Annotated in this window: 45 protein-coding genes; 12 read left to right on the top strand and 33 right to left on the bottom strand. The window is 71.3% G+C overall.

All coding sequences use genetic code 11. The annotated features are described in order from the left end of the window. The 13 genes from NON19_RS29075 to NON19_RS29020 all read right to left on the bottom strand — a co-directional run. Positions 1–942 (bottom strand): alpha/beta fold hydrolase (locus tag NON19_RS29075; RefSeq protein WP_255932121.1); only part of this gene is annotated, 942 nt, incomplete at its 3' end. A gap of 152 nt (positions 943–1,094) precedes the next feature. Then, complete coding sequence (locus NON19_RS29070) at positions 1,095–2,555, bottom strand: glutamate synthase subunit beta (protein WP_255932120.1); 1,461 nt, start codon at positions 2,553–2,555, stop codon at positions 1,095–1,097. Then, complete coding sequence (gene gltB, locus NON19_RS29065) at positions 2,548–7,122, bottom strand: glutamate synthase large subunit (protein ID WP_255932119.1); 4,575 nt, start codon at positions 7,120–7,122, stop codon at positions 2,548–2,550. Before gltB ends, NON19_RS29070 begins: the two co-directional genes overlap by 8 nt. Positions 7,123–7,438: 316 nt before the next feature. Continuing rightward, on the bottom strand, positions 7,439–8,173 hold the full coding sequence (locus NON19_RS29060; protein ID WP_255932118.1) for a VIT1/CCC1 transporter family protein: 735 nt from the start codon (positions 8,171–8,173) through the stop codon (positions 7,439–7,441). 217 nt (positions 8,174–8,390) lie between these two features. Beyond that, positions 8,391–9,404 carry a prolipoprotein diacylglyceryl transferase gene (gene lgt / locus NON19_RS29055; protein ID WP_255932117.1) on the bottom strand — a complete coding sequence of 338 codons (1,014 nt, stop codon included), beginning with the start codon at positions 9,402–9,404 and terminating at the stop codon, positions 8,391–8,393. Between the two features lie 73 nt (positions 9,405–9,477). Continuing rightward, the gene (locus NON19_RS29050; RefSeq protein WP_255932116.1) at positions 9,478–10,266 is read right to left on the bottom strand and encodes a DsbA family protein; all 789 of its coding nucleotides are present in this window, start codon (positions 10,264–10,266) and stop codon (positions 9,478–9,480) included. Between the two features lie 79 nt (positions 10,267–10,345). Further along, positions 10,346–11,158, bottom strand: coding sequence for a tryptophan synthase subunit alpha (gene trpA / locus NON19_RS29045; protein ID WP_255932115.1), 813 nt, complete (start codon positions 11,156–11,158; stop codon positions 10,346–10,348). Then, entirely contained in the window at positions 11,155–12,399 is a 1,245-nt protein-coding gene (gene trpB, locus NON19_RS29040; protein WP_255932114.1) for a tryptophan synthase subunit beta, read from the bottom strand. The genes trpA and trpB overlap by 4 nt, the downstream gene beginning before the upstream one ends. 354 nt (positions 12,400–12,753) lie before the next feature. After that, positions 12,754–12,921 carry a tryptophan biosynthesis modulator TrpM gene (gene trpM, locus NON19_RS33840; RefSeq protein WP_372514330.1) on the bottom strand — a complete coding sequence of 56 codons (168 nt, stop codon included), beginning with the start codon at positions 12,919–12,921 and terminating at the stop codon, positions 12,754–12,756. Further along, the gene (gene trpC, locus NON19_RS29035; protein ID WP_255932113.1) at positions 12,918–13,727 is read right to left on the bottom strand and encodes an indole-3-glycerol phosphate synthase TrpC; all 810 of its coding nucleotides are present in this window, start codon (positions 13,725–13,727) and stop codon (positions 12,918–12,920) included. The genes trpM and trpC overlap by 4 nt, the downstream gene beginning before the upstream one ends. 164 nt (positions 13,728–13,891) lie before the next feature. Continuing rightward, positions 13,892–14,323 (bottom strand): DUF2752 domain-containing protein, encoded by a 432-nt coding sequence (locus tag NON19_RS29030; RefSeq protein WP_372514329.1) that lies wholly within the window; start codon positions 14,321–14,323, stop codon positions 13,892–13,894. 67 nt (positions 14,324–14,390) lie between these two features. Further along, positions 14,391–14,603, bottom strand: a complete 213-nt coding sequence (locus NON19_RS29025) for an HGxxPAAW family protein (protein WP_255932111.1) — start codon at positions 14,601–14,603, stop codon at positions 14,391–14,393. A 105-nt stretch (positions 14,604–14,708) separates the two neighbouring features. After that, positions 14,709–15,365: a TIGR02234 family membrane protein gene (locus NON19_RS29020; RefSeq protein ID WP_372514327.1), complete on the bottom strand. Its 657-nt coding sequence runs from the start codon at positions 15,363–15,365 to the stop codon at positions 14,709–14,711. 346 nt (positions 15,366–15,711) lie between these two features. Here NON19_RS29020 and NON19_RS29015 point away from each other — a divergent pair, with 346 nt between their 5' ends. Further along, positions 15,712–16,914, top strand: coding sequence for a S53 family peptidase (locus NON19_RS29015; protein ID WP_255932109.1), 1,203 nt, complete (start codon positions 15,712–15,714; stop codon positions 16,912–16,914). Between the two features lie 56 nt (positions 16,915–16,970). Here the strand turns inward: NON19_RS29015 and NON19_RS29010 are convergent, their stop codons facing one another. Further along, positions 16,971–18,494 carry an anthranilate synthase component I gene (locus NON19_RS29010; protein WP_255932108.1) on the bottom strand — a complete coding sequence of 508 codons (1,524 nt, stop codon included), beginning with the start codon at positions 18,492–18,494 and terminating at the stop codon, positions 16,971–16,973. 513 nt (positions 18,495–19,007) lie between these two features. Next, positions 19,008–19,361 (bottom strand): phosphoribosyl-AMP cyclohydrolase, encoded by a 354-nt coding sequence (hisI, locus tag NON19_RS29005; RefSeq protein WP_255932107.1) that lies wholly within the window; start codon positions 19,359–19,361, stop codon positions 19,008–19,010. 170 nt (positions 19,362–19,531) lie between these two features. On the opposite strand from hisI, the gene NON19_RS29000 reads away from it, so the two are divergent. Beyond that, complete coding sequence (locus tag NON19_RS29000) at positions 19,532–20,386, top strand: flagellar basal body-associated FliL family protein (RefSeq protein WP_255932106.1); 855 nt, start codon at positions 19,532–19,534, stop codon at positions 20,384–20,386. Positions 20,387–20,419: 33 nt separating this feature from the next. Further along, positions 20,420–21,058, top strand: a complete 639-nt coding sequence (locus tag NON19_RS28995) for a TIGR03085 family metal-binding protein (protein WP_255932105.1) — start codon at positions 20,420–20,422, stop codon at positions 21,056–21,058. A gap of 167 nt (positions 21,059–21,225) precedes the next feature. Here the strand turns inward: NON19_RS28995 and hisF are convergent, their stop codons facing one another. The 8 genes from hisF to hisD form a co-directional block, all read right to left on the bottom strand. Continuing rightward, complete coding sequence (hisF, locus tag NON19_RS28990; protein ID WP_255932104.1) at positions 21,226–21,996, bottom strand: imidazole glycerol phosphate synthase subunit HisF; 771 nt, start codon at positions 21,994–21,996, stop codon at positions 21,226–21,228. Continuing rightward, a complete protein-coding gene (locus NON19_RS28985; RefSeq protein WP_255932103.1) occupies positions 21,993–22,439 on the bottom strand; it encodes a Rid family hydrolase in 447 nt (148 codons plus the stop codon). The genes hisF and NON19_RS28985 overlap by 4 nt, the downstream gene beginning before the upstream one ends. Then, positions 22,436–23,161: a bifunctional 1-(5-phosphoribosyl)-5-((5-phosphoribosylamino)methylideneamino)imidazole-4-carboxamide isomerase/phosphoribosylanthranilate isomerase PriA gene (priA, locus tag NON19_RS28980; RefSeq protein WP_255932102.1), complete on the bottom strand. Its 726-nt coding sequence runs from the start codon at positions 23,159–23,161 to the stop codon at positions 22,436–22,438. Before priA ends, NON19_RS28985 begins: the two co-directional genes overlap by 4 nt. A gap of 8 nt (positions 23,162–23,169) precedes the next feature. Then, positions 23,170–23,805: an imidazole glycerol phosphate synthase subunit HisH gene (gene hisH, locus NON19_RS28975; protein WP_255932101.1), complete on the bottom strand. Its 636-nt coding sequence runs from the start codon at positions 23,803–23,805 to the stop codon at positions 23,170–23,172. A 27-nt stretch (positions 23,806–23,832) separates the two neighbouring features. Further along, positions 23,833–23,994, bottom strand: coding sequence for a CG2302 family histidine operon protein (locus tag NON19_RS28970; protein WP_255932100.1), 162 nt, complete (start codon positions 23,992–23,994; stop codon positions 23,833–23,835). Between the two features lie 154 nt (positions 23,995–24,148). Beyond that, a complete protein-coding gene (gene hisB / locus NON19_RS28965; protein WP_255932125.1) occupies positions 24,149–24,739 on the bottom strand; it encodes an imidazoleglycerol-phosphate dehydratase HisB in 591 nt (196 codons plus the stop codon). A gap of 5 nt (positions 24,740–24,744) precedes the next feature. Beyond that, positions 24,745–25,863: a histidinol-phosphate transaminase gene (locus tag NON19_RS28960; protein WP_255932099.1), complete on the bottom strand. Its 1,119-nt coding sequence runs from the start codon at positions 25,861–25,863 to the stop codon at positions 24,745–24,747. Next, positions 25,860–27,191 (bottom strand): histidinol dehydrogenase, encoded by a 1,332-nt coding sequence (gene hisD / locus NON19_RS28955; RefSeq protein ID WP_255932098.1) that lies wholly within the window; start codon positions 27,189–27,191, stop codon positions 25,860–25,862. The genes NON19_RS28960 and hisD overlap by 4 nt, the downstream gene beginning before the upstream one ends. Positions 27,192–27,447: 256 nt before the next feature. Here hisD and NON19_RS28950 point away from each other — a divergent pair, with 256 nt between their 5' ends. The 5 genes from NON19_RS28950 (at position 27,448) to NON19_RS28935 (ending at position 31,890) form a co-directional block, all read left to right on the top strand. Then, positions 27,448–29,007, top strand: a complete 1,560-nt coding sequence (locus NON19_RS28950; protein ID WP_255932124.1) for an oxidoreductase — start codon at positions 27,448–27,450, stop codon at positions 29,005–29,007. A gap of 105 nt (positions 29,008–29,112) precedes the next feature. Then, entirely contained in the window at positions 29,113–29,832 is a 720-nt protein-coding gene (locus NON19_RS28945; protein WP_255932097.1) for an LON peptidase substrate-binding domain-containing protein, read from the top strand. Positions 29,833–29,868: 36 nt separating this feature from the next. Then, positions 29,869–30,366: a Cys-tRNA(Pro) deacylase gene (gene ybaK, locus NON19_RS28940; protein WP_255932096.1), complete on the top strand. Its 498-nt coding sequence runs from the start codon at positions 29,869–29,871 to the stop codon at positions 30,364–30,366. A 79-nt stretch (positions 30,367–30,445) separates the two neighbouring features. Further along, positions 30,446–30,520: a hypothetical protein gene (locus NON19_RS33965; RefSeq protein WP_504979623.1), complete on the top strand. Its 75-nt coding sequence runs from the start codon at positions 30,446–30,448 to the stop codon at positions 30,518–30,520. A gap of 203 nt (positions 30,521–30,723) precedes the next feature. After that, the gene (locus NON19_RS28935; RefSeq protein ID WP_255932095.1) at positions 30,724–31,890 is read left to right on the top strand and encodes a VIT1/CCC1 transporter family protein; all 1,167 of its coding nucleotides are present in this window, start codon (positions 30,724–30,726) and stop codon (positions 31,888–31,890) included. 103 nt (positions 31,891–31,993) lie between these two features. Here NON19_RS28935 and NON19_RS28930 read toward each other — a convergent pair whose 3' ends face one another. The 4 genes from NON19_RS28930 to NON19_RS28915 form a co-directional block, all read right to left on the bottom strand. Next, positions 31,994–32,629 carry a DUF2567 domain-containing protein gene (locus tag NON19_RS28930; protein ID WP_255932093.1) on the bottom strand — a complete coding sequence of 212 codons (636 nt, stop codon included), beginning with the start codon at positions 32,627–32,629 and terminating at the stop codon, positions 31,994–31,996. A gap of 49 nt (positions 32,630–32,678) precedes the next feature. Then, positions 32,679–33,482: an ABC transporter permease gene (locus NON19_RS28925; protein ID WP_255932123.1), complete on the bottom strand. Its 804-nt coding sequence runs from the start codon at positions 33,480–33,482 to the stop codon at positions 32,679–32,681. Positions 33,483–33,487: 5 nt separating this feature from the next. Beyond that, positions 33,488–34,474, bottom strand: coding sequence for an ABC transporter ATP-binding protein (locus NON19_RS28920; RefSeq protein ID WP_255932122.1), 987 nt, complete (start codon positions 34,472–34,474; stop codon positions 33,488–33,490). Positions 34,475–34,609: 135 nt separating this feature from the next. Beyond that, positions 34,610–35,836, bottom strand: a complete 1,227-nt coding sequence (locus NON19_RS28915; RefSeq protein ID WP_255932092.1) for an NYN domain-containing protein — start codon at positions 35,834–35,836, stop codon at positions 34,610–34,612. 267 nt (positions 35,837–36,103) lie between these two features. Here NON19_RS28915 and NON19_RS28910 point away from each other — a divergent pair, with 267 nt between their 5' ends. Beyond that, the gene (locus NON19_RS28910) at positions 36,104–36,277 is read left to right on the top strand and encodes a hypothetical protein (RefSeq protein WP_255932091.1); all 174 of its coding nucleotides are present in this window, start codon (positions 36,104–36,106) and stop codon (positions 36,275–36,277) included. A 78-nt stretch (positions 36,278–36,355) separates the two neighbouring features. Here the strand turns inward: NON19_RS28910 and dnaE are convergent, their stop codons facing one another. Then, the gene (gene dnaE / locus NON19_RS28905) at positions 36,356–39,913 is read right to left on the bottom strand and encodes a DNA polymerase III subunit alpha (protein WP_255932090.1); all 3,558 of its coding nucleotides are present in this window, start codon (positions 39,911–39,913) and stop codon (positions 36,356–36,358) included. Between the two features lie 135 nt (positions 39,914–40,048). Here dnaE and NON19_RS28900 point away from each other — a divergent pair, with 135 nt between their 5' ends. After that, the gene (locus tag NON19_RS28900; RefSeq protein ID WP_255932089.1) at positions 40,049–40,702 is read left to right on the top strand and encodes a hypothetical protein; all 654 of its coding nucleotides are present in this window, start codon (positions 40,049–40,051) and stop codon (positions 40,700–40,702) included. Positions 40,703–40,774: 72 nt separating this feature from the next. Next, the gene (locus tag NON19_RS28895; RefSeq protein WP_255932087.1) at positions 40,775–41,584 is read left to right on the top strand and encodes a thioredoxin domain-containing protein; all 810 of its coding nucleotides are present in this window, start codon (positions 40,775–40,777) and stop codon (positions 41,582–41,584) included. Between the two features lie 33 nt (positions 41,585–41,617). Here the strand turns inward: NON19_RS28895 and NON19_RS28890 are convergent, their stop codons facing one another. The 5 genes from NON19_RS28890 to NON19_RS28870 form a co-directional block, all read right to left on the bottom strand. Next, positions 41,618–42,196 (bottom strand): dienelactone hydrolase family protein, encoded by a 579-nt coding sequence (locus NON19_RS28890; RefSeq protein WP_255932086.1) that lies wholly within the window; start codon positions 42,194–42,196, stop codon positions 41,618–41,620. Between the two features lie 518 nt (positions 42,197–42,714). Then, complete coding sequence (locus NON19_RS28885) at positions 42,715–43,200, bottom strand: GNAT family N-acetyltransferase (protein WP_255932085.1); 486 nt, start codon at positions 43,198–43,200, stop codon at positions 42,715–42,717. Then, positions 43,197–44,138 carry an RluA family pseudouridine synthase gene (locus NON19_RS28880; RefSeq protein ID WP_255932084.1) on the bottom strand — a complete coding sequence of 314 codons (942 nt, stop codon included), beginning with the start codon at positions 44,136–44,138 and terminating at the stop codon, positions 43,197–43,199. The genes NON19_RS28885 and NON19_RS28880 overlap by 4 nt, the downstream gene beginning before the upstream one ends. 46 nt (positions 44,139–44,184) lie before the next feature. After that, positions 44,185–44,835, bottom strand: coding sequence for a signal peptidase II (gene lspA, locus NON19_RS28875; protein WP_255932083.1), 651 nt, complete (start codon positions 44,833–44,835; stop codon positions 44,185–44,187). Between the two features lie 76 nt (positions 44,836–44,911). Further along, complete coding sequence (locus tag NON19_RS28870) at positions 44,912–45,745, bottom strand: TraR/DksA family transcriptional regulator (protein ID WP_255932082.1); 834 nt, start codon at positions 45,743–45,745, stop codon at positions 44,912–44,914. A 522-nt stretch (positions 45,746–46,267) separates the two neighbouring features. Between NON19_RS28870 and ileS the strand changes: the two genes are divergently transcribed. Next, the gene (ileS, locus tag NON19_RS28865; protein ID WP_255932081.1) at positions 46,268–49,402 is read left to right on the top strand and encodes an isoleucine--tRNA ligase; all 3,135 of its coding nucleotides are present in this window, start codon (positions 46,268–46,270) and stop codon (positions 49,400–49,402) included. Positions 49,403–49,525: the final 123 nt, after the last annotated feature.

Genomic DNA, 49,525 nt, shown 5'->3' with positions numbered 1-49,525 from the left:
CTCCAGGAGTGCCGCGTTGACCTCCTGGGGGCGTTCCTGCTGGGTCCAGTGGCCGCAGCCTTCCAGGATGATGGGCTCGCGGAGGTTCGGGTGGAGGGTGGGCAGGGCGGGGAGCAGGTCCTCCATACCGGGGAAGCGGTAGACCAGGTCCCGGTCGCCGGTGATGTACAGCGCCGGGGGCTGGACGGCGGCGTCCTGCCAGGCGGCGGTCAGTTCCCAGTTGCGGTCCAGGTTGCGGTACCAGTTCAGGCCGCCGGTGAAGCCCGCTTCGGCGTACTCCTCGATGAAGACGTCGATGTCCTCCTCGGTGATCCAGGAAGGCAGCTTCTCGGGGGCCTCGACGCTGTCGAGGAAGCCGCCGCCGGGCCGGACCAGCGGCTGGGCGGGCGGGTCGTTGTGCGGGTTGTCGCCGCAGGCCCCGTACAGCACACGGCGGAACGTGGCCCGCGGGTCGGCCGCCAGGTCGGCGTCGGCGACGCCGGGGGTCTCGAAGTAGTTCCAGTAGAACTGGCCGTCGAACCGCTCACGCATCGCCCGCAGCGGCGGTACCGGGCCGCGCGGCTGCGGCGGCACGCTCAGGCCCACCACGGCGGACACCACGTCGGGACGGAGCAGCGCGGTGTTCCAGGCGACCGGTGCCCCCCAGTCGTGGCCGATGACCACGGCGCGCTCCTCGCCGAGCGCGTGGATCAGGCCGACGACGTCACCGACCAGGTGCAGGATGGTGTACGCCTCGATCTCCCGTGGCCGGTCGCTGCGCGCGTACCCGCGCTGGTCGGGGGCGACGACCCGGTACCCGGCAGCGGCCAGCGGGGCGAACTGATGGCGCCAGGAGTACCAGCACTCGGGAAAGCCGTGCAGCAGCACCACGAGCGGCCCCTCGCCCTCCTCGGCGATGTGCAACTGGATGCCGTTCACGTTGACGCTGCGGTGCTCTACCACCTGATGCCTCCCCAACTACCGTCCGGTAAACCAGCTTCAGGCTACGCCTCCGTCGCGGACACGACGCGGCGCCCGGCCCTCCGGTCGGGGGTGGAGGGAGCGGGCGCCGCGTTACCAGCCGTACGGCGTTGTACGGCTCACTCAGGTCGCCGTCAGACCGCCAGTGCGCGGTCGGTCGGGCGGATCGGCGCGGGCAGTGAACTGGCGCCGGTCAGGTAGTTGTCGACGGCACGGGCGGCCGAGCGGCCCTCGGCGATCGCCCATACGATCAACGACTGGCCGCGGCCCGCGTCACCGGCGACGAAGACACCGTCCACGTTGGTGGCGAAGTCCTTGTCGCGGGCGATGTTGCCGCGCTGGTCGAGTTCCAGGCCGAGCTGCTCGACCAGGCCGTTGCGCTGGTCGGTGCCGGTGAACCCCATGGCGAGAGTGACCAGTTGGGCCGGGATCTTCCGCTCGGTGCCGGGCTTCGGCTCGAACCTGCCGTCCTTGAACTCGACTTCGACCAGGTGCAGGAACTGCACGTTCCCGTCCTCGTCGCCTTCGAAGTGCGTGGTGTTGACGGCGTAGACCCGCTCGCCGCCCTCCTCGTGCGCCGAGGTGACCTTGTACGTCATCGGGAACGTCGGCCACGGCTGGTGGGCCGGGCGTTCGTCGGACGGGCGCGGCATGATCTCCAACTGGGTGACGGAGGCCGCGCCTTGGCGGTGTGCGGTGCCGACGCAGTCGGCACCGGTGTCGCCACCGCCGATGACCACGACGTGCTTGCCCTCGGCGGAGATCGGGGAGGTGACGTAGTCGCCCTCCTGGACCTTGTTGGCCAGCGGCAGGTACTCCATCGCCTGGTGGATGCCGTTCAGCTCCCGGCCCGGCACCGGCAGGTCGCGGGCGGTGGTGGCACCGGCGGCGATCACCACCGCGTCGAACCGCCTGCGCAGCTCGGCGGCGTCCAGATCGGTGCCGATCTGCACTCCGGTGCGGAACTTGGTGCCCTCCGCGCGCATCTGCTCGATGCGGCGGTTGATGTGCCGCTTCTCCATCTTGAACTCGGGGATGCCGTAGCGCAGCAGCCCGCCGATGCGGTCGGCGCGCTCGTAGACCGCGACCGTGTGCCCGGCCCGGGTGAGCTGCTGGGCGGCGGCCAGTCCGGCCGGTCCCGAACCGATCACCGCCACCGTCTTGCCGGAGAGCCGGTCCGGCGGCTGCGGGGCGACATGACCGCCCTCCCACGCCTTGTCGACGATGGTGACCTCGACGTTCTTGATGGTGACCGGCGGCTGGTTGATGCCCAGCACACAGGCGGACTCACACGGCGCGGGGCACAACCGCCCGGTGAACTCGGGGAAGTTGTTGGTGGCGTGCAGCCGCTCGTAGGCGGCTTTCCAGTCACCGCGGTACGCGTAGTCGTTCCACTCCGGGATGAGGTTCCCCAGCGGACAGCCGTTGTGGCAGAACGGGATGCCGCAGTCCATGCAGCGTCCGGCCTGCTTGGAGATGATCGGCAGCAGCGAGCCGGGGACGTAGACCTCGTTCCAGTCCTTGACCCGCTCGCTCACCGGCCGGGAGGCGGCGACCTCGCGGCCGGTGGTGAGAAAGCCCTTCGGGTCAGCCATGAGCCGCCTCCATCATCTTCGCCGTGGTCTCGGACTCGGTGAGTCCCTCTTGCTCGGCGGCGACCTTGGCGGCGAGCACTGCCTTGTAGTCCTTCGGCATGACCTTGCCGAAGCGGGTGAGGGTGGTGCCCCAGTCGGCGAGCAGCGCCTCGGCGACGGTGGAGCCGGTCTCCTGCTGGTGGCGTCGCACCACGTCGTGCAGCCACGCGATGTCATCGGCGTCCAGCGGTTCGACGCCGACCATCTGGTTGTTGACCCTGGACGGGTCCAGGTCGAGGACGTAGGCGATGCCGCCGGACATTCCGGCGGCGAAGTTCCGCCCGGTCTCGCCGAGTACGACCGCGCGTCCCCCGGTCATGTACTCGCAGCCGTGGTCGCCGACGCCCTCGGCCACCACGGTGGCCCCGGAGTTGCGGACGCAGAACCGCTCGCCGACCGCGCCGCGCAGGAACATCTCGCCGCCGGTGGCGCCGTAGGCGAGGGTGTTGCCCGCGATGGTGGAGTACTCGGCGAGGTGGTCGGCGCCACGGTCCGGCCGCACAACGACCCGGCCACCGGACAGGCCCTTGCCGACGTAGTCGTTGGCGTCGCCCTCAAGGCGCAGCGTGACGCCCTTGGGCAGGAACGCGCCGAACGACTGCCCGGCGGAGCCGGTGAAGGTGATGTCGATGGTGTCGTCGGGCAGGCCCGCGCCGCCGTACCGCTTGGTGACCTCATGGCCGAGCATGGTGCCCACCGTGCGGTTGATGTTGCGGATCGGCAGCTGGGCGCGGACCGGTGAGCCGCTCTCCAGCGCGTCGGCGGCCAGCTTGATCAGCTGGTTGTCGAGCGCCTTGGCCAGCCCGTGGTCCTGGGTGGCGACCTGGTGGCGCACCGCGCCGTCGGGCAATTCGGGGACGTACAGCAGCGGGGCCAGGTCGAGGCCCTGGGCCTTCCAGTGGTTGACGGCACGGGTGGTGTCGATCAACTCGGCGTGGCCGACGGCCTCCTCGATGGAGCGGAAGCCCAACTCGGCCAGCAGCTCGCGCACTTCCTCGGCGATGAACTCGAAGAAGTTGACCACGAACTCGGCCTTGCCGCTGAAGCGCTCGCGCAGCACCGGGTTCTGGGTGGCGATGCCGACCGGGCAGGTGTCCAGGTGGCACACCCGCATCATCACGCAGCCGGAGACGACCAGCGGCGCGGTGGCGAAGCCGAACTCCTCGGCGCCGAGGAGAGCCGCGATGACCACGTCCCGGCCGGTCTTGAGCTGACCGTCGGTCTGCACCACGATGCGGTCGCGCAACCCGTTGAGCAGCAGCGTCTGCTGGGTCTCGGCCAGGCCCAGCTCCCATGGGCCGCCCGCGTGCTTGAGCGACGTGAGCGGCGAGGCGCCGGTGCCGCCGTCGTGGCCGGAGATCAGCACGACGTCCGCGTGGGCCTTGGACACACCCGCCGCGACCGTGCCGACGCCGACCTCGGAGACCAGCTTCACATGGATGCGGGCGGCCGGATTGGCGTTCTTCAGGTCGTGGATGAGCTGGGCGAGGTCCTCGATGGAGTAGATGTCGTGGTGCGGCGGCGGGGAGATCAGGCCGACGCCCGGGGTGGAGTGCCGGGTCTTGGCGACCCACGGGTAGACCTTGTGGCCGGGCAGCTGGCCGCCCTCGCCGGGCTTGGCGCCCTGGGCCATCTTGATCTGGATGTCGTCGGCGTTGACCAGGTACTCGGAGGTGACGCCGAAGCGGCCGGAGGCGACCTGCTTGATCGCCGAGCGTCGGGCCGGGTCGTAGAGCCGTTCCGGGTCCTCGCCGCCCTCGCCGGTGTTGGACTTGCCGCCGAGCTGGTTCATGGCGATGGCCAGGGTCTCGTGCGCCTCACGGCTGATCGACCCGTAGGACATGGCGCCGGTGGAGAACCGCTTGACGATCTCGGAGACCGGCTCGACCTCCTCGATCGGCACCGGGGGGCGCTCGCCGGTCTTGAGGTTGAACAGGCCGCGCAGCGTCATCAGCCGCTCGGACTGCTCGTTGATCCGGTCGGTGTACTTCTTGAAGATGTCGTAGCGCCGGGTGCGGGTGGCGTGCTGGAGCCGGAAGACGGTCTCCGGGTCGAACAGGTGCGGTTCGCCCTCGCGGCGCCACTGGTACTCGCCACCGATCTCCAGTCGGCGGTGCGCGGCGGCGATGCCGGACGCGGGGTACGCCTTGGCGTGCCGGGCGGCGACCTCCTGGGCGATGACGTCGATCCCGGCGCCGCCGATCTTGGTGGTGGTGCCGTGGAAGTAGGTGTCGACGAAGCCCTCGTCCAGGCCGACGGCCTCGAAGACCTGGGCGCCGCGGTAGGAGGCGACGGTGGAGATGCCCATCTTGGACATCACCTTCAGCACGCCCTTGCCCAGCGCCTTGATCAGGTTCTTGATGGCGGTCTCGGGTTCGATACCGGGCAGGAAGGTGCCGGCGCGCACCAGGTCCTCGACCGACTCCATGGCCAGGTACGGGTTGACGGCGGCGGCGCCGTAGCCGACCAGCAGCGCGACGTGGTGCACCTCGCGCACGTCACCGGCCTCGACCAGCAGGCCGACGTGGGTGCGGGTCTTGGTGCGGATCAGGTGGTGGTGGACGGCGGAGGTGAGCAGCAGCGACGGGATCGGGGCGTGCTCGGCGTCCGAGTGCCGGTCGGACAGCACGATCAGCCGGGCGCCGTCCGCTATGGCGGCGTCGGCCTCGGCGCAGATCTCGGTGAGCCGGGCGGCCAGCGCCTGGCCGCCGCCGGTGACCCGGTACAGGCCGGACAGGGTCGCCGCCTTCAGACCGGGCAGGTCGCCGTCGGCGTTGATGTGGATGAGCTTGGCCAGCTCGTCGTTGTCGATCACCGGGAACGGCAGCGTGACGTTGCGGCAGGTCGCCGGGGTGGGCTCCAGCAGGTTGCCCTGCGGGCCGACCGCGGAGATCAGCGAGGTGACCTGTTCCTCGCGGATGGCGTCCAGCGGCGGGTTGGTGACCTGCGCGAACAGCTGGGTGAAGTAGTCGAACAGCAGCCGCGGGCGCTCGGAGAGCGCGGCGATCGGGGAGTCGGTGCCCATCGAGCCGATCGGCTCGGCGCCGCTCTTGGCCATCGGCGCGAGGATGACCCGCAGTTCCTCCTCGGTGTAGCCGAAGGTCTGCTGGCGGCGGGTGACCGAGGCGTGGGTGTGCACGATGTGCTCGCGCTCGGGCAGGTCCTTGAGGTGGATCAGACCGGCGTCCAGCCATTCGCCGTACGGCTGCTCGGCGGCCAGCTCGGCCTTGATCTCGTCGTCCTCGATGATGCGGTGGCTCGCGGTGTCGACGAGGAACATCCGGCCCGGCTGCAGGCGGCCCTTGCGGACCACCTTCTGCGGTGCGATGTCCAGTACGCCGACCTCGGAGGAGAGCACCACCAGGCCGTCGTCGGTGACCCAGTAGCGGCCGGGGCGCAGGCCGTTGCGGTCCAGCACCGCGCCGACCAGGGTGCCGTCGGTGAAGGTGACGCAGGCGGGGCCGTCCCAGGGCTCCATCATCGTGGAGTGGTACTGGTAGAACGCCCGGCGGGCGGGGTCCATGGAGTCGTGCTTTTCCCACGCCTCGGGGATCATCATCAGCACGCTGTGCGGCAGTGAGCGGCCGCCGAGGTGCAGCAGTTCCAGGACCTCGTCGAAGGTGGCGGAGTCCGAGGCGTCCGGGGTGCAGATCGGGAAGATCCGCTCCAGGTCACCCTTGATCAGCTCGCTGGCCAGCTGCGACTCACGGGCGCGCATCCAGTTGCGGTTGCCCTTGACGGTGTTGATCTCGCCGTTGTGGGCGACGAACCGGTACGGGTGGGCCAGCGGCCAGCTGGGAAAGGTGTTGGTGGAGAAGCGGGAGTGGACCAGGGCGATCGCGGTGGCGAACCGGCGCTCGGACAGGTCGGGGAAGAACGGCTCCAGCTGGCCGGTGGTCAGCATGCCCTTGTAGACGATGGTCCGCGCGGACAGCGAGGGGAAGTAGACGTCGACCTCGCGCTCGGCGCGCTTGCGCAGCACGAACGCGAGCCGGTCCAGCTCCAGGCCCTGCCGCCCCGCGGTGGCGTCGGCGACGAACAACTGCGAGAAGTACGGCATGGTGGCGCGGGCCGTGGCGCCCAGCAGTTCGGGGGCGACCGGCACCTCGCGCCAGCCCAGTACCTCCAGGCCCTCCTCGGCGGCGATCCGCTCGATGGAGTCCACCGCCTTGGCCCGCGCCTCGTCCTCGACGGGCAGGAAGCCGATGCCGACCGCGTAGGCACCGGCGGCGGGCAGTTCGAAGGGGACCGCCTCGCGCAGGAAGCTGTCCGGGATCTGGACAAGGATTCCGGCGCCGTCGCCGGAGTCGGGTTCCGAACCGGTGGCTCCTCGGTGCTCCAGGTTGCGCAGCACCGTCAGCGCCTGCTCTACGAGCGCGTGATCCGCCTCGCCGGTGAGGGTGGCCACGAATCCGACGCCGCAGGCGTCGTGCTCGTTGCGGGGGTCGTACATCCCCTGCGGGGCGGGACGCCCGTCCATGTGGGCCCAGCGGGTGCCGGGCGCGGAGTGCGTGGACGCGGAACGCATCGGCTCTCCTGTCGTCGTGGCTTGCAGTGCCGGAACACTGTGAAATGGTCACGGCGCAACAGGGACGACGCTGGCCCTCTGCGATTTCGTGCAGGTTACATGATGACCGAGATCCCGAACAGTGGATATCGGCTTCCCAGCATGTGGACTAACAGGGTGGAATTCGGGTCCCTGACGGGGTCACCCGGCGCCTTCACGGGCGGCACTGCCCGACGCGCTTGTACCTCATGCCCCGCTGTGAGCGAGCCGAAACGAACGGGAAACACCCCGGACCAGCCGACGGCGTATGGCCTGCGTCACGGTCCGGCTGACCAGGCTAACCGACGGCGGTCCCGAACAGCGAGCCCAGTACGAAGGTGACCCCGGCCGCCGCCGCGCCCAGCACGAGCTGCCGCAGCCCGCTGAACCACCACGACCTGGCCGTCACCCGGGCCACCACCGCGCCGCAGACGAACAGTCCGAGCAACGCCACCAGCAGCGAGGGCCACAGCGCACCGGCACCGAGCAGGTACGGCAGCACCGGCAGCAGCGCACCGGCCGCGAACGATCCGAATGACGAGACGGCAGCGACCAGTGGCGAGGGCAGGTCGGACGGGTCGACGCCCAGCTCCTCGCGGGCGTGTATCTCCAGCGCCTGCTCGGGGTCGGCGGACAGCTGGCGGGCGACCTCCAGCGCCAGCTTCGGTTCCACACCGCGGGACTCGTAGAGCTTGGCCAGCTCGTGCAGCTCGGCCTTGGGGTTGCGGCGCAGCTCCAGCCGCTCCAGCTCCAGTTCGGCCTCCACCAGCTCGCGCTGCGAGGCGACCGAGGTGTACTCACCGGCGGCCATCGAGAAGGCACCGGCCGCAAGGCCCACGAGTCCGGCGATCACGATGGTCTTGTTGGCGGCGTGGCCTCCGGCGACACCGGTGATCAGGGCGAAGTTGGACACCAGTCCGTCCATCGCGCCGAAGACGGCCGGGCGCAGCCAGCCACCGTTGACATCGCGGTGGCTGTGGTGCGGTACGTGGTAGTCGGAGCGCTCGGCCTCGTTCTCGACGACGGTGGACATCTGCTCGGTCTCCCTTCCGGGCCAGGTGCGGACCGTCCGGTCCCTCCCAAACGCATCGAAGATACGCACGAAGCGATGGCCTCTGCCAGCAAGGAAAGCCTGGCCGAAGCGGGTGCGGACGCCGCTGGGGCGCAGCCCGCGGCCCGCGCCCGGTAGCCGGGAAGGCCGCCGGATCCGTCAGATCCGGCGGCCTTCCCAGGGGTGTGCGCGGTGGGCGTCAGGCCTTCTTGGACGCCTCGGCGCCGGGGGCCTTGGGCGCCTCCTCGGCGGCGGAGGACCTGTCCGCCTCGGCGTCGGGGGTGGCGTGCGCGTCCGGTTCGCCGGACACGGGCTCGGTGGCGGCGTCCGCCTGCTGGGCGGGCGCGTCGGGCTCCGCTTCCGGCTCGCCGTCGGGCTGCGCGACGGCGGCCGGTTCGACGACCGTCTCACGGCCCGGACGCAGTCGTGCCGAGACGACGATGTAGGTGACCGCTGCCAGGAAGACGATGATCGCCGTCCAGTCGTTGAGCCGCAGGCCCAGGATGTGGTGCGCGTAGTCGACCCGCATGTGCTCGATCCAGCCGCGGCCCACGCAGTACGCGGCCACGTAGAGCGCGAAGGCGCGGCCGTGGCCGAGTTTGAAGCGCTTGTCGGCCCACAGCACCAGCAACGCGACGACCAGGATGTCCCACAGCGACTCGTACAGGAACGTCGGGTGGTACAGACCGGTGTCGGGGCTGGACAGCGGGCGGTGCGCCGGGTCGATCTCCAGCGCCCACGGCAGCTTGGTCGGGCCGCCGTACAGCTCCTGGTTGAACCAGTTGCCCCAGCGCCCGATGCCCTGGGCGATGGCGATGCCGGGCGCCACCGCGTCCGCGTACGCGGGCAGCGGGATGCCGCGGCGGCGGCAGCCGATCCAGGCGCCGAGGGCGCCCAGGGCGACCGCGCCCCAGATGCCGAGACCGCCGTCCCAGACCTTGAAGGCGCCGACCCAGTCCTTGCCCTTGCCGAAGTACAGCTCGTAGTCGGTGATGACGTGGTACAACCGCCCGCCGAGCAGTCCGAACGGCACCGCCCACACGGCGATGTCGGCGACGGTGGTCTTCACCCCGCCGCGCGCGACCCACCGGCGGCCGCCCAGCCACACGGCGACGAAGACGCCGATGATGATGCAGAAGGCGTACCCGCGCAGCGGAATGGGGCCGAGGTAGACGACGCCCCTCGACGGGCTGGGAATGTATGCGAGGTCCATGGCGTAACCGACGCTACCGTGCCGGGCGGGGGCGGGCGCAATCCACCCGGCAACGGGTGCGTAACGAGCCCTTTCAGTGGCTTGGGATCGACTTGCCCTTGTTGGCCGCCTCCACGTCGGACTTCAGCTGCTCCGGGGTGAGGGGCTGGTTCTCGCCGAAGATGCTCTTGCCGTTGAGCAGGATGGTGGGGGTCGAGTTGTAGCCGGAGCTGTTGAAGTTGGCGTTGGACTTGTTCACCCAGGCGTTGTACGTGCCGTTGTGCACGCAGGAGGTGAAGGTCGGCGTCTTCAGGCCCGGTACCTTGTCGGCGAGCTGGAGCAGGTAGTTCTTGTCGGCGAACTTGTCCACCCGCTCGTCGGGCTGGTTGTCGTAGAGCACGTCGTGGTAGTCGCGGAACTTCCCGGCGGTCTGCGCGCAGGCCGCGGCGTTGGCCGCGTTCAGCGAGCCGGTGCCGCCGCTGTTGCCGTCGATCAGCCGGACCAGGTAGTACTCGCCCCTGAGCTGTCCGCTGTCCATCAGGCCGTGCACGGTGTCGCGGAAGCCCTTCTCGAAGGAATCGCAGGCCGGGCAGCGGAAGTCCTCGTACACCGTGAGCGTTGAGGGCGCACCGTTTCTGCCCACCGGAATGGCGAGATTGTCCTTGCCGACGGCGCCCGTGGGCGCGGTCACCGGGCCGCTGCCCGAGCCGCTCTTGATGTTGGAGACCGCGAACCCGACGGCCGCGGCGATCACCAGGACGCCGACGATGCCGCCCGCCACCATGAAGGTCCGCCTGCGCCTGCCGCGGGCCTTCTCTCGCTCGCGCTCCGCCTGAAGCCGCTCGCGTGCGCTGCGCTTTCGCTCGCTGTTGTTGTCGCTCACGCCCCTGCATAACGCGCCGGGGACGCGACATCACGCGTCCCCGGCGGTCAATTCCCCCGAAAGGATCACATCGGGCGGCTCAGCGCTTACGTACGCCGGTCGCCAGCTCCGCCGCCAGTTCGCGGGCCGCCGCGATGCCGGAGGGGGTGTCGGGGGCGTCCAGCATCCGCTTGACGAACGCGGAGCCGACGATGACGCCGTCGGCGAACCCGGCCACCTCGGCGGCCTGCTCCGCGTTGGAGACCCCGAGGCCCACGCAGACCGGCAGGTCGGTGCAGGCCCTGGTGCGGCTCACCAGGTCGGCGGCCTGGGCGCCGACGGACTCACGGGTGCCGGTGACGCCCATCAGCGAGGCCGCGTAGACGAAGCCGGAACCGGCCGCGGTGATCTTCGCCAGGCGTTCGTCGCGGCTGCTGGGCGCGACCACGAAGACGGTGGCGAGGCCGTGCCGCTCGGCCGCCGCACGCCATCCGGCGGACTCCTCCACCGGCAGGTCGGGCAGGATGCACCCGGCTCCCCCGGCCGCGGCCAGTTCCTCGGCGAACCGCTCCGCGCCGTGCCGGTCGACCGGGTTCCAGTACGTCATGCACAGCACCGGCGCACCGGTCGCCTCGTGCACCTCGCCGACCGTGCGGATCACGTCGACGATCTTGACGCCGCCGCGCAGCGCGATGTCGTCGGCGGTCTGGATCACCGGGCCGTCCAGCACCGGATCGCTGTGCGGCAGTCCGATCTCCACGATGTCGCAACCGCCCTCCACCATGGCGGTCGCGGCGGCGATGCCGTCGGCCACGGTGGGGAAGCCCGCGGGCAGGTAACCCACCAGTGCGGCGCGGTTCTCGGCCCTGGCGGTGGCCAGTGCCTTGGTCAACAGCTGGATGTTCCCGCTCACTTGGCGTCCCCCTGCGGCGTGTCGTACAGCCCGAAGTAGCGGGCCGCGGTGTCCATGTCCTTGTCGCCGCGGCCGGAGAGGTTGACCAACAGCAGTCCTTCGGGCCCGAGTTCACGGCCCACGCGCAGTGCGCCCGCGAGGGCGTGCGCGCTCTCGATGGCCGGGATGATGCCCTCGGTACGCGACAGCAGCCGCAGCGCCTGCATCGCCTCGTCGTCGGTCACCGGGTAGTACTCGGCCCGGCCGATGTCCTTCAGGTACGAGTGCTCGGGGCCGATGCCCGGGTAGTCCAGACCGGCCGAGATCGAGTACGGCTCGGTGATCTGGCCGTCCTCGTCCTGCAGTACGTAGGAGCGGGAGCCGTGCAGGATGCCTGGGTCGCCCGCGGTCAGGGTGGCCGCGTGCTCGCCGGACTCCACGCCGTGCCCGGCGGCCTCCAGGCCGACCAGACGTACGGTCTCGTCGGACAGGAAGGCGTGGAAGATGCCGATCGCGTTGGAGCCGCCGCCGACGCAGGCGCAGATCGCGTCCGGCAGCCGTCCGGCCCGCTCCAGCACCTGGCGGCGCGCCTCCACCCCGATGACCCGGTGGAAGTCGCGCACCAGCGCCGGGAACGGGTGGGGTCCGGCGACGGTGCCGAACAGGTAGTGGGTGGACTCGACGTTGGCGACCCAGTCGCGGAACGCCTCGTTGATGGCGTCCTTGAGGGTGCGGCTGCCGGACTTCACGGCGATGACCTCGGCGCCGAGCATCCGCATCCGGGCGACGTTGAGCGCCTGGCGCTCGGTGTCCACCTCACCCATGTAGATGGTGCAGTCCAGGCCGAACAGCGCGCAGGCGGTCGCGGTGGCGACGCCGTGCTGACCGGCGCCGGTCTCGGCGATCACCCTCGTCTTGCCCATGCGCTTGGTGAGCAGTGCCTGGCCCAGCACGTTGTTGATCTTGTGCGAGCCGGTGTGGTTGAGGTCCTCGCGCTTGAGGAAGATCCGCGCGCCGCCCGCGTGCTCGGCGAAGCGCCGGACCTCGGTGAGCGGGCTGGGGCGCCCGGTGTAGTGGACGAGCAGGTCGTTCAGCTCGGCGGCGAAGGTGGGGTCGCCCTTGGCCTTCTCGTACTCCGCGGCGACCTCGTCGACCGCGGCGACCAGCGCCTCGGGGATGAACTTGCCGCCGAAGGGGCCGAAGTAGCCCTCCGCGGTGGGGACTTGACCCTCGGGGTCCGGGATGAAGAAGTCGGTGGACATCCGGTGTGCTCCTTGACGGGGCTGGCGCCCCGTACTCCGTGATCTGCGGCGAATGCGGTGTTTTCCCCGGTGAGTTGCGACTCTAGCGGCTTGCGGCGGTCCGGCCGCGGTCCCGCTGCGCCCGGTGGCGTCCCCGCGGGTGGCGGTGCGCCCGCGGTGGTTCCGGTCGGCGACGGCCGCGGGTGGCGGTGCGCCCGCGGTGGTTCCGGTCGGCGGTGCGTCTGCGGTGGGTTTGGCACCGCCGGGCTCCGCCGCGGGGGGCTCGCCGTCGCGGCGGGGATTCCTCACCATCGCTACGGCGTGCGGCGGGGGCTTCTCACCGGGAGGGAACCGGAAACGTACCCCGCGGCCTGTTCAAGCCGTCGCTTCGCGACGGCGCCATCGCCTGCCGTTGGTCTGGCCCGGCTCGCAGCCGATGACGTACCGCACGCGCCGCCCCAGTACCCGCCGATCGGGCGCACGGCAGCCGCGCGGGCGGCAACCGGGGGCGAGACGGGTGGACAGCGGCATGGGAACGGTCAGTCCCTTCCGTGCCGCAGCGCGGGGTGCGCCCCCGCCGCGACCAGGTCGGCGACGGCGGCCTTGGGGTCGCGGCCGGTGACCAGCGACTCTCCGACGAGCACCGCGTCGGCGCCGTCGTTGGCGTAGGCGATCAGGTCGTGCGGGCCGCGTACGCCCGACTCCGCGACCTTCACGATGCGGTCGGGGATCTCGGGCGCGATGCGCGCGAAGTTGCCCCGGTCCACCTGGAGGGTCTTCAGGTCCCGCGCGTTGACGCCGATGATCTTCGCCCCGGCGGCCACCGCGCGCTCCACCTCGTCCTCGTCGTGCACCTCGACCAGGGGGGTGAGCCCGATGGACTCGGCGCGCTCGATGAGGGAGACCAGCGCCTCCTGTTCGAGCGCCGCGACGATCAGCAGCGCCAGGTCCGCGCCGTACGCCCGTGCCTCCCACAGTTGGTAGGCGGTGACGATGAAGTCCTTGCGCAGTACCGGCACGTCCACCCTGGCCCGAACCGCTTCGAGGTCGGCGAGGGAGCCGCCGAACCGGCGCTCCTCGGTCAGCACGCTGATGATGGACGCGCCGCCCGCCTCGTAGTCGGCGGCCAGGCCCGCGGGGTCGGCGATCGCGGCGAGCGCGCCCTTGCTGGGGCTGGACCGCTTGACCTCGCAGATCACCTTCACGCTGTCGCCGCGCAGCGCGGCCACCCCGTCCTTGGCCGGCTGCGCCTTGGCTGCCCGCTCCTTGAGCTCGTCGAGGGAGACACGCGCCTGCCGTTCGGCGAGGTCCGCGCGGACTCCGTCGATGATCTCGTCGAGCACACTCACGCGAGCGGCCCCCTTCCGGTGGCGGTTGTCGAAGTTTCCGAGAACCTACTGGTGGATCTGTGGAGCTCAGGTAGTGCGATGGTATCCGCCGCAGGGTCCAGACCCCGCATCCGGGCGCCGCCAGTCCCACCACCTGGACGAACGCGGTGTGCCCTGAGCGGCGGCTAGGGCGCCAGGAACGCCCCGAAGGGCAGGTTCCGGACGACCGTGAAGACCAGGACGACCGCCCCGACGCCCCACCACAGGGCCCGCGGCACCCGCGGACCGGCCGGGCGGCCGCGCACCTCGCGGGAGAGCCAGAGCACCCACAGCACGGCGGCGGCCGCGTAGCCGACCACGGCGAGCGCGTTGTCGTGCAGCGCGGCGCCGAGGTCGCCGTGCGCCACGGCGTACGCACTGCGCAGTCCGCCGCAGGCGGGGCAGTACCAGCCGGTCAGGTAGAGGAACGGGCAGACCGGGTAGTGCCCGGGGTGGTTGGGGTCCACCGACCCCACGTACCCGAAGCCCCCCGCGACCGCGGCCAGCAGGCCGACGGGAGCACTGACGCGGCGCGCCAGCGAGCGGGGGGACGTTTGGATTGACGCCACGGGGCCGATTCTCCACGGAACCACCGGTGGGCGCAGCACCGTGGCGGACGCCCCGGGTGCCGCGCCGGAGCGGGTCTCAGCCGCGGGACTTTCCGGGCAGCGGCTGGCCCAGCCCCGCCATGCGCATGCCCAGACCCACCAGACCGCCGAGGGCGACCACGACCAGGCCCGCCCAGAAACCGACCGGCTCGGCCGCCACGGTGAAGACCGCCGACACGCAGAAGCCAATGAAGGCGATGGTCACGCCGGTCCAGGCGGCAGGCGTGTGTCCGTGGTGGTTTCCCGCCATTACTGCTCCTCGAAAATGCTTGGCGCCGAACGGCGGCGCTCTGATGCTCCGCCCATTGTCCCCCGCCCGGCGTAGTGCTCTTGAGCGGGGTCCCGGTACCGGGTCTCAGTCGGCGGTGGGGTCCTCTCCCCGGTCCAGGGCCTTCCACATCTCGCCGGGGTGCTCGGGGTCGGGTGCCCGGCGGGCGGCGCGCGGGGTACGGGGGCCGTCGGCGCGTTCGTAGCGGCTGGACATGGCGGGCCAGGTCGCGCCCCGTACGACGGCCAGTGCTCCGGCGAGCAGCAGGAGCAGGCCGCCCGCGGCGGCGGCCCAGGGCCAGCCGGTGTGGCCGACGTGCTGGACGGCGGTTCCGGTCAGGCCGCTGGCCTTGGCGGCGGCGGCGCTCAGCGCTCTGGTGTCGCCAACGCCCGTGACGCAGGCCGCGATGGTCCCGGCGCCGCACAGCGCGAGCAGCACGGAGACGACCAGGCGGCCGACCCGGCGCACCGCGAAGACCGCGACCAGGGCGGCCAGGCCCACCAGCGCCAGGGCGTCGGGCAGTCCGGTGACCGTCTTGCCGGTGACGCTGACCGGGACCGTGCTGGCCGCGGAGGGCGCGGTTCCGGTGGACCAGGTCTTGCCCGCCGCGAGCAGCACCAGGGCGGCGCCCACCGCACCGAGCAGCAGCGCCATGGCCAGGCTGCGCCGTCCGGCGGCGCGGTGCGGCGATTCGGCGGCGGCTTCCTCGGCGGGACGGGGCGGAGGTACGGCGGCGGCAGTCACGCCTACCACTATCTCGTCACGGCGCGGCGGCCGGGCAACCGGGTCCGCTGGCGGCGATTTGCCCCGCGTGCCCCATGGGTGGCGGTTGATGCGGCCTCCATGGCCACGGCTGGGCAATTTCTTGCCCACGGAACGGCATCCACCGGCAAAGCGGTGGCACAGAACACGGTCGCACCGCTGCCCTTGTTGACGTGTGCCCGTCACAATGCGATTTCCGGCAATCCCGCTCCGGATATCGGGGCACCCCGTCACACCGTCGCGCAAGCCGGGCCACGGCTCACTCCCTGTACGCCGTGGCCCGTCCCCCCTCATGACTCCGGGTCACCACCCCACAGGAGGCAGTACATTGCGCAGACCCACGCCCAAGGCACTCCGCCGCACCGGGCTCTCCCTGACCGCCGCCGCGAGCCTGGCGCTCGCCTGCTTCGCCGCCGCCCCCGCCCACGCGGCGGCCGACACCATCCGCACCGTCCACTCCTGCGCCGTACCAAAGCAGGCCCACTGGGCGGCGTGCGACGCGCTCAAGGTGGTCGGCACCGTAACCGCCGAGTCCCCCGGGGCCGCCCCCTCCGGCCTCGGGCCGAGCGACCTGCACAAGGCCTACTCCCTGCCGTCCAGCGGCGGTTCGCGCGCCACCGTCGCGATCGTGGACGCGCAGGACGACCCCAACGCGGAGAAGGATCTCGCCGCCTACCGCAAGCAGTTCGGCCTGCCCGCCTGCACCAGTGCGAACGGCTGCTTCAAGAAGGTCGGCCAGACCGGCAGCACCAGCAAACTCCCCTCCGCCGACGCCGGTTGGGCCGAGGAGGAGTCGCTGGACGTCGACATGGTCAGCGCCATCTGTCCCAGCTGCCACATCGTGCTGGTCGAGGCCAACTCGGCGTCCATGGCCGACCTCGGCGCATCAGTCAACGAGGCGGTCAAGCTCGGAGCCCGGTACGTCTCCAACAGCTACGGCGGCTCAGAGTCCGCGTCCGATTCCACTTACGACAACCAGTACTTCAAGCACCCGGGTGTCGCCATCACCGCCAGCTCCGGCGACTCCGGATACGGCGTGGGGTACCCGGCCGCCTCCCGCTATGTCACCGCCGTCGGCGGCACGAACCTCACCAAGGCGTCCAACAGCCGGGGTTGGACCGAGACCGCCTGGAGCGGCGCCGGTTCCGGTTGCTCGGCGGACGACGCCAAGCCGAGCTGGCAGAAGGACAGCGGGTGCGGCAAGCGCACGGTCGCCGATGTCTCGGCGGTCGCCGACCCGGCCACCGGGGTGTCGGTCTACGACACCTATGGCGGCGACCCGGGCTGGGAGGTGTTCGGCGGCACGAGTGTGTCGTCGCCGATCATCGCCAGCGTCTACGCACTCGCCGGAACACCCTCTTCCGGCTCCACCCCGGCGTCGTTCCCGTACGCCCACACCTCAGCGCTCAACGACGTGACGAGCGGCTCCAACGGCTCGTGCGGCGGGAGTTACCTGTGCACCGCCAAGCCCGGGTACGACGGCCCGACGGGCCTTGGCACCCCGAAGGGCGTCAGCGCCTTCAAGGGCTGAGCGCCACAGGTGGGTTGGGCCGCTCCCTCCCGGGGGCGGCCCAACCCACCTCCTGTTCAGAGCCGGTTGGCGGTGGCGACGGCGCGTAGCACCGCCGCCGCCTTGTTGCGGCACTCGTTGTCCTCGGCGACCGGGTCGGAGTCCGCGACGATGCCTGCGCCCGCCTGAACATATGCCGTCCCGTCCCGCAGCAGCGCGGTCCTGATGGCGATGGCGGTGTCGGAGTCACCGGCGAAGTCCAGATAGCCGACGCAGCCCCCGTACAACCCCCGCCGGGTGGGCTCCAGTTCGTCGATGATCTGCATCGCGCGCGGCTTGGGCGCGCCCGAGAGGGTCCCGGCCGGGAAGCAGGCGGTCAGCACGTCGAAGGCGGTACGGCCCTCGGCGACCTTTCCGGTGACCGTCGAGACGATGTGCATGACGTGGCTGTAGCGCTCGATGGACATGAAGTCGACCACCTCGACGCTGCCCGGCTCGCAGACCCGGCCCAGGTCGTTGCGCCCGAGGTCGACCAGCATCAGGTGCTCGGCGCGCTCCTTGGGGTCGGCCAGCAGTTCCTCGGCGAGCGCCTGGTCCTCCTGCGGGCTGGAGCCGCGCGGCCGGGTACCGGCGATGGGGTGCACCATCGCCTGCCCGTCCTCCACCTTGACCAGCGCCTCGGGTGAGGATCCGACGACGTCGAAGACTCCCCCGTCCCCGCAGGGGAATCGCAGCAGGTACATGTACGGGCTGGGGTTGGTCGCCCGCAGCACCCGGTAGACGTCCAGCGCGCTGGCCGGGCACGGCGTCTCGAACCGCTGGGACGGCACGACCTGGAACGCCTCACCGGCGCGGATGCGCTCCTTGATATCCACCACCACGTCCTGGTAGGCGGGGCCGCCCCACAGCGCGGTGAACTCCGGCAGCTCGGAGGGCGGCAGTTCACACGGCGCGCCGTCGGACGGGCGGGCCAGATCGGCGGCCATGTTGTCGAGCCGCGCCACGGCGTCCGCGTAGGCCTCGTCGACTCCGGTGGCCAGGTCGTTGTGGTTGATGGCGTTGGCGATCAGCAGGACGGTGCCGTCCCAGTGGTCGAGCACGGCGAGGTCCGAGGTGAGCAGCATGGTCAGCTCGGGCAGCCGTAGGTCGTCCTTGGCGTGGTCGCCGATGTGCTTCTCCAGGCGGCGCACCACGTCGTAGCCGAGGTAGCCCACCATGCCGCCGGTGAACGGCGGGAGCGTGCCGCTGGAGTGCAGGTCGCGCGGGGTGTGCAGGGTGTCGATGGTGGCCCGCAGCGCACTGAGCGGGTCACCGCTGGTGGGTACGCCTACCGGGGGCGTACCGAGCCAGTGCGCCCGGCCGTCGCGCTCGGTCAGGGCGGCGTCGCTGCGCACGCCGATGAACGAGTAGCGCGACCAGGAGCGGCCGTGCTCGGCGGACTCCAGCAGGAACGTCCCGGGGCGCTCGCCCGCCAGCTTCCGGTACAGGCCGACGGGCGTGTCGCCGTCGGCGAGCAGGCGCCGGGTCACGGGGATGACCCGGCGATCCTGGGCGAGCTCGCGGAATGTTTCGAGGTCGGGGGTGACGTAGCCCGTGGTCATGGCTCGCACCATACCCTTCCCGGGAGCTTCCGGATCCGGCTCATGGCGCGCCCGCGCGGGCCTGCGGGCCTGCGCTGCGGCGGCGCGGCGGGGGCGCCGCGGGGCCTTCCGGGGCGATCGGGGTGGGGTGCCGCCGCAGGGGCCTGGACCTGGGCTGCGGTGCGCTCGGCAGCGCCGGTCTCCGCCGGGTGGTTGCGTGTGGTCGCGGGGCGGTTTTCGTGCCTGCGGCAAGATCGCTTCGTACAGCGCCGGGAGAAGTCCTCGCACCGGGACAGACGGCCGCACGGCACAGCTGCGGCTGGTAAGCCAGATCTCCGCCGCAACGGAAGGCGGCCACGCACAACGAATCCCCGCCGCAGCGGCGAGGAACCACAACAGCGCAGACCGGCGGTGCCGAACCGGCCGCAGCCCAAGACGCGGTGCCGAACCGGCCGCAACCCAAGAAGACGCACCCCCGGCACCGGGGCGGGTCGCACGGGGCGGGCCGCACGGGGGCTGGCCCCGGAAAGCCCGCTAGCCCAGCGGCAGCGACCCCGCGTCGAAGCAGGTGCGGTCTCCGGTGTGGCAGGCCGCGCCGACCTGGTCGACCTTCACCAGCAGGGTATCGCCGTCGCAGTCGAGGGCGACCGACTTCACGTGCTGCGCATGGCCCGAGGTGTCGCCCTTGACCCAGTACTCCTGGCGGCTGCGGCTCCAGTAGGTGCAGCGGCCGGTGGTGAGCGTGCGGTGCAACGCCTCGTCGTCCATCCACCCCAGCATCAGCACCTCGCCGGTGTCGTACTGCTGGGCGATGGCCGGGACCAGCCCGTCGGCGGACCGCTTGAGGCGGGCGGCGATGGCGGGATCGAGGCGGGAGACGGCTGGCATGCCCCCCATTGTGGATCAGCCGCGCCGGATACGGAAAACGGCCCGCGCCGCGATGCGTCGGCGAACCGCTGCGCCCGGTGCGACGGAACGCAACTGCCGCCACTGAGCTGCCAGTCACGACTTGGCATCCCCAGGGAACGACTGTCAGTCCCATGGGGCATGCTTCGGTCATGAGTTTCCCACCACCGCCGAACGAGAACCCACCCCCGGGGGCCGGGGGCGGCTTCGGCCCGCCGCAGGGCTTCGGCCCGCCGCCTCCGCCCGGCAATGGCGGATACGGTCCCCAACCGCCCGGCCCGGGCGGGTTCGGCTTCGGTCCGGGCGCGCCCGGCGGCCCGGCGGGCCCGGGTGGTTACGGCCCGGGCGGCCCCGGTGGCCCCGGCGCGTTCCCGCCGTACCCGCCGCCACCCCCGCCCGGACCGGGCAAGGGCCCGAAGGTCGCGGGCATCGTCATCGGTGCCGTGGTCGTGCTGGCCATCGTCATCGGCGGCATCGTGTGGCTCGGCAGCAGCCACAGCGACAACAACAGCGCGAGCGCGGACAGTTCCCCGTCCACGTCCACGCCCCCCGCGCCGTCGGACTCCGGCTCGTCCGGCCTGCCGAGCCAGGACCCGTCGGACGGCGCCTCGCTGCCCGGCATCCCCACGCCGTCGGCCAGCCACCGCATGATGTACGTGAAGCTCTCGCCCGGCGACTGCTTCAACTCCCCTGGTCTGGACAGCCACGTCCAGCAGATCACCAAGATCTCCTGTGACTCGGCGCACGACGGCGAGGTCATATCCAACGAGACCCTGTCGGGCACCATCAACACCGAGGACGACCTCAAGAGCAAGGTGCTCGCGCTGTGCGAACCGGACGCCAAGAAGCGGCTGGAGTCCATACCCAGGGACGGGCGGACGTACTACAACTACGCCCTCTACCCAGAACTGACGACGTATCAGTTCGAGGGGGAGGACACCGTCTCCTGCTCGCTGACGTTGAGCAATTCGATGGACGGCAAGCAGCTGACCGGCCCGTTGCCGTAGCCGCCCGTGCCGGGGTGGACGTACGCTGCCGCCATGTCGACACATGCGCAGCGTGAACGTCTGCTGTTGGCAGACCTGTTGGAGAACGCTGGCCCGGGGGCACCGACGCTGTGCGAGGGCTGGACCGCACGCGACCTGGCCGCCCACGTCGTGGTCCGCGAGCGGCGTCCGGACGCGGCGGGCGGCCTCCTGCTCAAGCCGCTGAGGGCCCGGCTCGACCGGGTCCAGCAGGAGTTCGCCGCCAAGCCGTACGAGGAGCTGATCCAGCTCATCCGGACCGGCCCGCCGCGCTCCTCACCGTTCGCCCTGAAGCAGATCGACGAGGTCGCGAATAGCGTGGAGTTCTATGTGCACGCCGAGGATGTCCGGCGGGCCCAGCCGGACTGGACGGAGCGGACCCTCGACCCGGTCTTCGCCGACGTGCTGTGGAAGCGGCTGGAGCGGGCGGCCCGGGTGCTGGGCCGCAAGTCCCCGGTCGGCGTGGTGCTGCGCCGCCCCGACGGCCAGACGGCGGTCGCGCGCCGGGGCACGCCGGTGGTCACGGTGACCGGGGAGCCGGGCGAGCTGACGCTGTTCGTGTTCGGCCGCCAGTCCGCCGCCCATGTGGAGTTCGACGGCGACAAGGAAGCCGTCGAGAAGCTGCGCTCCGCCAAACTCGGCATCGACGCCTAGCCCGGCATCCGGTCCGCTCAGCAGGTCGGTTGAAGTCCGCTGCGGTTCGGCAGCGACCCGAAGGGGCCCGGGGCTGTGTTCATGTGCGGCTCCGCCGCGTGGGCGCGACCAGCCACGACGGTGCCGCAGCCGATCGACGGCACACCGCGGCACTTCCAGCGAAGGGCTCAGCGGACCGGATGCCCCGCCTCGCGCAGCGTCCGCTTGACGTCACTGATCCGCAGGTCGCCGAAGTGGAACACCGAGGCGGCCAGTACCGCGTCCGCGCCCGCCGCGATGGCGGGCGGGAAGTGGTCGAGCTTGCCCGCGCCGCCGCTGGCGATGACCGGGACGGTGACGTGCTTGCGCACCGCCTCGATCATCTCGGTGTCGTAGCCGTCCTTCGTGCCGTCCGCGTCCATCGAGTTCAGCAGGATCTCACCGGCGCCCAACTCGACGGCGCGGTGCGCCCATTCGACCGCGTCGATGCCGGTGCCGCGGCGGCCGCCGTGCGTGGTGACCTCGTAGCCGGACGGGGTGACCGTGCCCTCCAGACAGCGGCGGGCGTCCACCGACAGCACCAGCACCTGGCTGCCGAACCGCTCGGCGATCTCCCGGATCAGTTCCGGCCGGGCGATCGCCGCGGTGTTGACGCCGACCTTGTCCGCGCCGGACCGCAGCAGCTTGTTGACGTCATCGGCGGTGCGCACGCCGCCGCCGACGGTCAGCGGGATGAAGACCTGCTCCGCGGTGCGGCGCACCACCTCGTAGGTGGTCTCCCGGTTGCCGGAGGAGGCGGTGATGTCGAGGAAGGTGAGCTCGTCGGCACCCTCCGCGTCGTACACCTTCGCCATCTCGACGGGGTCCCCGGCGTCCCGCAGGTTCTGGAAGTTCACGCCCTTGACGACGCGACCGTCGGCCACGTCAAGGCAGGGAATGACCCGGACGGCCAGGCTCACGGCGTATCTCCACTCGGTTCATCGGCGTGCCGTCCGTCAGGGCGGGCCGCCGGACGCACTGCTTCGACTTCCACCTCGACCAGCACCCGCGAGTCGACGAACCCGGAGACCACGAGCAGGGTCGCGGCTGGCCGGATGTCGTCGAACAGCTCCTTGTGGGCGCGGCCCGCCGCGTCCACATCGCGGGCGTGGGTGATGTACATACGGGTGCGGACCACGTCCGCGGCCCCCAGGCCCAGCGGTTCCAGTGCCGCGAACGCGTTCGCGAAGGCCGCCTTGGTCTGTAGGTACGGGTCGCCCTCGCCCTGGAGGACCCCCTTGACCAGCGGCATCGTGCCGGACACCAGCACCCGGTCGCCGACCGCCACGGCCCGGGCGAAGCCGATGGTCTCCTCCCAGGGGCTGTCGGTCTGCACTCGCCGCACGGCGGGGGTTCCGGTCATCGTGATACCGCCTCCAACGCTTCCTCAAGGGTGAATGCCTTGGCGTAGAGGGCTTTGCCCACGATGGCGCCTTCCACACCCTCGGGGACCAGCGCGGCGATGGCGCGCAGGTCATCGAGCGAGGAGACGCCGCCGGAGGCGACCACGGGCGCGTCGGTCGCGGCGCACACGTTGCGCAGCAGTTCCAGGTTGGGGCCCTGGAGCGTGCCGTCCTTGGCGATGTCGGTGACGACGTAGCGGGCGCACCCCTCGGAGTCGAGGCGGGCCAGCGTCTCGTACAGGTCGCCGCCGTCCCGGGTCCAGCCGCGGCCGCGCAGCGTGGTGCCGCGTACGTCGAGCCCGACGGCGATGCGGTCGCCGTGCTCGGCGATGGCCTTGGCCACCCACTGCGGGCTCTCCAGGGCGGCGGTGCCGAGGTTGACCCTGGTGCAGCCGGTGGCCAGCGCGGCGGCGAGCGAGGCGTCGTCGCGGATGCCGCCGGACAGCTCGACCTTGATGTCCATGGCGCGCACCACCTCGGCGATCTGGGCGCGGTTGTCGCCGGTGCCGAACGCCGCGTCCAGGTCGACCAGGTGCAGCCACTCGGCGCCCGCCCGCTGCCAGGTGAGGGCGGCGGCCAGCGGGTCGCCGTAGGAGGTCTCGGAACCGGACTCACCGTGCACCAGGCGGACCGCCTGGCCGTCCCGTACGTCGACGGCGGGGAGGAGTTCGAGCTTGGACATCGGGCGGCTCACAGGGTCTCGATCCAGTTGGTCAGCAGCTGGGCGCCGGCGTCGCCGGACTTCTCGGGGTGGAACTGGGTGGCCCACAGCGGTCCGTTCTCGACCGCCGCGACGAACGGCTCACCGTGCGTCGCCCAGGTGACCTTGGGGGCGCGGATGGCGTCGTTGGTGACTTCCAGTTCCCACTCGCGCACCGCGTAGGAGTGCACGAAGTAGTAGTGCTCGTCGGGGTCGAGTCCGGCGAAGAGGGACGAGCCCTCCGGCGCTTCGACGGTGTTCCAGCCCATGTGCGGTACGACGGGCGCGCGCAGCGGCTCGACGGTGCCGGGCCACTCGTCGCAGCCCTCGGTCTCCACACCGTGTTCCACGCCGCGGCTGAAGAGGATCTGCATGCCGACGCAGATGCCCATGACCGGCCGTCCGCCCGCCAGTCGCCGACCGATGATCCAGTGGCCGCGGGCCTCCTTCAGCCCGGCCATGCAGGCGGCGAACGCCCCGACGCCGGGCACCAGCAGCCCGTCGGCGGCCATCGCGGCGTCGTAGTCGGCGGTGATCTCCACGTCGGCGCCGACCCGGGCCAGCGCCCGCTCGGCGGAACGGACGTTTCCGAAGCCGTAGTCGAAGACGACCACGCGCTTGCTCATGGCTTGTCCCTTTCCACGTGCGCGGCGTCAGAGCCGCAACAGCCCGGCGGCGAGCGACATCACCGAGCCGAGTCCGAGCAGAACGACCACGCTCTTGGGCATCTTCTGCTTCCAGAAGGAGTAAACGCCTCCGGCGAGGAACAGACCCAACAGAATGAACAGCATCGCGGCCTTGTTCACGGTGTCCATCCGTTCGCCCCGCCGCGCCAGCGGCTCATGTCACTGTCGCCCGCGCGGCGTACCGGTGCGGGCATCGCCTTCGCCTGCGGCCCGGCGGCCGCGCCCATGCGACGGCGGCGCGTAGCGCCTCCGCTGAGGGCGGTGGCGGGCGACGGGCGGGCGCTCACAGCGCGCCCTTCGTCGACGGGATGCCCGTCTGCCGGGGGTCGATCTCCGCGGCGTAGCGCAGGGCGCGGGCGAGGGCCTTGAACTGGCATTCCACGATGTGGTGCGCGTTGCGCCCGTAGGGGACGTGGACGTGCAGGGCGATCTGCGCCTGGGCGACGAAGGACTCCAGTATGTGCCGGGTCATGGTGGTGTCGTACGTGCCGATCATGGGCGCCATGCCCTCCGGCTCGGTGTGCACCAGGTACGGGCGCCCGGACAGGTCGACGGTCACCTGGGCCAGCGACTCGTCCAGCGGCACCGAGGCGTTGGCGAACCGGACGATGCCGCGCTTGTCGCCCAGCGCCTGCCTGAACGCGGCGCCGAGGGCGAGCGAGGTGTCCTCGATGGTGTGGTGGGTGTCGATGTGCAGATCGCCGTCGGTCTTGACGGTGAGGTCGAACAGACCGTGTCGGCCGAGCTGGTCGAGCATGTGGTCGAAGAAGCCGACACCTGTGGAAACGTCGACCCGTCCGGTGCCGTCGAGGTTGATCTCGACCAGTACCGAGGTCTCCTTGGTGGTGCGTTCCACGCGGCCCACGCGGGTCACCGCTGTCACGTTCTGTTCTCCTTCTTCAGCTCGCGCACCGCGTCGAGGAACGCGTCGTTCTCGGCCGGGGTGCCCGCGGTGACGCGCAGCCATCCCGGTACGCCGTTGTCCCGGACCAGTACGCCGCGGTCCAGCAGGCCCTGCCAGGCGGCGTGGGCGTCCTCGAACCGGCCGAACTGCACGAAGTTCGCGTCCGACTCCGTCACCTCGCAGCCGATCGCCCTCAGCTCGGTGACCAGCCGGTCCCGTTCGGCCTTCAACTGTTCGACGTACCCCAGCAGAGTATCCGTGTGCTCCAGGGCGGCCAGCGCGGTGGCCTGGGTGACGGCCGACAGGTGGTACGGCAGCCGTACCAGCTGGACGGCGTCGACCACGGCCGGGTCGGCGGCCAGATAGCCGAGGCGCAGTCCGGCGGCGCCGAACGCCTTGGACATGGTGCGGGAGACCACCAGGTTCGGTCGGCCCTCGATGAGCGGCAGCAGCGACGGGCGGTGCGAGAACTCGCCGTAGGCCTCGTCCACCACCACGAGCGCGCCTGCGGTGTCGGCCCTGGCGGCCTGCGCGGCCTCGTACAGCGCGAGCACGGTGTCGGCGTCCACCGCGGTGCCGGTGGGGTTGTTGGGCGAGCAGACGAAGACCACGTCGGGGCGGTGCCGGGCGATCTCGGCCTTCGCCTGCTCGACGTCGATGGTGAAGTCCGCCCGGCGTGCCCCGCAGATCCAGCCGGTGCCGGTGCCACGGGAGATCAGCGCGTGCATCGAGTACGAGGGCTCGAAGCCGATCGCGGTACGGCCGGGGCCGCCGAAGGTCTGCAGCAGTTGCTGGATGATCTCGTTGGAGCCGTTCGCCGCCCAGACCCCGGCCAGCGAGACCCGGTGGCCGGTGGTCCTGGTCAGGTACGCGGCCAGTTGGGTGCGCAGTTCGACCGCGTCCCGGTCCGGGTAGCGGTTGAGGCCGCGGGCCGCCTCGCGGACCCGCTCGGTGATCCGCTCGACCAGCGGCTCGGGCAGCGGGTACGGGTTCTCGTTGGTATTCAGGCGTACCGGAACGTCGAGTTGGGGGGCGCCGTACGGGCTCTTGCCGCGCAGTTCGTCCCGGATCGGAAGGTCGTCGATACGGGTCACTGGCCCGGCACCTTCCACCCGAACCTCGCCTTGAGGGCCGCGCCGTGCGCGGGCAGGTCCTCCGCCTCCGCCAGCGTCACCACGTGGTGGGCGACCTCGGCGAGGGCGTCGCGGGTGTAGTCCACGACGTGGATGCCGCGCAGGAAGGACTGCACCGACAGGCCCGAGGAGTGGCAGGCGCAGCCGCCGGTGGGCAGTACGTGGTTGGAGCCCGCGCAGTAGTCGCCCAGCGAGACCGGCGCGTACGCGCCGACGAAGACCGCGCCCGCGTTGCGCACCCGGGCGGCGACCTCGGCGGCGTTCTCGGCCTGGATCTCCAGGTGCTCGGCGGCGTACGCGTCCACCACGGCCAGGCCCTGGTCGATGGTGTCGACCAGGACGGTCGCGGACTGCTTGCCGGTCAGCGCCTCGGTGATCCGCTCGGTGTGCTTGGTGGCGGCGACCTGCCGGTCCAGCTCCTCGTCGACCGCGTCGGCGAGGTCGGCGGAGGTGGTGACCAGTACGGCGGCGGCCAGGGTGTCGTGCTCGGCCTGGCTGATCAGGTCGGACGCGACGTGCGCGGGGTCGGCGGTGTGGTCGGCGAGGACGGCGATCTCGGTGGGTCCGGCCTCCGCGTCGATGCCGATACGGCCCTTGAGCAGCCGCTTGGCGGCGGCGACCCAGATGTTGCCGGGGCCGGTGACCAGGTTGACCGGGCGGCACTCGTCGGTGCCGTAGGCGAACATGGCGATCGCCTGCGCGCCACCGGCCGCGTACACCTCGTCCACGCCGAGCAGCGCGCAGGCGGCGAGGATGGTGGGGTGCGGCAGCCCGCCGCAGTCCGCCTGCGGCGGCGAGGCCACGGCCAGCGACGCGACGCCCGCCTCCTGGGCGGGCACCACGTTCATCACCACGGAGGACGGGTAGACGGCGCGTCCACCGGGCACGTACAGCCCGACCCGCTCCACCGGGACCCACCGTTCGGTGACCGTGCCGCCGGGCACGACATGGGTGGTGTGGTCGGTGCGGCGCTGTTCGCCGTGCACCAGGCGCGCGCGCCGGATGGACTCCTCAAGCGCGGCGCGTACGGCCGGATCCAGCTCCTCAAGGGCGCGCCGCAGCGCCTCGGCGGGCACCCGTACCTGGTCGATCCTGACGCCGTCGAACCGCTCCGCGTACTCGATCAGCGCGGCCGTGCCGCGATGCTTCACGTCGTCGCAGATCGGCCGCACCTTCTCCAGGGCGGCCTCCACGTCGAGTTCGGCACGGGGAAGCAGGTCACGGTCGATTCCGCCACTCACAGTGGCCTCGGAGAAGGCGGCGCCGCGCAGATCGATTCGGGAGATCACGGTGTCAAGTGTAGAGAGCGCCAATCCCGCACGCGGCGGGCCTCCACTTGGTGAGACGCGGCACACCCCCGAGTGGCTGTCATGTTCCGGGTGGGTCGATGGCTGGATTCGGCCATCGGGTGGTGGCGCGTCGTGCGCCGCGCTATAGCGTGCGACCGGGCGGTCACCGCCGGGTGGTCACCCGCCGCCGACGGGAAGGGACCACGCCGTGAGCCAGCCCGCCATCCCCTGGGACCTGACCGCCGCCGAGCGCCGCATGTGGGACGCCTTCCGCCGGGGCGAGACCTGCGATCTCAGGCTCGGCGAGCTGGCGGGCCCCGGAGCGGACGAGGACGCCGCCGGTTTGCTGCCCGCACCCCGGGCGGGCGACGGTGAGCCGGGCGGTGACGACGAGCCTGGCCGTACGGTGCGGGCGGAGGTGGTGGCGCTGCTGCTGCTGGACGGGCCGCCCGGCGAGCCCGGGCGGGTCGCGGCGCTGAAGCTCTCGGGGGCGCTGGTCACCGGACTACTGAACCTGTCGGGCGGCCATGTGCGCCCGTACGTGGAGTTGCGGGAGTGCCGCTTCGACCACCAACTGCTGCTGCCCGCATGCCATTTCACCACCGTTCGCATGGTGCGCTGCGAGGTGCCGCGGATAGAGGCGGCCCGGCTGACCAGCGAGGGCGACCTCTACCTGCCGCAGTGCACGGTGCCCGGCGGTATCCGGCTGACCGACGCGCACATCGGCACCGACCTGGTGCTCAACCAGCTCACCGTCGGTCAGAGCCGCAGCGGCCACTCCATCGCGGCGGACGGGCTGACCGTCGCCCAGGACGTGGAGGCCGAGCTGCTGGAGTCGACCGGCGAGATCAGCCTGCGCAGCGCCCGGATCGGCGGCCGGCTCAGCCTGCGCGGCAGCGCCCTGCACAACCCGTACGGCCGCTACGCGCTGAACGCGGCGCGGATCACCGTGGAGCACACCCTGTACCTCAGCTCCGGCTGGTTCAGCGGCTACCTGGGCGGCGGCACCCCGCCCGCGGGCGTGCACACCCAGCGGTTCACCTCCGAAGGCGGGATCCGGCTGGACGACGGGCGGTTCGGCAACGCGGTGATCGCGGACAAGGCGCACTTCCGGCTCACCGGCACCCAGCAGTTGTCGCTGCGCCGCGTCCAGACGCCCGAACTCCGCCTGGTCCTGGACGAACCGCCGTCCGGGCGGATATCGCTGGCCGGTGCCCGGGTCGGCAACCTCACCGACCAGCCGTCGAGTTGGCCCGGCCGGGGCGGCATCGACCTGGCCGGGTTCAGCTACGAGTCGCTGTCCTCGCCCGGTCCGGTGCCGCTGGAGCAGCGGATCGACTGGCTGGCCGACGCGACGCCGGAGTACAACCCCGAGCCGTACGAGACGCTGGCGCAGGTGCTGCGGGACGGCGGCGAGGACTCGCAGGCCCGCGAGGTGCTGCTGGCCAAGCAGCGCAGACGCCGGGAGACGCTGCCGCCCGCGGGCATGGTGTGGGGCTGGCTGCAGGACGTCACGGTCGGCTACGGCTACCGGCCGGGCCGGGCGGCGCTGTGGATGGCGGTGCTGTGGGCGGCGGGCACGCTGTACTTCGGGATGGGGCCCACGCCCCATCCGGCGGACGACCAGGCCTGGCCGCACTGGAACCCGGCGCTGTTCGCGCTCGACCTGTTACTGCCGGTCGTCGATCTGGGGCAGAGCCATGCCTGGCGGCTGGCCGGTGCCGCGCAGTGGGTGGCGGCGGCGATGACCATGGTGGGCTGGGTCCTGGCGTCCACGGTGGTGACCGGCGCGTCACGGCTGCTGCGGCGCGGCTGACGGTCGGGCCGCGGGCGGCTGCGGGCCGGACAGCGCGCGTGCTGCGGGCCGGACTGCGGCAAAACCGGTCTTGGGGCACAGGGCCTGCGCTTAGGCTTACCTGTTGTGACCGCACGACTTCCGCTGTTCCCGCTCGGCTCGGTGCTCTTTCCCGGCCTCGTGCTGCCGCTCACCCTCTTTGAGGAGCGGTACCGCGCCCTGGCCCGCGATCTGCTGGCGCTGCCCGAGGACACACCGCGGCACTTCGGGGTGGTGGCGATCAGGGACGGTTACGAGGTCGCGCCGAGCGGTCCCGGTGTGCCGGACGGTGGTGCGGCGGCGGGCTTCGGACCGGATCTGGACAAGGCGCTGTACCAGGTCGGGTGCATAGCGGACGCCGCCTCGCTACGGGAGAAGGCGGGCGGCGGCTACGAGATGGTGGCCACCGGCACCACCCGCTTCCGGCTGCGGTCGGTGGACGCCACGGGGCCGTATCTCGTCGGTGAGATCGAGGAGTTGGCCGAGTTGCCGGGCGAGGGCGCGGGACCGCTCACCGCCGAGGTGGAGCTGGCGTTCCGTACCTACCAGAAGCAGCTCGCCGGGGCGCGGGAGCGGACGCTGTCCACGGCGCAGGAACTGCCCGGCCAGCCGTCGGTGCTGTCCTATCTGGTGGCCGCCGCCACGGTGGTCGAAGTCCCGGTCAAGCAGGGGCTGTTGGAGGCTCCGGACACCGCGACCCGGCTCGCGGAGGAGCTGAGACTGCTGCGCAGGGAGACGGCGGTGATCGGTAGGCTCCCCTCGCTGCCCGCGGTCGAGCTGACCCGGCAGCCGACGAACCACAACTGAGCTGACGAACCACAACTGAGCTGAGGTCTGGGCGAGTTGGCCAAGAAGGCGAAGTCCGGGTCCGGAGGGACTCCGGCGACGGTCGCGCTGAACGCCGCGGGCGTGCCGTTCACCGTGCACGCCTACGAGCACGATCCGGCCGCCGCGTCGTACGGCGAGGAGGCCTGGCGGGCGTTGGGCGTGGCGCCGGAGCGGGTGTTCAAGACGCTGGTCGCGGAGGTGGACGGGGCCCTGACGGTGGCGGTCGTTCCGGTGGCGGGGTCGCTGGACCTCAAGGCGCTCGCCGCCGCGGTGGGCGGCAAGCGGGCGGTGATGGCCGATCCGGCGGTCGCCGAGCGCACCACGGGATATGTGCGCGGTGGGATCTCTCCGCTGGGGCAGCGCAAGCGGCTGGCCACGGTGGTCGACGCGTCGGCGCTCGGGCACCCGACCGTGTTCGTCTCGGCGGGGCGGCGGGGGCTGGAGGTCGAGCTGGCCGCCGGCGACCTGGTGCGGGTCACCGGGGCTTCGACGGCGCCGATCGGGCGCGGGTGAGCCGTCTCGACACAGCCGCGCGGCGGGCGCACGCTGGTCGTAGTGCGGAGGTCCGGCCGCGCGGAGGGAGCGGAGCGTCATGTCGAAGCGCACGCGTAAGCGGAAGTGGCGGCTGAAGAAGCGGCACGCCAATCACGGGCACCGGCCCGCATGACACCTCAGTAGTCGCAATTGGTCGTGGTTGATCACCCGTCGCGGCGGGGAGCACCTGCTCCTCGCCGCTTTTTCGTCCGAGTGTTAACTTAGACATTGTCTAAGTAACTTGCCACGCTCGTCGCACCCGGGTGTGGTGCCGCGCGCTGACTGTCGTGACCGACGGCGAGCGCCCGGCACCGATCCCGGCGGGAGAACCACGCCATGAACGCCAAGACCCCCGACACCCACGTCGCCGGACCTCCAGCGGACCGGCAGGCGGCCGCCCGGTACAAGGCCGCCCTGCGATCCGAGCGCCGCAGCGCCGCCCTGTACCGGGGACTGGCCGCCGGTGCCTCCGGAGAGCGGCAGCAGATCTTCCTTGAGCTCTCCGCGGTCGAGGAGCGGCACGCCCGGCACTGGGCGGACAAGCTCACCGCCCTCGGCGAACCCGTCCCGGTCCCCGGGCGCGCCGGGCTGCGCACCAGGCTGCTGTCCTGGCTGGCCCGCCGCTTCTCGGTGGACGCGGTGCTGCCGATGGTGGAGCGCGCCGAGCACGCCGACGCCGGTCTGTACGAGAACGATCCGGACGCCGCGCCGGGCATGGCCGTGGACGAGCGTTCGCACGCCCGCGTGCTGACCTGGCTGCGCGAGCAGGGCACGGCGACCGGCGACGACGGCGCCCGGGGCATCGTCCGGCGTGAGCGCTGGCACCGCAGCGACCGTTCCGGCGCGCTGCGCGCGGCGGTGTTCGGCGTCAACGACGGCCTGGTGTCCAACACCGCGCTGGTGATGGGGTTCGCCGGATCCGGCGCCGCGGGGTCGACCATCCTGTTCGCCGGGGTCGCCGGGCTGCTGGCCGGGGCGTTCTCCATGGCCGCCGGTGAGTACGTCTCCATGCGCAGCCAGCGCGAGGCGTACGAACGGGAGATCGCGCTGGAGGCCGAGGAACTGCGCGACGACCCGGAGGCCGAGGCCGAGGAGCTCGCCCTGATCTACCGGGCCAAGGGTCTGGACGCCGAGGAGGCCGAGCGCGTCGCGACCACGATCATGAAGGACAACGAGGCGGCCCTGAACACGATGGCCCGCGAGGAACTCGGGCTCGACCCGGACGAGTTGGGCTCGCCGTTGTCCGCGGCCCTGTCCAGCCTCGTCGCCTTCGCCCTGGGCGCCCTGGTGGTCGTCCTGCCCTATCTGTTCGGCTCCGGTCCGGCCGCGTTGGTCGCCGCCGTGGCCCTGGCCGTCGGCGCGCTGTTCACCGTCGGCGCCGTCCTCGGCCTGCTCAACGGCCGCGCCGCACTACGCTCGGGCGTCCGCCAGCTCGCCGTCGGCGCGAGCGCCGCGGCGGCCGTCTTCGGCATAGGGCACGCGATCGGCACGGGGGCGGTCTGAGGTCGCCGGGGGTTCGGGGGCTTGCCCCCGAGAAAGTCCGCCGCGACGGCGAGCAACCACGATGACGCGGCCCGGCGGTGCCAAACCCGCCGCATCCCAGGGACTACCGCTGTTCCGGCGTCTCGCCGGACCCCGCGGACCAGCCGTCCCAGTGCGGGGTGGGCTCCGGGTCGCGGGGGCCGAAGCCCGAGGTCAGCGCCAGGAACGTGGCCATCGCGGCCACCGGCCAGGCCAGCAGCGCGCCCTTGGCCCGCAGTTCCAGCGGCGCGTAGAAGACCTTGTTGGGGCCCACGGCCTTCGCGTGCGCCACCACGTTCTGCGTGGGCCCGAGCGCCACCCCCAGCCGCCACGCGATCACCGACCCCAGCACCGCGCCCACCGCGAGCCCGACCACCACCGCGACGCCCCCCGCACGGCGCCACCAGAAGACCGCCGCCGCGGTCAGCACGCCGAAGCCCAGGCCCATCAGCGCGAACCAGCCGTCCGCGCCGATCGCCTGCTCGCCCTCGGAGTTCTTCAGGTAGACGGCCGAGCCGTCCGAGATCAGCGGAATCCGCGGCGCCAGCCACACCCACAGCAGCCCGAGGACCAGCCCGCACACCGCGAGCGCCGCCGCGGCGATCGCCCCGTCCCGCAGCTCGCCGCCCAGGGGCGGCCGCTCCTGCGCGCCCCCGCCGTCCGTGTCCGGGGCGGGCGGGTTCGGTGGCTGCTGGTCGTGCGGGCTCAAGGGTGCGGTCACCCGCCTATCGTGCCAGGTCCGGCTGTGCGACCGTGGCACGCCCCGGCGGTCAGCGGTAGGCGGCCCGGCGGTACGCCCAGGTGGCCACCGCCAGCGACACCACGCCCACCGCGGCGCACACCGACAGATCACCGAGCACGGCGGCCCAGTCCGGCGACCCGCCGAAGGTACGGGCGAAGGCCTCCACCCCGTACGTGGACGGCAGCGCGTCCCGGGCGAACCCCACCACACCGGGCAGGTGCCCGGCCGGAAGCACCCCGAGCAGCAGGGCGGCGGACATGCCCAACTGGCCGAACAGCGTGGCGAGTTCCTGGCGCGGCGCGAGCAGCCCCAGGGCCGCCCCCAGCCCGGACAGCGCGGCGCCCGCGAGCGGCACCACCGCGCCGAGCACCCACAGCCCGCCGAGCGGCAGATGGAACAGCACACAGCCGACGGCCGCGGTCACCACCGTCCCCGGCAGGGTGAACGAGGCGTACGCCGCCGCCGCGCCCAGCACCACGGAGGCCGCGGGCACCGGCAGCGTGGCGTAATGGTCAAGGCCACCGGACGCGCGTAGCTGCCCGAAGTACTGGGCCAGCAGGTTGAGCGCGACGAACGCCACCACCAGCACGCTGGAGCCGGAGACCACCGCGCGGGCCGCGTCGGAGCCGGTGGCGACCACTCCGCGCATCAGGATCATGATGCCGATCGACTGGAACGTCGCCACGAACAGCAGCGGAATCCGGGCGACCTTCGCGCGGGACAACTGGGCCCGGTACACGGCGCACAGCCCCGGCCACAGCCGGGTGCGCGGCGCGAGCGGGGCCGCGTCTGGCACGGGGCCGCGCATCGCCGGCACCCTCGGAGCGGACATGGTGGTCACGCCTTGACCAGTCCTTTCTGGCTTCCGCCGAGCGCCAGGTACACGTCCTCCAGGCTCGGCGTGGCAAGGGTGAAGTCATCCAGCGCCGCGAACGCCTCTCCCGCGGTGACCGAGGCGACCACGGCCCGCGCCCGGTCCTGGGGCAGCCGCAGCGTCCAGCGGCGTCCGGCGGTCTCCGCCTGCTCGCGCAGCGCGGTGATCTCCGGCAGCTCCAGCGGCGGCTCGTCGCGCCACACCAGGTCGAGGCGTACCTCGCCGTCGACCATCGCCTTCAGCCCGGCCGGGGTGTCGCAGGCGATGACCTTGCCGCGGTCGATGACCGCGACCCGGTCCAGCACGGTCTCGGCCTCGATGACGTTGTGGGTGACCAGCAGCACCGTGGTGCCGCGTTCGGCGCGGCGGCGGTCCACGGCGGCCCACACGGCGCGCCGCGCGACCGGGTCCATGCCGGTGGTGGGTTCGTCCAGGACGAGCACCGGCCGCTCCCCCACCAGCGCGGCGGCGAAGCAGGCCAGCCGCCGCTGCCCGCCGGACAGCCGCTTCAGCGGGCGCTGGGCGATGTCGGTCAGGCCGAGTTCGTCGAGTACGGCGTCTCGTTCGGCGCGCGCGGTGCCGGGGGCGAGGCCGCGCAGCCGTCCGGTGGTCTCGGCGGCCAGCGCGACGGTCAGTTCGTCGAGGGCGGTGGACTCCTGGCCCAGGTAGCCGATCAGCCGGGCGGCGCGCTCGGGGTGGGCCACCAGGTCGTGGCCGAGCAGGGTGATGCTGCCCGCGTCCGGCCGCAGCAGTCCGGTGAGCTGGCGGACCAGGGTGGACTTACCCGCGCCGTTGGGTCCGAGCAGGCCGAAGATCTCGCCGCGCCGGACGTCCAGGTCGATGCCATCGTTGGCACGTACCGGCGCCGCGCCCGGCGCGTCGGCGGACCTGCGGCGCAGGCGCGTCCGCCCGGCGGGGTAGTGCTTCACCAGCCCGCGGACGGTCCAGATCGCCGCCGATTCCGTGCCCTTGCTCACGGGGAGAGAGAGTACCGGGGCGGCTTTTGCGTGGGTCAGGCGGAGTGCCGGGGGCGGCTTCGCTTCGGCCGGTGTCCTGGCAGAACGCGCCCCGCCCGCCCGTGACCGTCACTCCCCGGAGGAGCCCTGCCCGGCGGTGCGGCTGTCGACCTCGCGCCAGAAGCCCGCCCGGATGGCGTAGCGGTCGTGCTCGTCGATCTGGTCGTCCTTGTGCGCCAGCAGACCGAAGCGGGCCGCGTAGCGCAGCAGCTCACCGTCGATGCGGTGCGGTACCCGGGGGTACTCGGCGGAGAGCGTCTGCAACGCCGAGGGGTCGGCGAGCCGGTCGATCCAGCGGCGGGCGAAGACCTGGCCGACCTCGAAGGGATCGCCGCTGACCGCGGTGATGTCCTCCTCACGGTCCGCCCAGCGCTGCTCGGCGCTGGTGAGCTGGGCGAGGGTGGGCAGCCCGGGGTCGGCGGACTCACTGCCGGGACCGCGTTCGATCCAACCCTTCTCCGACGACCAGCGCAGCGTGGCGGCGGCGGGCGGATGCGGGGCGGGCTGGCCGCCCGCGGGGCCACGGCCGCCGCCGAGTCCGGCGAGATCCTTCGGGGTGGGCACACCGGTCTTCGCGACGCCGGTCTCGGCGGGAGCCGGGCCGTGGCCGTTCTTGGCCGGTTCCGGCGGTGGCGTGGGCCGGGGTTTGGCGGCCGGGGCGGGCATCGCGGACTCGGGCAGCGGTGCGGACAGGATCGCGGCGATCTCCGGGCGCGCGGCCGGAGGAGGTGGGCACACCGCGCCGGTGTCACGGGCCTGTACCGCCTGGGTGATCCACTCGCGGTCCAGCACCCGGCGCTCGTCGGCCTCGGCGACCAGGTCCTCCGACTGGTTGTAGTCCCCGTCGGCGGCCTGCACGGCCCACAGGTGGACGGCGACGCCGTGCTCCTTGGCGGACATCATCCCGGGCAGCAGATCGCCGTCCCCGGTCACCAGGACCACGTCGGAGCAGGCCCGGTTGCGGGCCAGCTCGGACAGTTCGGCGTGCATCGCGGCGTCCACGCCCTTCTGCGCCCAGCGCCCGTCGGTACGGGTGAGCGCGCCGAGCCGTACGGTGACCCGGGGCATCACCCGCAGCCTTCTGTGCTCGGGCTGGGGCACCCGGTCGGGGGCGCCGTCGAACCAGTAGATCCGCAGCAGGGGCTGACCGGTCTCGCGTTCCGCGCGCTCTCGCAGGCCCTGGACGACGGCCGCGTGGTCCACGGTGATCCGGGACCGAGAGGGTTCTCCGGCCAGCAGGCTCGCGGCCGCGCCAAGCAGATAGCCGGCGTCCACGAGGACGACGCAGCGGTCCACGTTCCACCCTCTTTTCTACATCCGGTCGCCCCCCGGCACGATGTTCGCCTTGAGTCTGCCCGACCTCGCCGGGGATATGAGCCGGAACTCGATCATCGGCGTGGCGGATACCGGATTGAGGCCTTCCTGCCCTCCGGCAAACGCCCGAAATGCGACTTCCGTTCCACCGTGCAACTCTGTGTTCGCACCCGGAAGCCGTCTCGGGAGCCGTTTGGGGGCGCCCACCATCTCGGGCCGTCGTCCGGGATTCTCACAGGAGGCAGCATCGTGGCCAGAAACGTCAAGAGCAGGGACAACAAGAAGCAGGCGCGGCACCAGCCGGGCAACGCGGCGGAGCAGGGCGCGCAGCGGGCGAAGGAGGCCTCCATGGCGGCGCACCAGGAGCCGCTGGCCAACGTGACGGAACACAAGGGTCGGCAGAAGCGTTTCGGTCACAACTGAGGACGCGGAACCGGCCGGTGCCGTAAAGCAGTTGAGGGGCGCACCCTAAAGCGTGCGCCCCTCAGTCGTCGTCGGGCGTCAGCTGGCCTGCGAGCCCTGCGCCGCGCCCAGGCAGGCCGGGCCGAGCAGCGCCTTGAGGTCGCCGAACAGCGCGGGGTCGGGGGCGACGCGGTGCCGGTCGAGGCGCAGCACGGTGGTCTTGCGGGCGCCCTGGAGACGTACCCGCACCTCGGTGTTGCCCCGGTGGCTGTCCAGTACCTCGCCCAGGCGGGCGACCAGCGGCGGGGTGACCTTGACGGTGGGGATGGAGATGGTGACCGGGGCGTTGGCCGAGGCCTCGGACAGGTCGGGGACCTGGAGCTCCATCGCCACCAGCCGGGGGACGTCCTCGCGCTTGTCGAGGCGGCCCTTGACGAAGACCACCGCGTCCTCGATCAACTGGGTGGACACCAGCTGGTAGGTCGCCGGGAAGAACATGCAGTCGATGGAACCGGCCAGGTCCTCGACGGTGGCGATGGCCCAGGCGTTGCCCTGCTTGGTCATCTTCCGCTGCAGGCCGGAGATGATGCCGCCGATGGTGACGATCGAACCGTCGGCGTAGTCTCCGCCGGTCAACTGGGCGATGGCGGCGTCGGTCTTGTCATTGAGCACGTGCTCGATGCCGAACAGCGGATGGTCGGAGACGTACAGGCCGAGCATCTCGCGCTCCTGGGCCAGCAGGTACGCCTTGTCCCACTCGATGTCGGAGAAGGTCACGTCGAGGCCGAAGCCGGGCTCGTCCTTGTCATCGTCGCCCATGCCGCCGAACAGGTCGAACTGGCCCTCGGCCTCCTTGCGTTTGACCTGCACCACGTTGTCGATCATCGCCTCGTAGTGCTCGGTCAAACCGCGCCGGGTGTGCCCCATCTCGTCGAAGGCGCCCGCCTTGATGAGCGATTCGACGGTCCGCTTGTTGCACACCACCGCCTCGACCTTGTCCAGGAAGTCGGGGAACGAGGTGTACTTCCCCTTGGCCTTGCGGCAGCGGATGATCGAATCCACCACGTTCTGGCCGACGTTGCGCACCGCGGTGAGGCCGAACAGGATCGTGTCATCACCTTGGGCGGTGAAGTTCGCGTCCGACTCATTGACGTTCGGCGGGAGCACCTTGATGCCCATGCGGCGGCACTCGTTGAGGTAGACCGCCGACTTGTCCTTGTCGTCGCGCACCGAGGTGAGCAGCGCGGACATGTACTCGGCCGGGTAGTTGGCCTTCAGGTACGCGGTCCAGTAGGTGACCAGGCCATACGCCGAGGAGTGCGCCTTGTTGAACGCGTAACCGGCGAACGGGACCAGTACGTCCCACACCGCCTTGATCGCCTCGTCCGAGTAGCCGCGCTCGCGCATGCCCGCCTGGAAGGGCACGAACTCCTTGTCCAGGACCTCCTGCTTCTTCTTGCCCATCGCCCGGCGCAGCAGGTCGGCCTGGCCGAGGGAGTACCCGGCGAGCACCTGGGCGGCCTTCTGCACCTGCTCCTGGTACACGATCAGGCCGTAGGTGATGTCGAGGACCTCCTTGAGGGGCTCCTCCAGCTCCGGGTGGATCGGGGTGATCTCCTGCTGCTTGTTCTTGCGCAGCGCGTAGTTGATGTGCGAGTTCATGCCCATCGGGCCCGGCCGGTACAGGGCCGAGACGGCGGAGATGTCCTCGAAGTTGTCCGGCTTCATCATCCGGAGCAGCGAACGCATCGGCCCGCCGTCGAACTGGAAGACGCCCAACGTGTCGCCGCGGCACAGCAGTTCATAGGTCTTGGGGTCGTCCAACGGCAGGTCGAGCAGCTTGATGTCGATGCCCTTGTTGGCCTTGACCAGCTTGACCGCGTCATCCATGATCGTCAGGTTTCGCAGGCCGAGGAAGTCCATCTTCAGCAGGCCAAGCGACTCACAGGTGGGGTAGTCCCACTGTGTGATGGTGACGCCGTCGGTGTGCCGCACCCAGACCGGGACGTGGTCGACCAGCCGCTCACTGGACATGATCACGCCCGCGGCGTGCACGCCCATCTGCCGCACCAGGCCCTCCACACCGCGCGCGGTGTCGATCACCTTCTTCACGTCCGGCTCGTTCTCGTACATCCCGCGCACCTCGGCGGCCTCGCTGTAGCGCGGGTGCTGCGGGTCCAGGATGCCGGACAGCGGAATGCCCTTGCCGAGCACGTCGGCGGGCATCGCCTTGGTGATCCGGTCGCCCATCGCGTACGGGTAGCCCAGTACCCGCGCGGAGTCCTTGATGGCGTTCTTCGCCTTGATGGTGCCGTAGGTGCCGATCATGGCGACCTTGTCGGCGCCGTACTTCTCGGTGACGTACCGGATCACCTCGGCGCGCCGACGTTCGTCGAAGTCGATGTCGACATCGGGCATGGAGACGCGCTCGGGGTTGAGGAACCGCTCGAAGATCAGACCGTGGTCGATCGGGTCCAGGTCGGTGATGCCCATCGCGTACGCCACGATCGAACCGGCCGCCGAGCCACGGCCGGGGCCGACCGCGATGCCGTTGTTCTTGGCCCACATGATGAAGTCGGCGACGACCAGGAAGTACCCCGGGAACCCCATCTGGATGATGATGTCCATCTCGTACTCGACCTGCTTCTGCCGGTCCTCCGGGATGCCGTTCGGGTAGCGGCGGTGCATACCGCGCATGACTTCCTCACGGAACCAGGTCACCTCGGTGTACCCCTCGGGCACGTCGAACCGCGGCATCAGGTCGCGCTTTTCGAACCAGCCGGTGGTGTCCACCTGTTCGGCGACCAGCAGGGTGTTGGCGCAGCCCTCCTGCCAGGCGTCGGAGGAGTCGATGGCGTACATCTCCTCGGCCGACTTCAGGTAGTAGCCGGTGCCGTCGAACTTGAAGCGGTCGGGGTCGGTGAGGTTCTTGCCGGTCTGGATGCACAGCAGCGCGTCGTGCGCGTCGGCCTCGTGGGCGTACGTGTAGTGCGAGTCGTTGGTGACGACCGGGGGGATGCCGAGCTTCTTGCCGATCTCCAGCAGCCCGTCGCGGACCCGGCGCTCGATCTCGATGCCGTGGTCCATCAGCTCCAGGAAGTACCGCTCCTTGCCGAAGATGTCCTGGTACTCGGCGGCGGCCTTGAGCGCCTCGTCGAACTGCCCGAGCCGCAGCCGGGTCTGCACCTCGCCGGACGGGCAGCCGGTGGACGCGATCAGCCCCTCCGACCACTGGGCGATGGTCTCCTTGTCCATCCGCGGCCACTTCTGCAGCCAGCCCTCGGCGTACGCGTCCGAGGAGAGCCGGAACAGGTTGTGCAGACCGGTCTTGCTCGCCGCCCAGATCGTCTTGTGGGTGTAACCACCCGAACCGGAGACGTCATCGCGCTTCTGGTGCGGCTGGCCCCACTGGATCTTGCGCTTGTTGCGCCGCGACTCGGGTGCCACGTACGCCTCGATGCCGATGATCGGGGTGATCCCGGCGCTGGTCGCCTGCTGGTAGAAGTCGTACGCACCGTGCAGGTTGCCGTGGTCGGTCATGGCGATGTGCGTCATGTCCATTTCCTGGCACGCCTTGAACATGTCCTTCAGTCGCGCCGCACCGTCCAGCAGCGAGTACTGCGTGTGCACATGCAGGTGCGTGAAGGTCTTGGCCACGGTGCGGGACACCTCCGGTGGGAGCTTTCGGCGAGGGGGAAAGTCTAGTCCGCGGCACCGACAGCGCGGCCCGCTCCACATCGTTGCCGGACCTTTAGGCGCCGCCTACGGCGATCCGTGGCACACTCTGCCCTCATGGAGAGGAACGCACCCTTCAGGGCGGCGCGCGCGGCGCTGTTCGCGGCGTTGTGCGTCACCCTCTCCACCACCTCGCATGTACTGCTCTCCCACCAGCCGCTGCCGCTCACCACCGTGGCGTTCGCCTTCCTCGGCATGTTCGCGCTGGCCTACGCGCTCGCCGGACGCGAGCGCGGCTTCTGGCCGATCACCGCGCTGCTGGTGCCGCTTGAGCTGGCCGCGGACACGGTGTTCACCACCGGCCAGCACGCCTGCTACGGGCCCAGCGGCGGGCCGGTCACCGGGGCGCTGCGGTCCTTCGGGGCCGATGTGATCTGTGACGGCGGACGGGTGGGCACCCCGCTCGCCGGTGCCGTGCCGGTCGCCGATCCGGCGGTGCCGTGGCTGCTGCTGGCCGCGCACGTCACCGTGGGGCTGCTCGCCTCCTGGTGGCTGCGGCGCGGTGAGGCGGCGCTGCACCAACTGCTGCGCGCCACCGCCTCGTTCGCCTTCCGCCCGCTGGCCCGGGCCGCGGCGGTGCTGTGCGGCCACGTCGCGGTGCCGGAGCGGCCGCGGGCCTGCCGCCCCGAGGCTCGGTCGGCCGCGCCGACGGCTCCACTGCTGCTGCACTCCGTCCTGCGGCGTGGTCCGCCGCGCCCGGTCGCGGCCTGACGCCCGCCGTCGGGCCGCCGCACCGAGCCAGGCAATCACGTACATCCACGACCGTGACGGAGCGGACGAATCATGAGCAGCAAGAACTCCTGGGAGAACAAGGCCTCGGCGCGTGAGCGGCTGAAGGCCGAGCGGGCGCGGCAGGCGAAGCGGGACAAGCTGCGCCGCCAGCTCATCGCGGGCGGCGCGATCGTCGCCGCGCTGGCGATAGCGGGCGGCGTCGCCGTGGCCGTCTCGAACTCCGGCGGCTCCAGCAAGCCGCTGGTACTGCCCGCCAACACCTCGGGGCCGAACGGCACCACGGTGATCTACGGCAACAAGAACGCCGCGCACACCCTGCACCTGTACGAGGACGCGCGCTGCCCGGTCTGCGCGATGTTCGAGCAGGCGGACGGCAAGGACGTGCTCCAGGGGGTGCAGGACGGCCGTTACAAGATCCAGTACACCTTCGGCACCTTCCTGGACCAGGGCGCCTCTCCCGGCACCGGCTCCATGCACGCGCTCAGCGCCCTGGGCGCGGCGCTGAACGTGAGCCCGGACGCGTTCATCAAGTTCCACACCGCGCTGTACTCGCAGGCCAACCACCCTGAGGAGACGCAGGACAAGTTCAGCGACACCAGCTACCTGTTCAAGATCTCCGACCAGGTTCCGGAGCTGAAGGGGAACGCCGCCTTCCAGAAGGCGGTCAAGGACGGTACGTACGACGCGTGGGCGAAGAAGATGTCCGACTCCTTCAACAGCAGCGGCGTGCAGGCCACCCCGACCGCCAAGCTGGACGGCAAGGACTTCCCCGTCGCCGGTAACGACTTCCCGCAGACCGGCGTCATCACCCCGGCCCAGCTCGCGGCGGCCTTCGACAAGGCGCTCGGCCCGAAGAAGTAGCGGCGGGAGCGGCGGCTACGGCTACCACTACCGCTACAGCTCGGCGAGGAAGGACAGGGCCGTGGACCAGGTGCGCTCCGCGGCCTCCTCGTCCCAGTCCGGCAGGTCGGGGTCGGTGTACAGGTGGCCCGCGCCGCGGTAGCGGTGCACCTCCACGTCGGCCCCGGCCCGCCGCATCCGCAGGTACCAGGCGTTCAGCCAGTCGTCGGGCTCGAACGGGTCCGGCTCGGCGACGTGCAGTTGGACCGGGATGTCCGTGGCGGCGTCGTCCGCGATGTCCGAGGTGCCGTGCAGCAGCAACAGGCCCCTGGCCTTCTCGTCGGCCAGCGCCAGGTTCTGCGCGACGGCTCCGCCGAGCGAGAAGCCCGCGTAGACCACTCCGCGCTCGGAGTAGGGCGCGGCGGCGGTGACGGCTCGCCTGAGCAGTTCCTCCTGGCCGATCTCGTCCTTGATCGCCAGTCCGTCGGTGATGTTGTCGGCGGTCCTGCCGTCGAACAGGTCGGGGACCACCACCTCGTGCCCGGCGGCGCGCAGCCGGGCGGCCGCCGCCTGGACGGCGGGCCGCAGCCCGCACGTGGAGTGGAACAGGATGATCGTCTCAGCGGCGGCCAACGCGGGCCCTCTTTCCCGTGCGATTCCGATGGGTGCCAGCACCCATCGTGCCAGGCGCCTACCCGGCGGAGGGCGCCTGTCGGGCGGGCCTGCTCCCGGGGGGTTGCGGTTCGATCGGCACCGCCGAACCGCGCCGTGACGGGTGCTCGCCGCTGCGGCGGGATCGGGTCATCCAGTACCGCCCGGGCAACCCCTCGTGGGACGAGACCTCCCGGTGTCGGCGTATCGGCACGGTCCACCCGTCTACCCCATGCCGGGTCCCCACAGGGCGAGTTGCTGCCCCGGGGGGTTGCGGATCGATCGGCACCGCCGAACCGCGCCGTGAGGGGTACTCGCCGCTGCGGCGGGATCAGATCATCCGGCCGGACCACAACGTCAGGCGCTGGCACGGGAGTTGGATGCCGTCGCGGAGCGAGCGGTCGGCACGCTCCCGTAGGTCGAGATCTTGCGTCAGTGGTTCTCAGCGTGCCACGGGCCACTGACAAGCGTGCCGTTGAGCCCTTGTCAGGGCGTTCGGGTCACAACGTGCGGCGCATCGCCCGGTGCGGGATGCCGCTGCCCTCGTCGAACTCCGGCCCGTAGGCCGCGTATCCGAGCCGCTCGTAGAACGGGAGGGCGTGGGTCTGCGCCTCCAGGTAGACGTGAGTGAGCCCGAGTCGGCGGGCCTCGTCCTCGACCGCCCGTACCAGTGCGGCCCCAAGGCCGGTGCCGCGGGCGGACCTGCCCACCGCGAGCCGTCCCAGAACCGCCGTCAGGTCGTCGGTCACCGCGCGCGGGTACTTCCGCCGCGCCACGGCGCCGTACAGGATGCGGGCGGTGCCCGCCGGGCGGCCGTCGCACTGACTGGTGGCGAGCAGATGGACGGCGTGCGCGTCGTACGCGTCCAACTCCACGTGCTCCGGGACGCCCTGCTCGGTGACGAACACCTCGCGGCGCACCGCGTAGCAGCCGTCCAGCTCCCGCTCGCCGGCCACCGCGATCCGGTAGCGCTGAGCGACCGTCACGCGCTGTCGGCCCGAATCGTGTCCAGCGCCTGCTGGAGGTCTGCCGAGTAGGGGGCCTCGAACTCCACCCAGCGGCCGTCGGCCGGGTGCTCGAAGCCGAGGCGCACCGCGTGCAGCCACTGTCGGGTGAGCTTCAGCCGCTTGGCCAGCGTCGGGTCGGCGCCGTAGGTCAGATCGCCGACGCAGGGGTGGCGGTGCGCGGACATGTGCACCCGGATCTGGTGGGTGCGGCCGGTCTCCAGCTTGATGTCGAGCAGGCTGGCGGCGCGGAACGCCTCGATCAGGTCGTAGTGGGTGACGCTGGGCTTGCCCTCGGCGATGACCGCCCACTTGTAGTCGTGGTGCGGGTGGCGGCCGATCGGCGCGTCGATGGTGCCGCTGAGCGGATCGGGGTGGCCCTGCACCAGGGCGTGGTAGCGCTTGTCGACGGTGCGCTCCCGGAACTGCTGCTTGAGCAGGGTGTACGCGCGCTCGGACTTGGCGACGACCATCAGCCCCGAGGTGCCGACGTCAAGGCGGTGCACGATGCCCTGGCGCTCGGCGGCGCCGGAGGTGGAGATCCGGTACCCGGCCGCGGCGAGGCCGCCGATCACGGTGGGGCCGGTCCAGCCGGGGCTGGGGTGGGCCGCGACGCCGACCGGCTTGACGATCACGACGACGTCCTCGTCGTCGTGGATGATCTCCATCCCCTCGACCGGCTCGGCCACGATCCGCACCGGCGCGGCGGGCGCGGGCATCTCGACCTCGAGCCAGGCCCCGCCGTGCACCCGGTCGGACTTCCCGGCCGCGGCGCCGTCCACCCGTACCTTGCCGTCGGCGGCCAGCTCGGCCGCCTTCGTACGGGAGAAACCGAACATTCGGGCCAGCGCGGCGTCCACCCGCTCGCCCTCCAGGCCGTCGGGTACCGGAAGGGTGCGGGTCTCGGGAAGGGTGCTCACCCGATTGAGTATGCCGGACCCCGGGCGCGGTCCGGTCCACTGGGCGTCAGTCCCGGTGCATGGTCCCGTCCGGGTCGAGGCCGCGGAAGGAGAGCCAGACGATCAGGACGCCACCGCAGACGATCGCCGAGTCGGCCAGGTTGAACACCGCGAAGTGCGCCGGGGCGATGAAGTCCACCACCCCGCCCTGGAACACCCCGGGCGAACGGAAGATACGGTCGGTGAGGTTGCCCAGCGCGCCGCCGAGCAGCAGACCGAGCGCGACCGCCCACGGCGTGCTGTACAGCCTGCGGGCCAGCCGCGCGATCACGCCGATCACGATGACCGCGATCAGTGTGAAGACCACGGTCATGCCCTGGCCGATGCTGAACGCGGCGCCGGAGTTGCGGATCGCCTCCAGCTGCAGGTAGTGGCCGATCAGCTGGATCGACGGCTGGTTCTCCAGGTGCTGGACCACCAGCGTCTTGCTGATCAGGTCCAGGGCGTAGGCGAGCGCCGCCACGCCGAACAGCACGGGGATCCGCCGCTTGCGGGGCGGAGCGGGCACGTCGCCGCCCGGCGCCGCGTGCGGCTCCGGGCCACCATCGGCGGCCTTGCCGTCCGCGGCCGGTGACGACTTCGCGTCCTCACCGTCGCTCGGCTCGCCCGCCGCCTGTTCGAAACCTGGCGTACCGATGGTCCGCTCCGCCTTCGTCACGTGAGTCCTTCAGCGTTGAGTCCCGCGTCAGGCGCTGCCTGACGGAGTCGAGCGTACGGCATGGGGTTGACCGCGGTCAGCGGCGTTCCGTCCGCTGTTTGCACTCGACGCACAGGGTCGCCCTGGGGAAGGCCTGCATTCGAGCCTTTCCGATCGGTTTACCGCAGGATTCGCACAGACCGTATGTGCCGTTGTCCAGGCGTTCGACCGCGTGCTCGGTCTGCACCAGCATCTCGCGGGCGTTTTCGGCCAGCGCGATCTCGTGTTCACGGGAGATGTTCTTGGTGCCCACGTCGGCCTGGTCGTCGCCGGCGCCGTCGCCGGAGTCCCGCATCAGGCCGGAGATCGCGTCCTCGGACGCGAGGATCTCGGTGCGCAGCCGGTTGGCCTCGTCCGTCAGGGCGGTCCGGGCCTCGGCGACCTCCGCCGAGGACCAGGGTTCCTCGCCGGGGCGTACGGCGAGTGTGCCGGGGTCGACCGTGGCCGGCGCGGTGCGGGCGGTCGGGAGCGGGGAGGCCTCACGGGCCGCTGTCTTCTTCGCAACCACCGTCTTGGCTCCTGTCTGCTTGGCCGTCGCGTTCTTCTTCGCGGCCGGCGCCTTCTTGGTGGTGGTGCCGCTGGCCGCCGTCTTCCTGGCGGTGGCCTTCTTGGCCGGGGCCTTGGCGGCTCCGGCCGTTCGTCGCGTCGCGGCGTCGGTCGCCGCTTCCTTCTTCTCGCTCTCCTTCTTGGCCGCCTTCTTCGCCGGTGTCCTCTTGGCGGGGGCCTGCTTCCCGGTGGTCGTCGCCTTCGCCGGCCCCTTCTTGGCCGGAGGGTTCTTGGCCGCCGCCTTCTTGGCCGACGTCCTGGGGGTCGTGGCCGCCTTGGCGGTGGGCGCCGCTCTCTTGGGCGCTGCGGTCTTCTTCACCGCCATGGACGCGGCCCCTTCACATAGTGTGATCTTGCTCGCGAATCGTGCCGGAACGATAAATCGACTCCGCGCCCGCGGCAACGGGGCACGCCCACGGCAGGCAGGTCTGCATCCGTTGTGCCCAGCTCACCGGTGGGTAATCCGGTACGCCTCGGTAGCGACCCGTCCAGGGCGCGCAACCTCCCCTGTTCGGGTCAGTGGGAGAACGGCTGGGGCCAGCCGGGAATTCCGCAGGAGGACCCGCCCGGCGCGCCGTACACTGTGCGAAGCGAAAGGCGTGGAAGGGGACGAGTAGCGCCGTACGCAGCCATCAGCGACCCGGGGACGGTGTGAGCCCGGGGGTGTGCGCGACGTGAAGATCACCCCGGAGCCGCCGGAAGAAAGCCCTATGGGCGAGTAGAACCGGTGTCGCGACCCCAATGAGGGGGTCGGGAGGACACTCCCGGCCAAGGAGGGTGGTACCGCGGGAGCACGCGCTCTCGTCCCTCCGACGGAGATCGACCGTATCCGCCGGAGGACATTCCGATGACGCAGTACCGCCAGGTCCCCGCTCAGGTGGACCTGCCCGCGCTGGAGCACGAGGTGCTCCGGTTCTGGCAGGAGAACAAGGTGTTCGCCCGCTCCCTGGAGCAGAGCGAGGGGCGGCCCGAGTGGGTGTTCTACGAGGGCCCGCCGACCGCCAACGGAATGCCCGGCGCGCACCACATCGAGGCCCGCGTCTTCAAGGACGTCTTCCCGCGCTTCAAGACCATGCGGGGCCACCATGTGACCCGTAAGGCGGGCTGGGACTGCCACGGGCTGCCGGTGGAGCTGGCCGTCGAGAAGGAGCTGGGCTTCTCCGGCAAGCAGGACATCGAGCGCTACGGCATCGCCGAGTTCAACGCCAAGTGCCGCGAGTCCGTCACCCGGCACACCGACGCCTTCGCCGCGCTGACCCGGCGCATGGGCTACTGGGTGGACCTGGACCAGGCGTACCGGACGATGGACCCGGAGTACGTGGAGTCCGTCTGGTGGTCGCTGAAGCAGATCTTCGACAAGGGCCTGCTGGTGCAGGACCACCGGGTGGCCCCGTGGTGCCCGCGCTGCGGCACCGGACTGTCCGACCACGAGCTGGCGCAAGGGTACGAGACGGTCGTCGACCCGTCGGTGTTCGTCCGCTTCCCGCTCACCTCGGGCCCGCTGGCGGGCCAGGCGTCGCTGCTGGTGTGGACCACCACCCCGTGGACCCTGGTCTCCAACACCGCGGTGGCCGCGCACCCCGACGTCAGCTACGTGGTGGCCACCGACGGCACCGAGAAGCTGGTGGTGGCCGAGCCGCTGCTGGGCAAGGCGCTGGGCGAGGGCTGGACCGCCACCGGCGAGACCTACCGCGGCACCGAGATGGAGCGCTGGACGTACCAGCGCCCGTTCGAGCTGGTGGACATCGAGGGCGCCCACTTCGTGGTCAACGCCGACTACGTGACCACCGACGACGGCACCGGTCTGGTCCACCAGGCGCCCGCCTTCGGTGAGGACGACCTCAAGACCTGCCGGGCGTACGGGCTGCCGGTGGTCAACCCGGTCAACCCGGACGGCACCTTCACCGGTGAACTGGGCCTGATCGGCGGCCAGTTCTTCAAGAAGGCCGACGAGGCGCTGGTGGCCGACCTGCAGTCGCGCGGCCTGCTGTTCCGGCACCTGCCGTACGAGCACAGCTACCCGCACTGCTGGCGCTGCCACACCGCGCTGCTGTACTACGCACAGCCGTCCTGGTACATCCGCACCACGCAGATCAAGGACGCGCTGCTGCGCGAGAACGAGCGGACCAACTGGTTCCCGGAGGCGGTCAAGCACGGCCGCTTCGGCGACTGGCTGAACAACAACATCGACTGGGCGCTGTCCCGCAACCGCTACTGGGGCACGCCGCTGCCCATCTGGCGCTGCGCGGAGGGCCACCTCACCTGCGTCGGTTCGCTCGCCGAGCTGAGCGAGCTGACCGGCAGCGACCAGACCTCACTGGACCCGCACCGTCCGTACATCGACGAGATCACCTTCGGCTGCACCACGGACGGTTGCGCTCTGGAAGCGGTGCGCGTCCCCGAGGTGATCGACGCCTGGTACGACTCGGGCTCCATGCCGTTCGCGCAGTGGGGCTACCCGTACCGCAACAAGGAGGTCTTCGAGAAGAGCTACCCGGCGCAGTTCATCTCAGAGGCGATCGACCAGACCCGTGGCTGGTTCTACACGCTGATGGCGGTCGGCACGCTGGTCTTCGACAAGTCCTCGTACGAGAACGTGGTCTGCCTCGGCCACATCCTCGCCGAGGACGGCCGCAAGATGTCCAAGCACCTGGGCAACATCCTGGAGCCCATCCCGTTGATGGACCAGCACGGCGCGGACGCGGTGCGCTGGTTCATGGCCGCGGGCGGCTCGCCGTGGGCGGCCCGCCGGGTCGGCCACGGCACCATCCAGGAGGTGGTGCGCAAGACGCTGCTCACCTACTGGAACACCGTCGCCTTCCAGGCGCTGTACGCCCGCACCTCCAACTGGGCGCCCAGCGCCGCCGATCCGGCCCCCGCCGACCGGCCGCTGCTGGACCGCTGGCTGCTCGGTGAGCTCAACGCACTGGTGCGGGACGTCACCGAGGCGCTGGAGTCGTACGACACCCAGCGGGCGGGCAAGCTGCTGTCGGCGTTCGTGGACGACCTGTCCAACTGGTACGTCCGCCGCTCGCGGCGCCGGTTCTGGCAGGGCGACCAGGCGGCGCTGCGCACCCTGCACGACGTGGTGGAGACGGTCACCCGGCTGATGGCCCCGCTGGTGCCGTTCATCACCGAACGCGTCTGGCAGGACCTGGTCGTGCCGACCACGCCGGACGCCCCGGACTCGGTGCACCTGTCCAGCTGGCCGACGGTTGACGAGAACCTGATCAACCCTGTGCTTTCCGCCCGAATGACCCTGGTTCGCCGCCTTGTTGAGCTCGGGCGGGCGACCCGGGCGGAGTCCGGCGTCAAGACCCGCCAGCCGCTGTCCCGCGCACTGGTCGCGGCGGCGGGCTTCGAGGAGCTGGACGCGGACCTGCGCGCGCAGATCGCGGAGGAGCTCAACGTCAGCTCCCTCCAATCGCTCTCCGCGGTCGGCGGCTCGCTGGTGGACACCACGGCGAAGGCCAACTTCCGTGCGCTGGGCAGGCGTTTCGGCAAGGGCACCCAGCCGGTCGCCAAGGCCATCGCCGAGGCGGACGCCGCCGCGCTGTCGCTCGCGCTGCGCGAGGGCACGGCGTCGGTGGAGGTGAACGGGGAGACGGTCAGCCTCTCCCCCGAGGAGGTCATCATCACCGAAACCCCGCGTGAGGGCTGGTCGGTGGCGTCCGACTCGGGGGCGACGGTCGCCCTGGACCTGGAGATCACTCCCGAGCTGCGGCGGGCGGGCCTGGCCCGGGACGCCATCCGGCTCATCCAGGAGGCCCGTAAGAACAGCGGGTTGGACGTGGCGGACCGGATCGCGCTGCGCTGGGCCGCATCCGGCGCGGAGTTGGCGGCGGCGCTCTCGGAGCACGCGGGCCTCGTGGCGGAGGAGGTGCTCGCGGTCGACTTCGCGGAGGGCGAGGCGGATTCGGTCTACGGCGAGCCGTTCACGGACGAGGCCCTCGGGCTGACGTTCCGGTTGCGGAAGGTCTGACCCCACCCCCGCCCTTTGCCGGGGCCCATCGGACCCTGACCCATCGGACCCTGACCCATCGGGCCGGGACCCATCGGGCCCGGCTGCCCGCGCGGACCAGCCGGACGCTGCGGGGCGCCAGGC

It is taken from the genome of Streptantibioticus rubrisoli (genome assembly GCF_024436055.1).
Taxonomy (GTDB): Bacteria; Actinomycetota; Actinomycetes; order Streptomycetales; family Streptomycetaceae; genus Streptantibioticus_A; species Streptantibioticus_A rubrisoli.
This window is presented reverse-complemented; position numbering and strand designations above follow the sequence as displayed.

Excerpts from the sequence above, each read along its gene's own strand:
- NON19_RS29070 (WP_255932120.1), bottom strand. The coding sequence starts at position 2,555 with ATGGCTGACCCGAAGGGCTTTCTCACCACCGGCCGCGAGGTCGCCGCC.
- ileS (WP_255932081.1), top strand. The coding sequence starts at position 46,268 with ATGACGCAGTACCGCCAGGTCCCCGCTCAGGTGGACCTGCCCGCGCTG.
- lgt (WP_255932117.1), bottom strand. The coding sequence starts at position 9,404 with ATGGACCTCGCATACATTCCCAGCCCGTCGAGGGGCGTCGTCTACCTC.
- NON19_RS28950 (WP_255932124.1), top strand. The coding sequence starts at position 27,448 with ATGTGGGACGCCTTCCGCCGGGGCGAGACCTGCGATCTCAGGCTCGGC.
- priA (WP_255932102.1), bottom strand. The coding sequence starts at position 23,161 with ATGTCCAAGCTCGAACTCCTCCCCGCCGTCGACGTACGGGACGGCCAG.
- NON19_RS28895 (WP_255932087.1), top strand. The coding sequence starts at position 40,775 with ATGAGCAGCAAGAACTCCTGGGAGAACAAGGCCTCGGCGCGTGAGCGG.
- NON19_RS29010 (WP_255932108.1), bottom strand. The coding sequence starts at position 18,494 with ATGACCACGGGCTACGTCACCCCCGACCTCGAAACATTCCGCGAGCTC.
- NON19_RS28925 (WP_255932123.1), bottom strand. The coding sequence starts at position 33,482 with ATGTCCGCTCCGAGGGTGCCGGCGATGCGCGGCCCCGTGCCAGACGCG.
- NON19_RS28935 (WP_255932095.1), top strand. The coding sequence starts at position 30,724 with ATGAACGCCAAGACCCCCGACACCCACGTCGCCGGACCTCCAGCGGAC.
- hisH (WP_255932101.1), bottom strand. The coding sequence starts at position 23,805 with ATGAGCAAGCGCGTGGTCGTCTTCGACTACGGCTTCGGAAACGTCCGT.
- NON19_RS28985 (WP_255932103.1), bottom strand. The coding sequence starts at position 22,439 with ATGACCGGAACCCCCGCCGTGCGGCGAGTGCAGACCGACAGCCCCTGG.
- NON19_RS28870 (WP_255932082.1), bottom strand. The coding sequence starts at position 45,745 with ATGGCGGTGAAGAAGACCGCAGCGCCCAAGAGAGCGGCGCCCACCGCC.
- hisI (WP_255932107.1), bottom strand. The coding sequence starts at position 19,361 with ATGCCAGCCGTCTCCCGCCTCGATCCCGCCATCGCCGCCCGCCTCAAG.
- NON19_RS28995 (WP_255932105.1), top strand. The coding sequence starts at position 20,420 with ATGTCGACACATGCGCAGCGTGAACGTCTGCTGTTGGCAGACCTGTTG.
- NON19_RS29025 (WP_255932111.1), bottom strand. The coding sequence starts at position 14,603 with ATGGCGGGAAACCACCACGGACACACGCCTGCCGCCTGGACCGGCGTG.
- NON19_RS28900 (WP_255932089.1), top strand. The coding sequence starts at position 40,049 with ATGGAGAGGAACGCACCCTTCAGGGCGGCGCGCGCGGCGCTGTTCGCG.
- NON19_RS29060 (WP_255932118.1), bottom strand. The coding sequence starts at position 8,173 with ATGTCCACCGTCGTCGAGAACGAGGCCGAGCGCTCCGACTACCACGTA.
- trpB (WP_255932114.1), bottom strand. The coding sequence starts at position 12,399 with ATGTCCACCGACTTCTTCATCCCGGACCCCGAGGGTCAAGTCCCCACC.
- NON19_RS28970 (WP_255932100.1), bottom strand. The coding sequence starts at position 23,994 with ATGGACACCGTGAACAAGGCCGCGATGCTGTTCATTCTGTTGGGTCTG.
- gltB (WP_255932119.1), bottom strand. The coding sequence starts at position 7,122 with ATGCGTTCCGCGTCCACGCACTCCGCGCCCGGCACCCGCTGGGCCCAC.
- NON19_RS29000 (WP_255932106.1), top strand. The coding sequence starts at position 19,532 with ATGAGTTTCCCACCACCGCCGAACGAGAACCCACCCCCGGGGGCCGGG.